Annotated in this window: 56 protein-coding genes and 2 pseudogenes (1 of these 58 running past the window's edge); 49 read left to right on the forward strand and 9 right to left on the reverse strand. The window is 40.7% G+C overall.

Features of this window, described 5'->3' with window-relative positions; translation table 11 throughout:
* From AC6I3O_RS27750 to AC6I3O_RS27770, 5 genes are all read left to right on the forward strand, one after another.
* On the forward strand, positions 1–2,255 hold the 3' portion of the coding sequence (locus tag AC6I3O_RS27750; RefSeq protein ID WP_497853992.1) for an ATP-dependent helicase. The gene continues 418 nt to the left of window position 1, outside the view; 2,255 of the gene's 2,673 nt are visible here — the last part of the coding sequence; the start codon falls outside the window, past its left edge; it ends in the stop codon at positions 2,253–2,255.
* Positions 2,248–3,186, forward strand: a complete 939-nt coding sequence (holA, locus tag AC6I3O_RS27755) for a DNA polymerase III subunit delta (protein WP_497853995.1) — start codon at positions 2,248–2,250, stop codon at positions 3,184–3,186. Before AC6I3O_RS27750 ends, holA begins: the two co-directional genes overlap by 8 nt.
* A 121-nt stretch (positions 3,187–3,307) precedes the next feature.
* Entirely contained in the window at positions 3,308–4,168 is an 861-nt protein-coding gene (locus AC6I3O_RS27760; protein ID WP_497853997.1) for a hypothetical protein, read from the forward strand.
* A gap of 104 nt (positions 4,169–4,272) precedes the next feature.
* Complete coding sequence (locus AC6I3O_RS27765; protein ID WP_497853999.1) at positions 4,273–5,040, forward strand: hypothetical protein; 768 nt, start codon at positions 4,273–4,275, stop codon at positions 5,038–5,040.
* Positions 5,041–5,094: 54 nt separating this feature from the next.
* Positions 5,095–5,322: a hypothetical protein gene (locus AC6I3O_RS27770; RefSeq protein WP_334638605.1), complete on the forward strand. Its 228-nt coding sequence runs from the start codon at positions 5,095–5,097 to the stop codon at positions 5,320–5,322.
* Here AC6I3O_RS27770 and AC6I3O_RS27775 read toward each other — a convergent pair.
* Both AC6I3O_RS27775 and AC6I3O_RS27780 read right to left on the reverse strand, forming a co-directional pair.
* The gene (locus AC6I3O_RS27775; RefSeq protein ID WP_497854001.1) at positions 5,314–6,597 is read right to left on the reverse strand and encodes a sensor histidine kinase; all 1,284 of its coding nucleotides are present in this window, start codon (positions 6,595–6,597) and stop codon (positions 5,314–5,316) included. The genes AC6I3O_RS27770 and AC6I3O_RS27775 overlap by 9 nt on opposite strands.
* On the reverse strand, positions 6,590–7,270 hold the full coding sequence (locus AC6I3O_RS27780; RefSeq protein ID WP_300842354.1) for a response regulator transcription factor: 681 nt from the start codon (positions 7,268–7,270) through the stop codon (positions 6,590–6,592). The genes AC6I3O_RS27775 and AC6I3O_RS27780 overlap by 8 nt, the downstream gene beginning before the upstream one ends.
* Before the next feature lie 172 nt (positions 7,271–7,442).
* Between AC6I3O_RS27780 and AC6I3O_RS27785 the strand changes: the two genes are divergently transcribed.
* From AC6I3O_RS27785 to AC6I3O_RS27800, 4 genes and pseudogenes are all read left to right on the forward strand, one after another.
* Positions 7,443–7,883 (forward strand): hypothetical protein, encoded by a 441-nt coding sequence (locus AC6I3O_RS27785; protein ID WP_497854004.1) that lies wholly within the window; start codon positions 7,443–7,445, stop codon positions 7,881–7,883.
* A 62-nt stretch (positions 7,884–7,945) separates the two neighbouring features.
* On the forward strand, positions 7,946–8,233 hold the full coding sequence (locus AC6I3O_RS27790) for a transposase (RefSeq protein WP_016220920.1): 288 nt from the start codon (positions 7,946–7,948) through the stop codon (positions 8,231–8,233).
* The gene (locus AC6I3O_RS27795; RefSeq protein WP_497850680.1) at positions 8,230–9,147 is read left to right on the forward strand and encodes an IS3 family transposase; all 918 of its coding nucleotides are present in this window, start codon (positions 8,230–8,232) and stop codon (positions 9,145–9,147) included. The genes AC6I3O_RS27790 and AC6I3O_RS27795 overlap by 4 nt, the downstream gene beginning before the upstream one ends.
* A gap of 60 nt (positions 9,148–9,207) precedes the next feature.
* A pseudogene (locus AC6I3O_RS27800) lies at positions 9,208–9,636 on the forward strand (M15 family metallopeptidase); the annotation flags it as partial.
* Between the two features lie 47 nt (positions 9,637–9,683).
* On the opposite strand, the gene AC6I3O_RS27805 reads toward AC6I3O_RS27800, so the two are convergent.
* Positions 9,684–11,051 carry a sensor histidine kinase gene (locus AC6I3O_RS27805; RefSeq protein ID WP_497854006.1) on the reverse strand — a complete coding sequence of 456 codons (1,368 nt, stop codon included), beginning with the start codon at positions 11,049–11,051 and terminating at the stop codon, positions 9,684–9,686.
* Positions 11,052–11,054: 3 nt separating this feature from the next.
* A complete protein-coding gene (locus tag AC6I3O_RS27810) occupies positions 11,055–11,756 on the reverse strand; it encodes a response regulator transcription factor (RefSeq protein ID WP_016220503.1) in 702 nt (233 codons plus the stop codon).
* A gap of 180 nt (positions 11,757–11,936) precedes the next feature.
* Between AC6I3O_RS27810 and AC6I3O_RS27815 the strand changes: the two genes are divergently transcribed.
* The 39 genes and pseudogenes from AC6I3O_RS27815 to AC6I3O_RS28005 all read left to right on the forward strand — a co-directional run bounded on the left by AC6I3O_RS27815 (position 11,937) and on the right by AC6I3O_RS28005 (position 47,378).
* Positions 11,937–12,701 (forward strand): ABC transporter ATP-binding protein, encoded by a 765-nt coding sequence (locus tag AC6I3O_RS27815; protein WP_497854009.1) that lies wholly within the window; start codon positions 11,937–11,939, stop codon positions 12,699–12,701.
* Entirely contained in the window at positions 12,698–13,423 is a 726-nt protein-coding gene (locus AC6I3O_RS27820) for an ABC transporter permease (RefSeq protein WP_016220505.1), read from the forward strand. Before AC6I3O_RS27815 ends, AC6I3O_RS27820 begins: the two co-directional genes overlap by 4 nt.
* A 13-nt stretch (positions 13,424–13,436) precedes the next feature.
* Positions 13,437–14,201 carry an ABC transporter permease gene (locus AC6I3O_RS27825; RefSeq protein ID WP_016220506.1) on the forward strand — a complete coding sequence of 255 codons (765 nt, stop codon included), beginning with the start codon at positions 13,437–13,439 and terminating at the stop codon, positions 14,199–14,201.
* 290 nt (positions 14,202–14,491) lie between these two features.
* Positions 14,492–15,289, forward strand: a complete 798-nt coding sequence (locus AC6I3O_RS27830) for a MerR family transcriptional regulator (RefSeq protein ID WP_160284432.1) — start codon at positions 14,492–14,494, stop codon at positions 15,287–15,289.
* Positions 15,290–15,322: 33 nt separating this feature from the next.
* Positions 15,323–15,898, forward strand: a pseudogene (locus AC6I3O_RS27835) (ATP-binding cassette domain-containing protein); the annotation flags it as partial.
* A complete protein-coding gene (locus AC6I3O_RS27840) occupies positions 15,895–16,611 on the forward strand; it encodes an ABC transporter permease (RefSeq protein WP_497854013.1) in 717 nt (238 codons plus the stop codon). The pseudogene AC6I3O_RS27835 and the gene AC6I3O_RS27840, both read left to right, overlap by 4 nt.
* 230 nt (positions 16,612–16,841) lie before the next feature.
* A complete protein-coding gene (locus AC6I3O_RS27845; RefSeq protein WP_016220549.1) occupies positions 16,842–17,168 on the forward strand; it encodes a type II toxin-antitoxin system RelB/DinJ family antitoxin in 327 nt (108 codons plus the stop codon).
* Between the two features lie 3 nt (positions 17,169–17,171).
* The gene (locus tag AC6I3O_RS27850; RefSeq protein ID WP_497854015.1) at positions 17,172–17,432 is read left to right on the forward strand and encodes a hypothetical protein; all 261 of its coding nucleotides are present in this window, start codon (positions 17,172–17,174) and stop codon (positions 17,430–17,432) included.
* Between the two features lie 20 nt (positions 17,433–17,452).
* Positions 17,453–18,310 carry a carbohydrate ABC transporter permease gene (locus tag AC6I3O_RS27855; protein WP_497854018.1) on the forward strand — a complete coding sequence of 286 codons (858 nt, stop codon included), beginning with the start codon at positions 17,453–17,455 and terminating at the stop codon, positions 18,308–18,310.
* Positions 18,310–19,170, forward strand: coding sequence for a carbohydrate ABC transporter permease (locus AC6I3O_RS27860; RefSeq protein ID WP_497854020.1), 861 nt, complete (start codon positions 18,310–18,312; stop codon positions 19,168–19,170). Before AC6I3O_RS27855 ends, AC6I3O_RS27860 begins: the two co-directional genes overlap by 1 nt.
* Positions 19,171–19,184: 14 nt before the next feature.
* Positions 19,185–20,012, forward strand: coding sequence for an efflux RND transporter periplasmic adaptor subunit (locus AC6I3O_RS27865; RefSeq protein WP_497854022.1), 828 nt, complete (start codon positions 19,185–19,187; stop codon positions 20,010–20,012).
* Complete coding sequence (locus AC6I3O_RS27870) at positions 19,982–20,482, forward strand: efflux RND transporter periplasmic adaptor subunit (protein ID WP_497854024.1); 501 nt, start codon at positions 19,982–19,984, stop codon at positions 20,480–20,482. Before AC6I3O_RS27865 ends, AC6I3O_RS27870 begins: the two co-directional genes overlap by 31 nt.
* Positions 20,479–21,645 carry a hypothetical protein gene (locus tag AC6I3O_RS27875; RefSeq protein WP_497854026.1) on the forward strand — a complete coding sequence of 389 codons (1,167 nt, stop codon included), beginning with the start codon at positions 20,479–20,481 and terminating at the stop codon, positions 21,643–21,645. The genes AC6I3O_RS27870 and AC6I3O_RS27875 overlap by 4 nt, the downstream gene beginning before the upstream one ends.
* A 147-nt stretch (positions 21,646–21,792) precedes the next feature.
* Positions 21,793–21,999 carry a cold-shock protein gene (locus tag AC6I3O_RS27880; protein ID WP_159757613.1) on the forward strand — a complete coding sequence of 69 codons (207 nt, stop codon included), beginning with the start codon at positions 21,793–21,795 and terminating at the stop codon, positions 21,997–21,999.
* Between the two features lie 192 nt (positions 22,000–22,191).
* On the forward strand, positions 22,192–22,875 hold the full coding sequence (locus AC6I3O_RS27885) for a response regulator transcription factor (protein ID WP_497854028.1): 684 nt from the start codon (positions 22,192–22,194) through the stop codon (positions 22,873–22,875).
* Positions 22,872–23,912 (forward strand): sensor histidine kinase, encoded by a 1,041-nt coding sequence (locus tag AC6I3O_RS27890; RefSeq protein WP_497854030.1) that lies wholly within the window; start codon positions 22,872–22,874, stop codon positions 23,910–23,912. Before AC6I3O_RS27885 ends, AC6I3O_RS27890 begins: the two co-directional genes overlap by 4 nt.
* A 169-nt stretch (positions 23,913–24,081) precedes the next feature.
* Positions 24,082–24,747 (forward strand): ABC transporter ATP-binding protein, encoded by a 666-nt coding sequence (locus AC6I3O_RS27895; protein WP_497854032.1) that lies wholly within the window; start codon positions 24,082–24,084, stop codon positions 24,745–24,747.
* 15 nt (positions 24,748–24,762) lie between these two features.
* Positions 24,763–27,330, forward strand: a complete 2,568-nt coding sequence (locus tag AC6I3O_RS27900) for an FtsX-like permease family protein (RefSeq protein WP_497854035.1) — start codon at positions 24,763–24,765, stop codon at positions 27,328–27,330.
* A 13-nt stretch (positions 27,331–27,343) separates the two neighbouring features.
* A complete protein-coding gene (locus AC6I3O_RS27905; RefSeq protein WP_497854039.1) occupies positions 27,344–29,929 on the forward strand; it encodes an ABC transporter permease in 2,586 nt (861 codons plus the stop codon).
* 304 nt (positions 29,930–30,233) lie between these two features.
* Positions 30,234–31,223 (forward strand): toll/interleukin-1 receptor domain-containing protein, encoded by a 990-nt coding sequence (locus AC6I3O_RS27910; RefSeq protein WP_497854042.1) that lies wholly within the window; start codon positions 30,234–30,236, stop codon positions 31,221–31,223.
* Positions 31,224–31,324: 101 nt separating this feature from the next.
* A complete protein-coding gene (locus tag AC6I3O_RS27915; RefSeq protein ID WP_497854044.1) occupies positions 31,325–31,456 on the forward strand; it encodes a P-loop NTPase fold protein in 132 nt (43 codons plus the stop codon).
* A 679-nt stretch (positions 31,457–32,135) separates the two neighbouring features.
* Positions 32,136–33,383 carry an AAA family ATPase gene (locus tag AC6I3O_RS27920; protein ID WP_497854191.1) on the forward strand — a complete coding sequence of 416 codons (1,248 nt, stop codon included), beginning with the start codon at positions 32,136–32,138 and terminating at the stop codon, positions 33,381–33,383.
* A gap of 166 nt (positions 33,384–33,549) precedes the next feature.
* A complete protein-coding gene (locus tag AC6I3O_RS27925) occupies positions 33,550–33,699 on the forward strand; it encodes a hypothetical protein (RefSeq protein ID WP_288175819.1) in 150 nt (49 codons plus the stop codon).
* 44 nt (positions 33,700–33,743) lie between these two features.
* Entirely contained in the window at positions 33,744–34,457 is a 714-nt protein-coding gene (locus AC6I3O_RS27930; protein WP_497854046.1) for a hypothetical protein, read from the forward strand.
* 22 nt (positions 34,458–34,479) lie between these two features.
* Complete coding sequence (locus tag AC6I3O_RS27935; protein ID WP_288175817.1) at positions 34,480–34,758, forward strand: hypothetical protein; 279 nt, start codon at positions 34,480–34,482, stop codon at positions 34,756–34,758.
* Between the two features lie 21 nt (positions 34,759–34,779).
* Positions 34,780–35,049 (forward strand): hypothetical protein, encoded by a 270-nt coding sequence (locus tag AC6I3O_RS27940; protein ID WP_497854048.1) that lies wholly within the window; start codon positions 34,780–34,782, stop codon positions 35,047–35,049.
* A 75-nt stretch (positions 35,050–35,124) separates the two neighbouring features.
* Positions 35,125–35,868, forward strand: coding sequence for an N-6 DNA methylase (locus AC6I3O_RS27945; protein WP_497854050.1), 744 nt, complete (start codon positions 35,125–35,127; stop codon positions 35,866–35,868).
* Between the two features lie 297 nt (positions 35,869–36,165).
* On the forward strand, positions 36,166–37,338 hold the full coding sequence (locus AC6I3O_RS27950; RefSeq protein WP_497854052.1) for an AAA family ATPase: 1,173 nt from the start codon (positions 36,166–36,168) through the stop codon (positions 37,336–37,338).
* A 200-nt stretch (positions 37,339–37,538) separates the two neighbouring features.
* Positions 37,539–38,663 (forward strand): MBL fold metallo-hydrolase, encoded by a 1,125-nt coding sequence (locus AC6I3O_RS27955; protein ID WP_497854055.1) that lies wholly within the window; start codon positions 37,539–37,541, stop codon positions 38,661–38,663.
* Positions 38,641–40,152 carry a hypothetical protein gene (locus tag AC6I3O_RS27960; protein ID WP_497854057.1) on the forward strand — a complete coding sequence of 504 codons (1,512 nt, stop codon included), beginning with the start codon at positions 38,641–38,643 and terminating at the stop codon, positions 40,150–40,152. Before AC6I3O_RS27955 ends, AC6I3O_RS27960 begins: the two co-directional genes overlap by 23 nt.
* Positions 40,140–40,721, forward strand: coding sequence for an ABC-three component system middle component 1 (locus AC6I3O_RS27965; protein ID WP_497854059.1), 582 nt, complete (start codon positions 40,140–40,142; stop codon positions 40,719–40,721). Before AC6I3O_RS27960 ends, AC6I3O_RS27965 begins: the two co-directional genes overlap by 13 nt.
* A 38-nt stretch (positions 40,722–40,759) precedes the next feature.
* Positions 40,760–40,981, forward strand: a complete 222-nt coding sequence (locus AC6I3O_RS27970) for a hypothetical protein (RefSeq protein WP_497854061.1) — start codon at positions 40,760–40,762, stop codon at positions 40,979–40,981.
* A 372-nt stretch (positions 40,982–41,353) separates the two neighbouring features.
* Complete coding sequence (locus AC6I3O_RS27975; RefSeq protein ID WP_497854063.1) at positions 41,354–43,663, forward strand: hypothetical protein; 2,310 nt, start codon at positions 41,354–41,356, stop codon at positions 43,661–43,663.
* A gap of 59 nt (positions 43,664–43,722) precedes the next feature.
* Positions 43,723–44,748: an AAA family ATPase gene (locus tag AC6I3O_RS27980; RefSeq protein WP_497854065.1), complete on the forward strand. Its 1,026-nt coding sequence runs from the start codon at positions 43,723–43,725 to the stop codon at positions 44,746–44,748.
* Between the two features lies 1 nt (position 44,749).
* The gene (locus tag AC6I3O_RS27985) at positions 44,750–45,097 is read left to right on the forward strand and encodes a hypothetical protein (protein ID WP_497854067.1); all 348 of its coding nucleotides are present in this window, start codon (positions 44,750–44,752) and stop codon (positions 45,095–45,097) included.
* A 116-nt stretch (positions 45,098–45,213) separates the two neighbouring features.
* Positions 45,214–45,441: a DUF6718 family protein gene (locus AC6I3O_RS27990; protein ID WP_497854069.1), complete on the forward strand. Its 228-nt coding sequence runs from the start codon at positions 45,214–45,216 to the stop codon at positions 45,439–45,441.
* A gap of 79 nt (positions 45,442–45,520) precedes the next feature.
* Positions 45,521–46,627: a tyrosine-type recombinase/integrase gene (locus tag AC6I3O_RS27995; RefSeq protein ID WP_160282613.1), complete on the forward strand. Its 1,107-nt coding sequence runs from the start codon at positions 45,521–45,523 to the stop codon at positions 46,625–46,627.
* 98 nt (positions 46,628–46,725) lie between these two features.
* Positions 46,726–46,974: a hypothetical protein gene (locus AC6I3O_RS28000; RefSeq protein WP_204162871.1), complete on the forward strand. Its 249-nt coding sequence runs from the start codon at positions 46,726–46,728 to the stop codon at positions 46,972–46,974.
* Positions 46,971–47,378 (forward strand): type II toxin-antitoxin system VapC family toxin, encoded by a 408-nt coding sequence (locus AC6I3O_RS28005; RefSeq protein WP_497854072.1) that lies wholly within the window; start codon positions 46,971–46,973, stop codon positions 47,376–47,378. Before AC6I3O_RS28000 ends, AC6I3O_RS28005 begins: the two co-directional genes overlap by 4 nt.
* A gap of 182 nt (positions 47,379–47,560) precedes the next feature.
* On the opposite strand, the gene AC6I3O_RS28010 is transcribed toward AC6I3O_RS28005, so the two are convergent.
* The 5 genes from AC6I3O_RS28010 to AC6I3O_RS28030 all read right to left on the reverse strand — a co-directional run bounded on the left by AC6I3O_RS28010 (position 47,561) and on the right by AC6I3O_RS28030 (position 56,556).
* Positions 47,561–48,547 (reverse strand): hypothetical protein, encoded by a 987-nt coding sequence (locus AC6I3O_RS28010; RefSeq protein ID WP_497854074.1) that lies wholly within the window; start codon positions 48,545–48,547, stop codon positions 47,561–47,563.
* Positions 48,544–49,017 carry an RNA polymerase sigma factor gene (locus AC6I3O_RS28015; RefSeq protein ID WP_497854077.1) on the reverse strand — a complete coding sequence of 158 codons (474 nt, stop codon included), beginning with the start codon at positions 49,015–49,017 and terminating at the stop codon, positions 48,544–48,546. Before AC6I3O_RS28015 ends, AC6I3O_RS28010 begins: the two co-directional genes overlap by 4 nt.
* 54 nt (positions 49,018–49,071) lie before the next feature.
* Positions 49,072–49,704, reverse strand: a complete 633-nt coding sequence (locus AC6I3O_RS28020) for a hypothetical protein (protein ID WP_497854079.1) — start codon at positions 49,702–49,704, stop codon at positions 49,072–49,074.
* A 346-nt stretch (positions 49,705–50,050) separates the two neighbouring features.
* Positions 50,051–50,725 carry a sortase gene (locus tag AC6I3O_RS28025; RefSeq protein WP_497854081.1) on the reverse strand — a complete coding sequence of 225 codons (675 nt, stop codon included), beginning with the start codon at positions 50,723–50,725 and terminating at the stop codon, positions 50,051–50,053.
* A gap of 53 nt (positions 50,726–50,778) precedes the next feature.
* A complete protein-coding gene (locus tag AC6I3O_RS28030; protein ID WP_497854083.1) occupies positions 50,779–56,556 on the reverse strand; it encodes a SpaA isopeptide-forming pilin-related protein in 5,778 nt (1,925 codons plus the stop codon).
* 566 nt (positions 56,557–57,122) lie between these two features.
* Between AC6I3O_RS28030 and AC6I3O_RS28035 the strand changes: the two genes are divergently transcribed.
* Positions 57,123–57,557 carry a hypothetical protein gene (locus tag AC6I3O_RS28035; RefSeq protein WP_497854085.1) on the forward strand — a complete coding sequence of 145 codons (435 nt, stop codon included), beginning with the start codon at positions 57,123–57,125 and terminating at the stop codon, positions 57,555–57,557.
* The last annotated feature ends 114 nt before the right edge of the window (positions 57,558–57,671 follow it).

A 57,671-nucleotide genomic window follows, 5' to 3' on the forward strand; every position in this document is an offset into this window, starting at 1 on the left:
AGGGAATTATCTTATACCGGAGATTCTCCCGCCCATATTCTTATTATGCGAAAAAGGCAGATAATCACGTTTTTTTCTCTGCCGAATTACTTTGCCTTATGGGTGGAATAAAGATTTGTTATCCTGAAAAACAGGTGGAGGTTATGATGGTTCGGGCGGAATCTGCAAGTGACAGGGCAGGGTACTTTTCAATGTTTGAGGAAAAGAAAGGCGACAATATCCTGCGCTTTACAGAGGAGGAACTCTGGAAATCCAGCGTGGAGAGCGTTGAGGAAAGGCTTGGAGAAATTATGAGCCATGTACATACGGAGAGTTGCAGGAACTGCATTTTTACAGAAATCTGCCGCCCGCCGGTACAGATACCTTTCAAAAGAGAAGCCACGGATAAAATGAAAGTGAGGGAACCGCTGAGCTATACTGAGAAACAGGAAAGAGCAGTCCGGCATCGTGACGGGGCGCTGCGGGTGTGCGCCGGTCCGGGAGCCGGGAAAACAGAGGTTCTGACTGGCCGTATCTGCCGGCTGATGAAAAATGGAGTCAGTCCTAAAAGAATCTTGGCAGTTACATTTACAAAAAAGGCTGGGAGAGAGATTATGGAACGGATAGAGTCAAAGGAAAAGCCGGATGTTATGACGCTTCATGCTTTGGGATACCGAATTGCTCGCCAGCATGAGCACCTGATCGGAAAAAAGAAACTTGTAAACAAGGTTGACTGTATGCAGATGCTGCTCTATATACTGAATCGAATGCCGGTCATCCAGGGAGCCAGTTATGAGAGGATATGTACCGCAGGCGGACTCCTGGAGTGCCTGCTGAAAGATTTCTCTTTTATCAACAAGTATGGGGCAGAAAAACTGCAAAAACAGTATCCTCAGAAGGATGTGGCCGGTATTTTGCAGATAAAGGAACAGTATGAGCAGAAGTTTCGTGCAATGGGATATATTCTGTATGAGGATCAGGTGCGCCTGGCTGTGGAAATACTGGAGGCATATCCGGGCGTGCAAAAGAAAATGCAGAAGACATATGATTATATTATGGTAGATGAGGCCCAGGATCTGGATGAGATGCAGGCACGCCTGATTCGGCTTGTGGCGGACCCGCTCTGTAATAATATTGCGTTATATGGGGACGCAGATCAGTCCATTTACGGCTTTCGGGGCGGAAGCAATCAGTTCATGTTAAGATTTTCAGAAATCTATCCGGATGCGGCGGATATCAGGCTTAATGATAATTTCCGTTCTGCAAAGGGGATTATGACGGCGGCGAATACACTCATAAGCCACAATATGGAACGGGTAGCGTTTCAAATGAATGCACACGTAAAGACGGAGTTTTTGCCTGTCTTAATCCATAATTTCAGGGCAAAACGGATAGGTGCATTTATCCAGGACGTGCTTCACATGGGATACCGGCAGGAGGATATCGCGGTGATTGCAAGGACGAATAAAGAGCTGGAATGTATGTGCAGTATGCTGGGGCAATATAATGAAGCGCATCCGGATGAAACAATGCTTGGGTTCAATAAACCGAAATATTATCTTTGTAAAGATTCTACATTTCAAGTAATTTTAGATCTGCTGACAATCTATCTTGGTGACTTTTCCGATGATATGGTTTGGTTCCGGCTGTTGAATATGCTGGGTGAAATACCTGAAAAAGGAGAACCGAAACGGACACTTTACGAGGATTACCTGGCGAGGGGGATGATTTATCCCCTTGCCGGAGAGGAGGAGACGAGATATCTGAGTGTCACAGCTTCTGACAGCCGTATTTTACAGGCTTTTTCAAAAATATACCAGGCCGCGAAATGCTTTGTCCTGCCAGCCCGGCAGGCAATACTGCGTGCCATGGAATTATTTTGTGATGAGAAGATCGATTATAAGGAGGTGCTGGAGATACTGGATGAAAAGCTTCGGGAACGGAATATAAGAAATGCAGATCAGATGTGGACATACCTTTCTTCGGTCAAACGCTTTCGGGATGATACCAGGCTGTTTTACGAGACCGGGCAGGAAGGGAGGATTCAATTACTGACAGCCCATGACTCTAAAGGAAAGGAATTCCCGGTGGTGCTGGTCTATGGAGTAGATGATTTTGAAAAAAACGAACCCCAGGAAGACCGTAGACTGCTTTATGTGGCTATGACGAGGGCAAAGGAACGGCTGTATTTAACGGAGATATGTAAAGGAAAGAGTATGTTTATCAAGGAATTTGAAGAAAAGCTGAAGATTATGGGAGGAACGCAATATGCCTAAATGGTTGGTGTATGGGGAAGAACCATACTTAATTGATAAGTTCCGCAAAAAAATTATAGATGAAGTGGAGACACCGGAGTTTAATCTTATGGAGACGAGTGAATTTACGGAAGCAGAGCAGAACTTCTTATGTCAGCATGCGTTATTCGGGGATAAGAAGGTGCTGATTTACCGCGCGAATAGTTTGAAAGAGAGCGGGGAATTCGTAAAATATGTATCTGAAAAAGGGAAAACTACGGACACCTATATTTTTGTCCAGGAAGTTGACAGGCGGAGCAAAGTGTACAAGATGTTCAAAAAAGAAGAAGTCCAGGTTTTCAAAAAGCTGTCCCGGGATGTTCTGGAGAAGACGGTCATGCAGTTTGTGAAAAAGGCCGGATGTGAGATTACTACAGAGGCATATCAGCTGTATCTGCAGTTGATTAATTATGATTCAGAGGAAACAAATCTGTATGATGTGCTTCATTCATTGAAACGGCTGTGTGCTGTGAAGGAGATTACGAAGGAAACCGTGGAGTATACGGTGCTGGACCGGGAACAGGAGAATATTTTCCTGCTGATACAGCTTATTATGCAAGGAAAATACAGTGATGTGTTCCGGCAGGCGGAATTAATCCTGCAGAATCAGCCCAATAATGTGATTGGTGTGCTGTCGCTGCTTTTGCGAAGCTACCGGCTGGCATATAAAATGGAGGTGTGCCATTGTTCGTTGAGTGCATTAGGGGTTAACGGGCGCACGTTCGTTCCAAGGATGTCTGCTGACAGGTGCAGTGAGGCGATGGATGTTCTGGATGATATGGTGAACCTGATAAAACGGGGCACCTATCGGCCGGATATCGCATTGAAGGTTGCACTGGCGAAGCTGTGCTGTCTGCAGAACGAACATGAAGGAAATAACCAGGGTGAGCTGCTTAAGAAAGGAAAAATATAATACATAGAGAATTCGCAGGAATTTTATTGTAAACATGAGTGTTTTTTTGTATAATTGAGATGTAGCAGGAGTAAATAATATTGTATTATTGCTACAGATTTTAAGGAACTGAGGTGATAGGATGCAGGACGAGACAAAGCAGGTACAGGAAATTATGGCAAAGCGCACCGCAAAAAACAGCGTGTTCCTGAACCTCTTTCAAGATAAAAGTTATCTGTTAAAGTTGTATAAAACACTCCATCCAGAGGATACCGCAGCTACGGAAGATTCATTAACTGACGTAACCATAGAAAATGTGCTGACAGACAATTTATATAATGACTTAGGCTTTATTGTGGGCAATAAGCTGATGATACTGGTAGAGGCTCAGTCCACATGGACAATGAATATTTTAGTAAGAGTTTTGCTATATCTGGCGCAAAGCTATCACGAATATTTCCAACGTACCAGCCAAAACTACTATAAAAGCAAAAAAGTAAAAATGCCGAAGCCGGAGCTTTATGTGATATTTACGGGCAATAAAGGACGAAAGCCTGATAGAATATCTTTATCAAAAGAATTTTTTGAAGGCGCAGATATTGACATTGAAGTAAAAGCAAAGGTTATCTATGAAAGCAATGAGGACGATATCATTAATCAGTATATTATTTTCTGTAAAGTCTTTAATGAGCAGACAAAAATGCACGGTATGACAAGGAAGGCAGTTACGGAAACAATCCGTATATGCAAGGACAGAAATGTTTTAAGGGATTATCTGCTTAAAAAGGAAAAGGAGGTTGTGACGATTATGATGAGTTTGTTTGATGAAGAACAGATTATGAGATCATTTATTAAAAGCGAAAAGTATGACTTAGCCAAAGAGAAGGCTATACTGATGTTGAGAGATGGTAAAATTACAATAGATGAGGTGAGTTTATACTTTCCAGAATTGCTTGAAAGTGATATAAAAGAACTTGAAGAAGAGATTGTTCAGTTGGTATAAAAAGTTTCTTAAAATATCAACATAAAGACGCATGGAGCAGAGACTGTAAACCATGCGTCTTTTTGATATTCACCATGTAGGAATAAGATATCAGGAGAAAAGGGATGCAGTATGTTGTATGTTATAGCGGCGGGCATAGTTCGGCTCTTGCAGCGGTAGAAACAGTAAGACGGTTTGGAAATGAAAACGTTATTCTTCTAAATCATGATATTAGCTCGAAGGTCGAGTCAATAAAAATCAAAAAGTTTAAGAACCAGGTAGCGGAGTATCTTCAATTGCCGATAACCTACGCAAATTGCGAAGGGTTTGAGCAGAAGACTCCGCTTTCTTTATGTCTGGAGCATGGGAGAGTAAAGTTCCGTTCAGGCCATGAAATTTGTACATATTTTTTAAAAACACAGCCATTTTACCAGTGGCTGGAAGAAAATTATCCGGTTTATGACGGCCAGATGTCCGAAGAGATTGTGCTTATCTATGGTTTTGATGAAAATGAGATACACCGTGTTGCAAGAAGGCGCAGGCATTTGGAAAGCATGGGATATGATACCCTCTATCCTTTAGTGGAGTGGCCGAGAACGATCAATAATATAGAAGAAATAGGTATTTCCAGGCCAAGGGTGTACTTTGAATCAAAGCATGCAAACTGTATTGGATGTCTGAAAGCCGGGAAACAGCATTGGTACAAGGTATACTGCTGCCATCGGGATATTTTTGAAGAAGCAAAGATGGTGGAAGAACAGATTTGTTTCAGCGTGCTCAAATGTGGATATTTAAAGGATTTGGAAGCAGAATTTGAAAAAATGAGACAGGCAAGGGTTCCGGCTACGGAAAATATGGATTCTTACTGGTTCTGGAAATATGCCAGGCAGTAAACCATACAGGAGATGAATGTCGGCAATCCTTGTCGGAAAGTGAGAAGAAGGTTTATGGATGATATAGGAAGATGTGTATGCGGCATGGATGGTCAGAAGTATATCCTTGGACCATGTATATTAAGCGGAAGGCTGTTAATCCATGCGGATAAAAAGACCCGCTTATTTGTAGAAGGGAGCAGCTTTAGTGACGGGGTAATAAGCTGGAGATTTGGAAGAGAATATCCCGAAAAATGCCAGCATTTTCTTACAGGTTCGGCGTTACTGACAGTATTAACTTAACATAACCACAAAGGTTGTACCGCCTCCCGGTGTATCTTCCACCCGGATTTTCCCTTTGTGCATATGGACGATTTCTTGTGCGATACAAAGCCCAAGACCGAAATGCTTCTTGTCTTTGTGCGCCTTGTCACAGCGATAAAAACGCTCAAATATTGACTCTTTCTCTGAATCAGGAATACCGATCCCATTATCTGCGACACGAATGGTAATCCTGCCGGAAGTTTCTGAAAGGGAAAGGCAGACCCGGCCATTTTCCGGAGTATAGCTTAAGGCGTTATCCAGCAGGATAGACAGCACCTGTTCGATACGCTCCCTGTCACAGGAATAAGGGGTGGACAATGTATCCGGCAGGATGAAATCAAGAGAAATATTTTTTTTCAGTGCCAGAGGCTCAAACTTTTCATAGGCCGACAGTACCAGGGTATCCAGTTCTACGTTTGTTTTATTTATGGGGAAATGTGTACTGTCTGAACTGGATAATGTCAGCATGTCATCGATCAGCCGTCCCATTCGTTTCCCTTCCTGCATAATCATTTCAGAGAAATGTTCTGCCTCATCAGCAGAGGCTTTACTCATGGAGGAAAGGCAGGAGAGCATAAGTGCCAGAGGTGAACGCAGCTCATGTGAGGCTGCTGCTATAAATTCTGTCTGCTTCTGGCGGTTTATGATTAAGGGGCGGATCATGTGCCATGTGTAGAACCAGAAAAATATCCCAAGTAAGATAATCCCCAAAACATCCGCACCGGCAAATAAAACCCGGCTTACGTTTGTGGAATGGGATAATTCCGTTAAAGGCTGCAGAACAGCGGTATTCAGTATATGGCTGTTTTTCGGGATCAGTGCGATACAGGCATAGTATTTCTTTCCGCCTGTATGCAGTTCAAAAGAAGCATTGGAAGAAAGTTTTGTGTCTGAGGTGATGGACTCTTCCGTAAGTCCGTATTCGTCCCGGGCTGTCTTTCTTGCCAAAGCAAATATTCTGGGATCCAGCCGTTGAGGTGACAGGTCTTCGAATATCAGTTTTGTCCCGTTATCCTGAATGTCCATCTCGAACTTTGTATCTGCTTTTAGCTGTGAGAACCATTCAAGAGAAAGCACAGACTGGCTCTCGATCTGGTGGATCAGCATAGCAGCTTTCAATTCAAAATTAGAAAAATAGCTTTCCCTGGCCTCTGCTTCAGAAAAAGAGATGCAGATTAAGGACATCAGAAGCAGGATCAGGCCGCTTATAAAGGTGCAGAAGAGGGTCAGCCGGATATGAAGCCGTTTAAACATAAGGCACCTCCAGACGATATCCGATACCCCGCACCGTTTTAAGCTGCAGGGTGCTTCTCACTCCTTTCAGCCGGCGACGCAGGAGATAAATATAGTTATCCAGATTCCCATCCTCCACGGAAGCGTCCGGTCCCCATACTCTGGAAAGAAGGGAGGCGCGGGGAATCGTCATGCCGGGGTTGCGAAGAAATATTTCCAGTAAATTTCCCTCTCTTGCCGAAAGAGAGCAGGAATTTTTATTACAGTATAAAACCTTCTGCTTCACATCAAAAGAAATATCCCCCAATTTTAAAGGTTTGTCGCCCTCCCACCTGGCAGGGCGCCGTAAAATGCTGTGTATTCTGGCAAGGAGCTCCTCGAAATCAAAGGGTTTTACAAGGTAATCGTCCGCTCCGCATTCAAGGCCGGTGACTTTGTCTTGCAATGCTCCCATGGCAGTTATAAAAATAATGGGTGTATAGATGTCCTTTTCCCGTGTGATTTTTAAGACGGAGATTCCGTCCAATACGGGAATCATCCGGTCCAGCAGGATCAGGTCATGCGCCTGCTGCTCAATAAAGTGTAGGCCATCCACACCGTCATGGCAGATATCTGTCTCAAAATGTTCCCGTTCCAACTGGAAGCGCAGGGTCTCTGCCAGTGATTTGTCGTCTTCTATAATTAAAATTCGCATGAAGTAGCCCTGCCTTTCGTTTTGTATTCTGTCAATGCAGCCTGGATATTACTGATTATATCACAGAAACCTCTAAGAAACCTCTAAAAAAGCTTTTTCAGTTTAGAGATAGTTTAGAGATTAGTAAGGTATAATATTGTCCGGATATTGTGACAGTACCAAGGAGGAAAATATGGGAACAGATTTACACAGCAGAAGGCAGAGAAATCATGGACGTAAATTAAAGAAAGTGTTGTTTATTGGTTTTTTAGCAGGACTGGTATGCGGATTACTGCTTGGAGCTTTGACTTTTATCATCGGAAATGCATGGAAGGAAAAAAGAAATGAAGCCGGAAATGCTGCGAAAAAAAATAAAGAAGTTTCCAGACAGGCTTCATTTCATGGAAATGCGGCGACAGTCGGCTTAAATACAGATACTTATCCGTCTAAAAAGGATGACTGGAGACTGGTGCTGGTCAATGAATCCCATCCTTTGGATGAAGGATGGAAACCGGAACTTGCGGAAGTTGTGAAAGACCGTTATGTGGATGCCCGGATTCTGGATGCGGCGGCAAAAATGCTGGAAGATGCGGCTGGTGCGGGAATGAGCCTGTTGGTGTTAGAATATAATTAGTACAAGTTAGACATGGAAAATTCCCAACAGGAAAGTATAATAGAACAGATGGAGGAATGAACATGGCTACACAATATACAGAAGAATTTAAGAATGATGCAGTAAGGTATTGGAAGGAACATCCAGAGCTTGGGATTGCTAAGTGTGCAAAGAATCTGGGGATTAGTAAGACAGCTCTTTCTAACTGGAGAAAGATATATGATGCAAATGAGGGGACAGTCCCAACCAGAGGAAGGGGGAATTTTGAGAGTGATGATGCAAAGGAACTTGCACGCCTGCGTAAAGAGCTACGTGATACACAAGATGCTTTAGATATCTTAAAAAAAGCAATCGGCATACTGGGAAAATGACAGAGGCTCTCTTCCTGGAGACTGCCCGGTATGAAGAGCAGCTTCTGGAAGAGGGGAAACGCTGGCCGAATGTCTCTGGTGTGCTGAGGATCTTAGGTGTTTCAAGAAGCGGATACCTTGCATGGAAAAACCGCCTCCCTTCCACCCGGGAGAAGAGAAAGGAGCAGATAAAAGAGAGGATCGTTGAGATTTATCAGGAATCCCATCAGAATTATGGAGCCCCCAAAATAGCAGAATGTCTGCGCAGGGAAGGAGAAAAAATAGCAGACAAAACAGTGGGGAATTATATGAGGGAATTGGGGATCAAAGCACAGTACGTGAAACCTTATACCGTTACAACAATCGAACCGGATCTAAGCAGTAGGCTGAGAAATATTCTGAAAGAAAAATTTAATCCGGAAGAACCGGATGCAGTCTGGTGTTCGGATATCACTTATATCTGGACTTACGAGGGCTTTGTATACTTAACGAGTATTATGGATCTGTACTCGAGAAAGATCATCTCATGGGTATTAAGTAATACATTAGAAGCAAAACATGTCGTAAAAGCGGTAGAAAAGGCAAAAAGAAGGAGGAATGTGGAGAAACCCTTAATTCTGCATACAGACCGGGGGATCCAGTATGTGTGCAGGGAGTATGTAGAGGCAACCATTGGAATGAAGAGAAGTTATTCGAAAAAAGCGTATCCATGGGATAATGCCTGTATTGAATCCTTTCATGCATTGATCAAAAGAGAATGGCTGAATCGATTTAAAATAAAAAATTATGAACATGCCTATAAATTGGTATTTGAATACATAGAGACATTTTATAATACGGTAAGAATCCACAGTCATTGTGGATATCTATCACCAAATGAATACGAGAATGTGTATGAACAGAAATTGAATAAGATGGAAAGATTGGCTGGATAAAAAATGGAAGGTTGTAAGAAAAGTTCACTTTTAACTTGTACTTTTTCTTGACATAGTACCATGTATGTCTGTTCTGCATATCGGGATTATGAGAAGCAAAGGGAGATTTTCGACAGCAGCATGGCAGACCGGCTTTCTCAGGGGTATGGACCGCTGGACGCATATGAAGAAACAAAAAAATCCGTGGCGTTTCCGGGAACGAGTGAGCATGCCACCGGGCTTGCGCTGGACATTACATCCGCACAGTATGTGGAACTGAATGAGAAGCAGGCAGATACAGAGGAAGCGAAGTGGCTTGCCGCTAACAGCTGGAAATATGGGTTTGTACTGCGGTATCCTCCTGAAAAGGCAGATGTAACAGGGATAATCTATGAACCCTGGCATTATCGTTATGTGGGGCAGGAGGCAGCAAAAGAAATGACAGAAAAAAATATCACACTGGAAGAATATAATGGCAGACTTAAGGGAGATAAAAACGAATTGGAGTAAAGAGAAAGGAAAAGACAAGGTGCGAATCGGAGCCTTGTCTTTTCCTTTCAGGAAAGCAGCTTTTGAAATGCCAAAATTGTTTTATATCCATTCTGCGGCGTACTTTCCATTTTCATTGTTCCGCCGTGCGCCTCCACAATCTGCCTTACCAGCAATAGCCCAAGCCCATGCCGCAGGTCCAGTCGTTCGTCGGTACTCTTCATATAGTGCGGTTTTTCTTCCAGTTCCCGCAGCTTTTCGGCGGACAGGCCTACGCCATTGTCGGCAACGGTGAGAAAAATAGCCGTGTCAGAGCAGGCAAGCCGCAAGCTGATGGTACAACCCTGCGGGTTGTGACGGATACTGTTCTGTACCAGATTGCCAACTGCCCGTGAGATCAGCCGCGCGTCACATTCTATGACCGCAGTTTCAGCATCTTTGGAAATTTCCGTTTCTAACGAATATTTTTCAGGGATACCGGCATTGAGCAATTCCACCGCATATGAGCGCAGCAGTCTGGAGGGGCGTACCGGAGCCTTTGTGAGCGGCTGCATATCGTATTCCAACTGTGATACCAGATTCAAGTCCTGTACCAGGTCTTTGATTTTTGCGCTCTGTGCCCGGATAATCTCTGCCTCCTGCTGAATATTTCCGCTGGCTGCATGGTCGCGGGCAATCCGCTCAGCATAACCCATAATCATAGAAAGCGGGGTGCGTATATCATGGGAGACACCGCTGATCCAGTTGGCGCGGGCCTGGTTCTGCCTGCTTAATACCTGGGATGCCTGATTCACACTGTCAGCAATTTCCGACAACTCGCCGTGAATAGACAGGCTGACGGGCCTGCCGGCAGACAGTGTTTTAATCGAGGTCATGATCGGTTCCGTGTTTTTGGAAATCTTACGTTTGGAAAAATAGTAGACCAGGAACAAAAGCAATATGTCTGCCGCCAGGATGCCCGTTACGAAAAGTGGAAAAATCCTGACTGCCCGCATAGGAAGATAGTTTCCCGTCAGTTTCATAAAGCTGTCTTTCGGGTAGCCCAGTACCAGCAGGCCCTCTTCCATACTCCGCACAAAAACGGGATACTCCTTAAGATAGCCTTTTGAGAATACGGCGATATCCTGGGCTCTGTACTGTGTTGGTACTTCCTCCGGCAAAGACACCGACCAGTCACAGCTCCCGCCCTCATCCAGATACATGGCCCAGATTTGGTTACGGTTCAGTTCCTGCACCGTTTCTTCTGATATGCCGGAAACAGACAGATCAGCGGCCACTCTCTCCAGCATATTTGCAGGGGACGCCGCGCCGTATTCCTGGAATACAATCCCCCCAAATGTCAGAGAAAACGCCAGGATGTTGACAAGTAAAAGGATCAGAACAAAGGCAAAAAAGGAAAGGAGATACTTTGATATATATTTTCCAAATGCTTTCATCGGTTATTTCCTCGCCAGCAGCTTATAGCCCAGCCCCTTAACCGTCAGCAGGGAAACCGGCTTTGACGGGTCTGCCTCGATCTTCCCCCGAATGCGGCGCACATGGGCGTTCAGGCTGTTTTCATAGCCAAAAGGATTGTCGCCCCACAGGGCTTCGCAGAGCGTGTCCACAGTCACAATGCGTCCCTCATTCTTCGCAAGGGTTTCCAGCAGCTTATGCTCCATCGCCGTCAAAGGAAGTACCTCACTGCCATTGTCTACTTCGGCCCGGCTGAAATCCACCGTACAGCTATGAAGCTTCAAAATTGGCTCGTCCTCCTTGTAGCAACGGCGCAAAACTGCGTAGATCCGCAGTAAAAATTCCTGGGGAAGAAAGGGCTTCGCGATATAATCATCGGCTCCAAGGCCAAGGCCTGCCAGCTTGTCTGCTGCCTCGTCACGGGCTGTCAGAAAAATGATGGGAATGTCCGTCCATGTGCGTATCTGTCTCATCAGGGAAAACCCGTCACCGTCCGGGAGCATCACATCCAGAATCGCAAGATCAGGCTTTTCCGCTTTGGCGGCGGCAATTCCCTCTTTCATATTGGGGGCAGTAACAAGATACTGAAAGCCCTCATCTGTTAATATAGCTGTTATCATTTTCAAAAGCTCCGGTTCGTCATCAACCAGCAGGAGCTTCTTACTGTGTAAAAATGTATTGTCCATCGCGGCACCTCCCCGACAAGCTGTACAACCTACATCAATTGTGTTTTTGTCAGCTCGATTATAGCATAGCCTGTCTGCCTTGTGAACGGCTCTTTGAAAAAGTAAGGTAAAAGTAAGGACGTGGGAGCGTAGATGTCAGATTGATGTTGTACCATAGAAATATCGAAAGGAGATGTTTGTATGGACTACATTATTACAACAGAACAGTTGACGAAAAAATACAAAAACTTTACTTCCGTCAACAATGTTTCGCTTCACATTCAAAAAGGCAGTATTTATGGTTTCTTAGGTCCCAACGGTGCCGGAAAATCTACGACTATGAAAATGCTGCTGGGATTGACCGCTCCCACAAAGGGCAGCTTTACCATTGACGGAAAGCACTTTCCTGATGACCGGATTGCCATTCTCAAAGAGATTGGTTCATTCATTGAATCACCTTCTTTTTATGCAAATTTGACCGGCCGGGAAAATCTTGACATCATCCGCAGAATTTTGGGGCTGCCGAAAGATTCTGTTGAGGATGCATTGGATTTGGTTGGCCTGACCGAATTTGGCGGACGGCTGGCAAAGAAATATTCGCTGGGTATGAAACAGCGTCTGGGGCTTGCCGGAGCACTGCTGGGGAGACCACCGATCCTGATTCTGGATGAACCGACGAACGGCCTCGACCCCTCCGGCATCCATGAAATCCGAAATCTGGTGAAGTCTCTGCCTGACCTGTATGACTGTACGGTTCTGATTTCGTCTCACATGCTGTCAGAAATTGAGCTGATGGCAGATGACATCGGTATCCTCAATCATGGACGGCTGCTGTTTGAGGGCAGTTTAGATGAGCTGCGTCAGAGAGCTTTGCATTCTGGATTTGCAGCGGATAATCTGGAAGATATGTTTCTCTCTATGGTAGAAAAGGATAACGCCGTCAGAAAGCAGAGGGCAGACCTATGAACGCACTTGGGATCGAACTTCGGAAAGAGAAAAGAACCGGCGTCATTTCCGTATTGCTGGCCGCAGGCATTTTAGGAGCTGCATACGCATTTGTCAACTTTATTGTGCGGAAAGATACGCTTTTGAACCTGCCGCTGGCTCCTATGGATGTTCTGCTGACACAGCTTTATGGCATGATCGTGGTTCTGAATATGTTTGGGATCGTAGTCGCTTCCTGCATGGCTTACAACATGGAGTTTAAGGGAAACGCAGTCAAAAAAATGTATATGCTGCCTATGAGCGTTCCGGGGATGTACCTTTGCAAATTTCTGATCCTGACCTTTATGCTTTTGGCAGCGATAATTCTGCAAAATCTTGCGCTTGCCAAAATCGGGCTGACAGACCTGCCGCAGGGCTCATTTGAAATGATGACGGTCATCCGCTTTACGGCATATTCGTTTATTACCGCTATGCCGGTACTGGCCTTTATGCTGCTGATTTCTTCACGGTTTGAAAACATGTGGGTTCCCCTCGGCGTCGGTGTCGCGGGATTTTTAAGCGGTATGGCGCTGGCAAATTCGGATATGGCTATTCTGATGGCACACCCTTTTGTTGTGATGCTGAAACCGGCGGTTGCAATGAGCGCACAGCCGGATGGAACCGTTATCATTGCTTCTCTGATTGAAACACTTTTGTTTCTTGCCATCGGCCTATGGATGGCAAAAAATCTTCGTTATGAATAGGAGGATGACTGAAATGAGTTTTTTGGAATTACTCAAAATCGAGTTTATGAAAGTGAAACGATCCAAAATCGTGCCCCTGATCTTTATTGCCCCGCTGTTGGTGGTCGCTTCCGGGATCGCGAATCTGAGCAGTTATTTCACGCCGGAATATACAAATGCGTGGCCTGCGATGTTTATTCAAAGCGCTTTGGTTTACGCTTACTATCTGCTTCCGTTTAGCATGATCGTGGTCTGTGTGATGATTGCGGGACGGGAAACGGGAAACAATGGCATCCTGAAAATGCTGGCCTTACCGGTCAGCCGGCATATGCTTTCTATCGCCAAATTCTGTGTGCTGGTGTTTTACCTGTTCATGGAAATGGTTGTATTCCTTGTAGTATTCGTAACAGCAGGGCTGTACGCCACGCACACGATGGGGATTACGGAAACATTGCCCGTTCTTTATTTACTGAAATGGTGTGTTGGTTTATTCCTTACCATGCTGCCCTGTGTAGCGATGATGTGGGCGATTACCGTATTGTTTGAAAAACCGCTTCTTTCCGTGGGAATGAACCTGCTCCTTGTAATTCCCGGCGTTCTGGCAGCGAATACGCCGCTTTGGATTGCATACCCGTATTGTTACAGCGGTTATCTGGTGTCCTGCTCACTTCATGACTTTACAGCAGAATCCTCCGGTACTGCGTTTTCGTATTTTCCGTTCCTGCCCTGTGCGATATTGATGTTTAGCCTGGTATTCGCCCTGGCAGTCACACAATTTGGTAAAAAAGAAATGAGGTAAAAACTATGAAAAATAAGACTTCTGTCGGTGGTCTGTGTACGAAACAAAGAAAGCCGCAGTACCGTAAATATCATTTCTATGGTGGTTAGTGTCCTGTGGATTCTGATGATGGCGGGGATTGTTGTTCTTGCCCTGTTTATCAATTTTGTTCAGTAAGAGAGGTATCAGAAATTATTTTTGCATAAGTACGAAAGGCGGCAGAGGAATCTTGCCGCCTAAAAATTTCTCAAAAATATCTTGCTTGTTACGTCGCGTAATGATTTATAATACGTTTCAGGAGGTAAAGGACTATGTCAAAATACAGGGCAATTCCAGACGGATATATGACAGTTGGTGAAGTTGCGAAGAAAGTAGGAACAACTGTCCGAACTTTGCAATATTACGACAAAGAGGGATTACTCTCTCCATCAGCAGAAAGTGAGGGCGGGCGCAGGCTTTATACGGATAAAGATTTAGTTATACTTCATCAGATTTTGTCCTTGAAATCATTAGGATTTTCTTTGAATGATATAAAGCAACGCTTAATTCCTTTAGAAACACCGACTGATGTAGCAACTGCCCTTACCAAACAGGCAGATAGCATACAAGAGAAAATAGAACAGCTAACAGCTTCTTTGACAGCAATCAAACAGTTAAAGACAGAAGTGTTACAAATGCGGACAGTCAATTTTAAGAAATATGCAGATATTATTGTCAATCTGCAAATAAAAAATGACTCTTACTATCTTATTAAGCGTTTCGATGACGATATGCTTGACCATATACGTAATCAATTCGACAGAGAAAGTGGTTTAGATTTTATGGACAGATTTAATCGTTTGAGCGATGAAATTGTACAATTGCAAAAGGAAAATGTACTCCCCGAAAGTGAAAAGTGTCAGCAGATTGTAAAAGAATATTGGGGCCTGATTATGGAATTTACAAATGGCGATATGAGTATGCTGCCGAAATTGATGGAAATAGGAAATATTGATACTGCTGCAAATGCCTGGGAAGAAAGACAAAAAATTGTAAACGACTATTTAGAGCCAGCTTTGCAAGTTTACTTTTCAAAACTCGGAGTAAATCCGTTTGAGGAGGTGGAATGATGAACCGTGCAATACAAGTTAGTGAGTTAAGGAAAAGCTATGGAGGCTATAAAGCTGTTTGCAAAATGGAATAGGACAGAGATTGACTACTCTATGCTTCATACTCTTGGTATCAAAGAAATTGAGAAAAAGCAGTATGCCAGGCTGTCCACAGGGCAAAAAAGGCGTCTGCATCTTGCCCTTGCGCTTATCAGCAATCCAGATATTATTTTCCTCGATGAGCCGACCGCGGGGCTAGATGCCCTGGGCAGACTTTCACTTCATGAGCAAATCCGAAAGCTCAAATCACAAGGAAAAACAATTGTTTTGGCAAGCCATGATATGGCGGAGGTAGAAGCCTTATGTGACCGTATTGCCATTTTAAATCACGGAAATATTGTTTTTTGCGGCACAGCTTCGGAACTTACAGACAAGGTTGGGAAAAAATATTTTATCCATATCAAAACACAGCAAGGGGAGAGGACTTTTGAAACGGACAATATAGAAGATAGTTTGATTGCTCTGCTTGGTGAGTTGAAAGAAAAGGGAACCCATGTGATAGATATTAAAGTTGACCGTGGCACACTGGAACAGCATTTTATGGAAATGACAAGGAGGGGATCAGAATGAGTGGGTTTTTATACGGCGTTGCGTTACAGTGGAAATTGGATATACGAAGCAAATCCTTGTTAGTCACCTGCTATGTCATTCCGCTTATATTTTTTCTTCTTATGGGCGGTATTTTCACTTCTGTTATGCCCGATATGAGATGTACGCTCATCCAATCTATGGTTGTAATGAGTGTTTCAATGGGGGCGTTTATTGGATTGCCACCATCGCTGATTGAAACATATGGAAGCGATATAAACAAAGTTTATAAAGCAAACGGAGTGCCTGTCTATTTAGGTCTTGTTACAATGTTTCTTTCCGCATTTATACATTTGATGATTTCCTGTGCTGTGATAGTGCTGCTGGCTCCCGTGCTATTTGAAGCAGTTTTACCAGCACAACTTCCGATTTTCTTTTTTGCACTTGCCATATACATTATTGTGTCATTAAGCATTGGAAGTATTTTAGGATTGATTATAAAAAATCAAGCGAAATTTACAATGATAGCGCAGTTAGTGTTTCTGCCCTCAATTATGCTTTCGGGAATTATGTTTCCCATTGATTTGTTACCTGTTTTTCTTGAAGCGACAGGGCGTTTTTTCCCCGCTTCCTGGGGATACCGATTGATGCTGGATAATGGTTTTTGCTTTGAGAATCTGTGGTATCTAATCCTTGTCTTTTTTACGGCAGTAATTGTATGTGGTATGCTTTTGAAGAAACAAAAATCAAAATAGTTGGGGGGACCCTCTCGTCACTGATCAGCTGTAATATCCGGACTGATATTTTTATTCAGGAAACCACAGATGCCTGCCTTTTTTGCTTCATGTCTGTATACGGGCAGGAATAAGAAACGGATGGATATTATTTGAAATTGTTGTCAGTGTGGGGCGTGGAGAGCACCCGAAGTTTTTTCTGCTTTACAATGTAATGACAATGTTGTATAATGGCTGTAGGAGGGATGATTATGGCAAACACATCATTACTGCAGGTGCGGACTTCTGCAGAGGATAAGGAAAAGGCATCCGCGATACTGGAAAAGCTGGGGACGAACCTGTCAGCAGTTGTAAATATGCTCATCAAGCAGATAATTATCACGGAAGGGATTCCGTTTGAGGTAAAGATGGGCCGTCCTGTGTATTCGGCAGAAGAGGCGGTAGACGAAGTGAGGGCGACAATGGCGTTTGAAAACATGGATCTGACAAAAGAGGATGTCCGGATGCTGTATGCTTATAAGAATGGTGATGTTTCGGGTGATGACCTGCGCCGGGAAATTCTGGGAGGTGCAAAGTAGCGTATGCCGGATGAGTTATACTGCTACCTTGATATTGCAAAGGGGAATATGTTCTGCAATGCCATGTTTCTTTTCGGGCAGGCGGAGGAGATTTTTGGGAAGCTCATGGGACTGGCAGAATCACTGAAAACGCCTGCGCTGCAGGATGAAGTGATCAAGGAAGCGGTATTGGAGCAGGGGGAGAAGGTGCTGGGTGGCGAAGCGGATCCAAAGGAAGCGGCGGCTGCGGTTGCACAGAAGGTGAATCTTTATCTGGCGGAATAGAGAGTTTCGGTGAGGCTGTGATGATGAATCAGAAAATGAAAACCAGGGGCAGGAAGGATTTGAGGGGTCTGCTGTGGATTCTGCCGAGCTTTCTTGGAGTATCTGTTTTATATCTCCTGCCCTATCTGGATGTATTTCGCCGCTCCTTTACCGGGGCGGTGGATGAACAGTTTGCGGGGCTTAATAACTACAGGAATGTGCTTGGGAATACGGTGTTTTTACTGGCATTAAAGAATACGCTTCGGTTTACGCTGGTCTGCATTCCTATATTGATTTTGGCATCCCTGCTGTGTGCGATCCTTCTGTCTGGAAGTAAATATGGAGGGATTATAAAGAGTGCGTTCCTGATGCCGATGGCATTGCCGGCAGTCTCTGTGGCTCTGCTGTGGCGGCTTTTGTTCCATTCCCAGGGTCTGGCGAACCAGTGGATGGGGCGGTTTGGTATGGAGGGGAGCGACTGGATGAATACCGGGAAAGCATTCTGGATACTGGTGGCCAGCTATATCTGGAGAAACCTGGGTTATGACATCATTTTGTGGATGGCGGGGCTCTCCGGGATTTCGGAGAGCATTTATGAGGCCGCGAGAGTAGACGGGGCGGGTGAATGGCAGTGTTTCTTAAGAATCACGCTGCCGAATCTCAAATCTTCCCTGTATACCATCACAGTATTGTCTTTCCTGAACTCATTCAAGGTGTTCCGGGAAGCCTATCTGGTTGCGGGGAACTATCCCCATGAAAGTATCTATATGACGCAGCATTTGTTTAATAACTGGTTTCAGTCCTTTTCGTTTGACAAATTATCCGCAGCGGCGGTGATGGAGGGCGGAGTGTTATTGTTTGTGATTCTGCTCTTACAGAAAGTATGGAGGATGGATTGATGTATTTTCGGTTGCATTTAGGAAGAAAGGCAGTATGGATCCTTTTAATTGTGCTGGCTCTCCTGGCGGTTTATCCGGTGATTTTTCTAAGCGCAGGCTCACTTATGGGGGCAGATGAACTGGAAGACTGTCTCGGGGCGGTGGTTTCCGGGGCGGAAGGATATGCGAGCTTTCCGGCACTTCCCAGATATCCGACGCTTCAGCATTTTGCAGAGGTACTTTTGGATTCGCCGGAGTTTTTCGTCATGTTCTGGAATTCTATCCTGATCACGTTCGGAGTCCTTGGAGGGCAGTTTGTGGCAGGAACCATGGCGGCATGGGGATTTGCCAGATACGAATTTCCATGTAAAAGAGGGATTTTTCTGCTCTATATCGTACTCATGCTGCTGCCGTTTCAGGTGCTGATGCTTTCCGATTATCTGCTGCTGGACCGCCTGCGGCTGCTTGACAGTCTGTGGGCAGTCATTCTGCCTGGTATGTTTTCTACATTCCCGGTTTTTATCATGTACCGGTTCTTTGCGGAGATCCCGGACAGCTTAATCGAGTCGGCAAGGCTTGACGGGGCCAGGGAGTGGCAGTTGTTCTGGTATCTTGCACTTCCCATGGGATCTTCCGGGATTATTGCGGCGCTGGTGCTTGGGTTTCTGGAATATTGGAGCCTGATTGAGCAGCCTCTGACATTTATCAAGGATAAAAGCAAGCTGCCATTGTCTGTTTTCCTGCCGGATCTTACGATGACGGGGAAAGCAGGGTTTCTGTTTGCCGTATCGGTTGTTACCTTCCTTCCGGCAATCATAGTATTTATGGGAGGCCGGGATTATCTGGAACAGGGAATTATGGCAGGGGCGGTAAAAGAATAGTGAGGTGGATGAAAATGATCCGTAAAAAAGCTTTTGGGATTTTCGGAGGTTTTCTTGCGGTTATGCTTGTATTTACAATTCTGTCAAGAGCGGCAAGCGGCGCCTCAATGGCAAGGGTGGAGACAGTCAGGATATCGACGGGGACGATTGACCATAGGGTGTCTGCAAGCGGCAGGGTAGAGGCAGGAAAAGAGATCGCGGTATATACCGAAGGCGCGCAGCGGGTGGAAGAAATCTTTGTCAGGGAGGGACAGATGGTAGAAAAAGGGGAAGTGCTTTTTCAGATCAGTCTGTCCGAATTGGAAGAGCAGATTACTGCCGCCCGCCAGGATATGGAAAAGATGAGGCTTCAGAACCAGGATATCTTAAACAGCAGAAATCAGGAACAGCAGGATCAGGCAACGGCAAGGAACAGGGCGGCAGAAGATTATGATGCGGCAGTGCTGAAAGGGGAGCAGTCCATAGCAGAGGCGAAAAGCGCATGGGAGGCGGCAGAAGGGGCTCTTCGGGAGTTCCTTGAGAGCAGTGCTGATGAAAGGTTATATAGTCAGGAGCAAGAGATATCCGGGGAAGGCAGTCTGTCTGGACAGACAGATGACAGTGCCGGAGGTGAGGAATCCGGGGCCGAATGGGAAGTGAGAAAGTCTGAGTTAGAGCAGGCAGCGGCAGATGCGAAACAGGCATATGACGAGGCGGTTTCATCCAATGATCAGAACATACTGGCAGCGAAGCGGGCGCTGGAGGATTCATCAAAGGGATTAACTTTAGATAGTACACTAGAACAGAATGAGATTACCAGACAGCGATCCGCATGGCAGATGCTTCTGGTGAAAGCTGTCTGACTGTCTCTGTGGACAGGACGGAAGGAGAATTTATAAGTGCAGGAAGCAGCGTGGAAATCAAGGCTTCCGGGAAGACAGAGAAGATCTGTGATTATACGGTCACGGATATCGTTGAAAATAAGGAAGACAAAACGCTTCTGGATATAAGGATTCATCTGCCGGGGGGAGTACTGGAAGCAGGGACATTCGCGGAGGCAGAGATTGTCCGCAAGCCGGAAAACTACGCGGCGACATTGCCTGTGGAGACACTTCATGAGGAGAGCGGCGGTTATTACGTATTGGTTTTGGAGGAAGAACAGGGAGTGTTGGGAACAGAACTGGCGGTACGGCGTTTTGATGTGGAAGTACTGGATAAAAACGGCACTGCCGCGGCATTGAAAGAAGGGGGATTGTCCGGGGAACAGGAGGTTGTCAGCAGTTCAAACAGGATGCTCCAGGAAGGAGACCGGGTGAGAAAGAAGGAAAAATGAAGAAAAGCAGTATGAAAGCATACGGGAAATTTATGGCGAAAATAGCAGTGATTGGGATAGGGATATACCTGTTCTGCCAGTCAGCCGTCTTCTGGGGAGAGTTGCTGTATAGTAAAAATAAGATCCAGTTTTGTCTGGAACAGTCTATAGACGGCCGGGAAGCGGCAGAGCTTCTGAAGCGGGATGAGGAATTTACGAAGGAAAGCGGTTACGAAAAGCCAGAAGCAATATCCGGCGTCTGTATCTGGGGAGAGAAAAAACAGGCCGTTCTGGAAAATAAAAATCTTTCAAGAAAAACGGAAGCAGATGTAATCTTATTCTGCGGAGATATAGAACTGCTGTTTGAGGGCTGCAGGGTACCGGCAACGGATGATATACGGGGCTGCCTGGTAGACGAGCAGACGGCATGGGAATTGTTTGGGGACAGTCAGATTACAGGGATGGAGGTTACTTGTGAAGGGATTCCTTACATGATCAGGAAGGTCATTCCTGGGGAGAAGAAAATTGCGGTTTTCCCTGCAGGCAGCATGGAAGGACGGACATCAGGCATTCAGGATGGATTGAATTTGGGAGAGGAAGAGGGGCAGGGAGAAGGGAACCAGGAGAACCAAAGATGCCTAAGCAGGATTACAGTGTTAAAACCAGCGGCGGTCTCGATGAATGATTTGCAATCGTTACTATACAGCCGGTATGGGGTCGCGGCAATACTTCTTGATTTACAGCTTCTGCGGGGCATAAGTGGATTTTTTGTATTATTGGTTCCGGTTATGGTATGTGTATTTGTCCTCCAGAATTTTTACAAAAGCTATCAAAAACAACAGGAGTGGATCTGGAAAGCGGTGATGGCTGCAGCAGCGCTGGTTTTGCTCATACTGGCATTGCTTTTTATAAGGCAATGGGTGCAGATTCCATATGACTATATCCCGGAAAAATGGTCTGATTTTACCTTTTGGACGGAGTTATGGAAAGAAAAGGCAGATGGTATGGAATACCTGATGAAGATCCAGAAATCTATTTTGGATTTAGAGTGGATGAACAGTTTTTTTATGAGCATAATCTGGGGTGTGTTGGCAGGGACATTTTTTGTGGCTGGAATTATACTGCTAAAACATAGTGAGTATAATTTAGAACAGTATATGACAAATCCATCTGATATGGGATAGAAAAGCTTTTGAAATATGGGGTTCCGGGATTTATTCTATTGGTAAGGCAGGAACAGCCGTTAAATATTTTGCGGCAGCTCCTAAAACCCAAAAGGATGTCGTAGTTTTATAACTGCGGCATGACAGATTAAGAATGGAGGAACTCATATGGAATATGGAACAGTGAAATGGTTTAATGCAAGGAGAGGCTATGGCTTTTTGACAGGGGAAGACGGCAATGATTATTTTGTCCATCACAGCAATATTGTGATGGATGGCTTCCGGACACTCAGATCAGGGCAGGCCGTAACATATGGAATCGAGAAAGACGATAAGGAAAGAAATATTGCGGTAGACGTAAAATTGGCAGAATAATCGGCGGAGGATAAGAAAAACCAGCAGATAATAGAAACACCGACGGGCAGCGGACAGTTCCTTTCCGGGGTGTTTCTTTTTTGATGTTTCTAATATAAACAGGCTTCTGTGAGATTTCTGTGACATTTGGGTGATAATATTATATAATCCGATGTAATCAGGAGAAAAATAATAGTAGGAGAAGGTGAATATATGAGGATTTTAGTGGTGGAGGACGACCATCTTTTAAATAGTACACTTTGCTATAATTTATCTGCAGGCGGTTACAAGGTAGATTCAGCAAATACAAAAGCAGAAGCAGCGAAATACTGTGAAGAACAGGCGTATGAGCTGGCTGTTTTGGATATCAATCTCCCGGACGGAAACGGATTCACATTATGCCGGGAGTTAAAAGAAAAGTATCCGGACACTGCCGTTATCTTTCTGACTGCGAATGATATGGAAAGTGACATGTTAAAGGGGTATGAGTTAGGGGCGGATGATTATGTGACAAAGCCTTTTCATATCAGTGTGTTCCGCAAAAAGGTCTCTGCCCTGCTTGCACGGATACAGAAGCAGGCTGGAGGGGAGACCTATGATGACGGGAATCTGTCCATTCATTTCTCCGAGATGACGGCGGATTTTTTAGGAGAACCGATTGCTTTTACATCCATGGAATACCGCCTTTTGAAGGTGCTGGTACAGAACCCGCAGACGGTCCTGACCCGTCAGGTACTTCTTGAGAAGCTGTGGGATTGCGACCGTAATTTTGTAGATGAGCATGCCCTTACAGTTGCCATCAGCCGTATCCGCAGCAAGATAGAGCGCAATGGCTCTCAATATATTAAGACTGTTTACGGCATGGGATATATGTGGATTGGGGGACGTATCAAATGAATGCAAAAGACATTTCTGTAAACAAGGCCAGTGCGGTGCTCTTAGGCATTTTCTGTACACTTTCTGCCGCCCTGCTTGCAGGGATTTATCTGCTGACAGGGGAAAAGGCGGTGCTTCTTGTGGTGCTTCTTTATGTTTTCCTTGTGCTTGTCTGTGTGAGTTTTTTCCTTGCATTGATCCGCCAAAAGCTTCTGCTATTTTCGGACACTCTCTGTCAGCAGTTAGACCGGATGGCAGAGGGAGAGACAGCGCTGATTGAGAGCGAAATGGAAGAAAACCTGTTCTATAAGATTAACCACAGGCTGGTAAGGCTTTATGAAATAATGCTGAAAACGCGCGAAAGCATTGCAAAGGAGAGGACTATGCTGAAAGAATTGATTTCTGACATCTCCCACCAGGTTAAAACGCCTATTACGAATCTTAAGATGGTAAATATAACAATGCAAAAAGAGCCTATGTCAGAGGAGAAACGCATCAGATTCCTGCTGGATAGCGAAACTGAGCTTGACAAACTGGATTTCCTGCTGCAGGCGATGATAAAAACGTCCCGGCTAGAGACAGGCATTATCTCACTGGAGAAGAAGATACAGCCGGTTTATGACACGTTAGCGTCGGCGCTTGGGAGCATCCTGTTTCATGCGGAAAAAAAGCAGATGGAAGTCTCCGTGGATTGTCCGGCTGATTTAAAGGCATATCATGACCGGAAGTGGACAGGCGAGGCATTGTTTAATATTCTGGATAATGCTGTGAAATACTCGCCAAAGGGCGGCAAGATAGATATCCATGTTGAAGGTCAGGAATTATACCTGAAAATTGATATTGCAGATACCGGAAAGGGAATACCTGAAAATCTGCATGGCGCGATTTTCAGACGCTTTTACAGGGAAAATGATGTGCATGATACCTCAGGGGTTGGAATCGGCCTGTATCTGGCACGAGAAATTATTACGATGCAGGGAGGCTATATTAAGGTTGCGTCGGAAGTGGGCAAAGGTTCTGTTTTTTCTGTTTTTCTCCTGAGAGAGAGGAATGCATAGCTGTCTGGATATCTTCATTGGAACTGAAATGTCACCAAATTGTGAGATTTCATAGTCAAATCTTTGAAATTTACCTGTTCCCGGTGAGATTTCTGAGAGGATTGGCTGTTATGATATGGTCAGGAACGGAGAAAGAAGTTTCCAGAATTATTAGAAAGGATGTGGACATATGTGCATTTTACAGACGACGGATCTTAAAAAATATTATGGCCAGGAGCCGAATATAACAAAAGCGCTGGACGGGATTACCCTTACCATCGGACGAGGAGAATTTGTAGCCATTGTCGGGACCTCCGGAAGTGGGAAATCAACCTTATTAAACATGATGGGAGGCCTGGATAATCCGACTTCTGGAAGTATCAGGGTAAAAGGAAAGGAATTATCCCAGATGAAAGACGAGCAGCTCACGATTTTCCGCCGGCGCAATATTGGATTTGTTTTTCAGAATTATAACCTGGTTCCGATTCTTAATGTATACGAGAATATTGTGCTGCCAGTAGAGCTGGATGGTGACACTGTAGATCAGAAATTCATGATGGAAGTGGTGGGACTGCTTGCCCTTGATGACAAGCTGAACAGTATGCCGAATAATCTTTCGGGAGGCCAACAGCAACGAGTGGCAATTGCAAGGGCGCTTGTGTCAAAACCTGCAATCATATTGGCGGACGAACCGACCGGAAACCTGGACAGCCGGACCAGCAGCGATGTTCTGGGGCTCCTGAAAACTACAAGCTACAAGTTCGACCAGACTCTTGTGATGATTACGCATAATAATGAGATTGCCCAGCTGGCTGACCGCATTGTCCGTATTGAGGACGGCAGAATTTCGGAGTAAGGAGGATGGCTGAAAATGAACGATATTTTATTTGGGAACAATAATCAGGGTGTGTTAAAGCGTCTGTCTGGGCGGTATTTTAAGGCAAACAAGAGCAGAAATATCATTGCTGTGATTGCAATTGTTCTGACAACGACCCTTTTTGCTACGATTTTTACTCTGGGCTTTGGGATGATGGATACGATTCATGACCAGAATATCCGGAAGGCGGGGGGTGACGGCCAGGCTGTGTTAAGCTATATTAATGACAATATTTATGAAGATGTGAAAGGGAATCCCCTGATTGACAGGATTGCCTATACGAAATGTATTTCCTATAAACTCAAGAACACGGGACTTGAAAAATGGAGGGCTGAAATCTGGTATATGGACAATACGGCTCTTGAATTCGCACGATATGAGCCGGCAGAAGGGCATGCGCCAGAAATGGATCAGGAGATTATGGCGGATACGAAAACACTGGAGGCGCTGGGAATACCGGCCAGAATTGGCGAAACAATTTCTCTGACTTATGAAATGAAAGGGAAAGAATACCAGACAGAGTTCACTTTGTGCGGCATATGGGAAACAGACAGCCTGAGCAATGTAGGGAGACTGCTTGTTTCAAAGGCATTTTTGGACAGTCGTCCAGAACTTGGCGGTTACACCCATACAGTGGGTGGTGATTATACTGGTTCTGTTGCATCGTATATCATGTTCAAAGGGAACGGGAACCCGGAGACAAAATTACATCAGCTCCTTTCCGAGACAGGATATACATGTGACACGATGGGAGGAAGTGCAGAGGATCCGAATTATATTATTGCGCGGGTCAGCCCTGCATATACAGGAGAAAACCTGCTTGAAAACCCGGCCATGTTTATTTCTGGAATTGCAGGCATTCTTCTCATCATCGTGGCGGGATATCTGATTATATATAATATATTCCAAATATCTGTGATACAGGATATCCAGTCTTACGGGCAGCTTAAAACGCTGGGGATTACAAAGCGTCAGATTAAGAAGCTGATTTCCGGGCAGGTGCTTCGCCTTTCGCTGGTTGGTATTCCTGTCGGACTTTTGCTTGGATTTTTGACTGGGCGTGCTCTGGTGCCTTTCCTGATGAATGGAACCAGCTATACATCGGAGGCAGGAATCAAGGTAACAATAAATCCTTATATCTTTATCGGCTCTGCACTATTTTCCCTGATTACAGTTTATATCAGTGTACGTAAACCTGCCAGAATCGCTGGAATGGTGTCTCCGATTGAGGCAATCCGGTATATGGAAAACGATCCGGGAGCTTTCGTGAAAAAAGCTGCCGATAAGAAGTCAACAAAAGGAGCAAAAATACACCATATGGCCCTGGCGAATCTGGGGCGGAACGGCAGTCGTACAGTACTTGTATTGAGTTCCATGACGCTGAGCCTGGTGCTGTTCAATACGGTATTTACATTAGCCGCCGGGTTTGATATTGATAAATATATTTCTAAATTTATGGATGTGGATTTTGTGATTTCCTCTGCAGATTATTTCCAGTATCGGTTTGAAAAAAGCGAGCATGAGCTGTCGGAGTCATTTATAGAAGCGGTGCGTCAGCAAGACAGTTTTGAAGACGGCGGCCGGCTTTATACTTCTCGGATTCTGGAGGAGGCATTTTCCGCCGATAGTCGTGCATTTGCAAACTATAATAAGGACGAGAATGGGAACCCATATGTTGATTTATACGGGGCAGATGAGTTTTTGCTGGATTCTATGGAAACTGTGGAGGGCGCAATAGACTGGCAGGCATTTGCATCAGGAGAGTATATCTTACTTAGCGTGGAATGTGACGATAATGGGAATATAATAAATAATCCTGCGGTGAATGTGGGAGACAAGATACGTTTCAATCATATAAATGTAGATGGCACACATATTTCCAGAGATAGAAGTTTTGATTTGACGGTTATGGCGAAAGTCCGCACAAATGAGAATACGGCTACCACCCGAAACACTGGCGCATCAAGGCTCTATCTGCCGACTGATTGTTTTCGAAAGCTTGTTGATACGCCGCATTTGGTCAGTTTTACGTTTAATGTAAAAGATGGCAGGGAAATGGAGATGGAGGGGTTTTTGGACAGTTATGTAAAAAATACAGAGCCAAACATGGATTTTGATTCCAAAGAGACGTATAAAGCGTCTTTTGACAGTCTGACTTCACTAATCGTTACAATCGGCGGTGCGCTGAGTATCCTGATTGGCTTTATCGGTATTGCAAACTTTATAAATTCCGTACTGACAAGTATTCTTACGCGCAGGAAGGAATTTGCCATGTTGCAGAGTATCGGCATGACGGGGAAACAGTTGAAAAGTATGCTCTCTTACGAAGGGTTTTATTATGCGGTGGGGACAATTGCGGCATCGGTATTATTCGGAGCATTTCTTTCTCTGGTGATTGTGAGGGGGATATCCGGCAGTGTGTGGTTTTTTACGTATCATTTTATTGCGTGGCCTATGCTGGCTTTATATCCATTCCTTTTCATTCTGACGGTGACTATACCGGTTGTTGTATACAAGAGGATGGTCAGGGCAAGCATTATTGAGCGGCTGCGCCTAAATTAATAGGAGGCAGAATATGAATGATATTTTATTTGGGAACAATAATCAGACAATGATGAAAAAAATGGCCCATAAAAGCTTTGCCGCAAATAAAAAGAGAAACATGGTTACGGTAATTGCAATCATCCTGACTACCGTGTTGGTGACATCTGTTTTTGGGATCGGTATCAGCTATATGAAAAGTGTAAGTAAACAGGCAGTGATGCAGCGGGGAACGAAGGCGCAGATTTTACTTGTGAATCCGACGGAACATAATTTATTGTGGCTTAACCGGAATCCGAGTGTAGAGAAAATCGGGCTGGAACGTCAGATTGCTACAGCGAAAAATGATCAGGCCCATAAGGCAAATGGGATTTTTCTCAGATGGGCAGATAATGACCAGTGGAAAGAGATGACTATGCCCGCAATGGGTGATGCGCATGGAGAATATCCACAGGAAAAAGACGAGATATTTATGCCCGGATGGCTGTTAGCTGACATGGGAATCGAACATCCGGAAATAGGGATGGAGATTCGGATGACCTGCCGTTATGGAGGTACAACCATTGATCATCCGGCGTTGTCAGATTTTCAGGAGCAGACCTTCAGGCTCTCCGGCTGGTATCAGGATTACAGCGGCAACTATCATATGGGTAATGCAATCTGTTATATTTCGGAAGAGTACTGGAAAGGATCGGCTGCCACAGAGGATAATACCCGCTGTGCGGCATCGCTGCTATTTTCTGATGACGAGACTGCTGCGGCAGAATATCAGGAAATCCTGCGCGGTATGGAGATGGCTGATAACTCGGAACTGAATCTGCTGATCTATTTCGGTTCTAAAGGTAATGTATGGGGACTGATGGCCGTAATATTATTGATTATGCTTTGCGGATATCTTCTTATCTATAATATTTTGTTTATATCGGTGAACAATGATATTCGGTTTTTTGGACAGCTAAAAACGATTGGGACAACAAAGAGGCAGATTAAGAGCATTATATTCCGGCAGATGGGGAAATTATGTATGATCGGTGTCCCTGTCGGTCTGGGAATCGGAGCGGTTATCTCATTCGTGGTTGTTCCGCTGGGAGTTATGGGAATGAGCGGCGGGTATATGATTAAAGACAGTAATGCTGTGTCAGTCTCATTTTCACCGGTTATCTATATTGGAGCAGCAGCACTTTCGATTTTAACAACTCTTGTCGGCAGTCTGAAGCCGGCAGGCATTGCCGGAAGCATTTCTCCGATTGAGGCGCTGCATTATCAGGGAATGGCATTGAAAAATAAGAAAGTAAATAAAAGAAAGAATGATACGGAAAAAGGCAGAGTGCCTCATAAAAATAAGCTTTACCGCATGGCATGGAGAAATGTGTTCCGCGGGAAGAAGAGCGCAGTCCTTACTTTCCTCTCATTATTTTTGGGATTAAGCATTTTTCTTGTGACAACGGGAATCCTGTCAAGTATTGATGTCTCGGTAATCGCCGAGCAGTATTTTGCTGAAAACGAGGACATTTCTGTAACATTGTATGATAATTCAAAACCGATGATTACGGAAGAAATGATGTCGGATATTCAGAATATGGATGGGGTTTTGGATGTGACGGCATATCGCAAATGTGCGGATATGGGTTATGAGGATGGATTTGATAATACAAAGGGGCCATTTAGCGGATTCATGGAGATGCTTTATGAAGTGGAACCTGGGCTTGCACAGTATGAGGATGCATACCATACAGGTGATTTGTGGAAATCGAATATTGTAGGGATTAACGAAAGAGAGTTTGGAATTATAAAGGAACATTTAGGTTTGGAGTCCAGCTACGAGGAATTTCAAGAAGGCAGGGTTTCCTTTTATCTCTGTTCTTCGGATATGGTCAAGGCATTTAAGACAGCGCCGCTGCCGCGGTCTTTGGATGTGGTAATCGGAGGAAAGCCGTATGCCTTTGAAATGTCGGCAGTTCCCGTAGACGGGCAGGCGGAATATTTGAATTTGGGTACAGGTCTTATGCCGGAATATGTGATGCCGTATCTGCTGGTAAGTCAGGACTATATGGATGGTCTTGGGCTTAACAATACCATTCAGAAGCTGAAGATTACTGTAATGGAGGGAATGGAACGGGCAGTAACAGAACAGATTGTCACGAAGTTTGATAATGGAAATGTAGTGATCAATTCTAAGTATGACAAAGAACAGGAATTAAATAAATCATTCAGTATGATTTATATGCTTGGCAATAGCTTGTCTGCTATTTTACTTTTTATCGGCATTATGAATTTTATAAATACAATGTCGGTGAATGTGACCGTTCGCAGGCATGAGCTGGCAGTGTTGGAGAGCATAGGAATGACAAAACAGCAGATCCGTAAGATGCTGGCTTATGAAGGAGTTTGGTATTGGACGATTCCCTATATACTTATTCTTAGTTTGGGAACCGCAATTTTTACCGGTACATTTTTCTTTGTGAAGAGCAGCCTGATCCCGTATATTACTTATACCTATCCTGCTGTTCCGTTGACAGTATCGGCAGTGATCGTATTTGCCATCTGTATCCTGACGCCGCTTGTGGCTTATTGGTCGTTTAGCGGAGACAGCGTTGTTGACAGGCTGCGGAAGGTGTAATATATTAATCTAAATAGCATTTTAGAAGGAGCGGGAAGATCCCGCTTTTTCTAGTGGATAAGCTAGTGATTCTAGTCAGATGTTGGACTTATAATATTTCAAATAAGTTGAAATAAGTATAATAATCTATTGACTAATCGTGATAAAAACAATATCATAAAGGAATATCTTGGAAAATCCTCAGAAGTAGGTGATATAAGTGGCAAAAAAAATTCAGGTTAAAAGCCGGAAGCAAAGGAAGTTGAAAAGACTGATACCCAAATTAGCTAAACTTAAAGAATAAACAGGTTAGGGAGTGCAGTGTATGAGGATATTTATTAGCCATGCTACAAAAAATAAAGAGATAGTTTTGAAGTTTGCCGAGTTGCTGGAAGCAATTAATAGCGAAATAGAAGTGTTTTGTTCTTCCGAAAGTGGAAGTATTAAAGTAGGAAAAGATTTTATTGAAACAATTTTTGAGGAATTAAATGCAAGTGATTTGTTCGTCCCCATTCTTAGCAGAGAGTATTACGAGAGCAGATTCTGTATGGTAGAGTTGGGAGTGGCATATTCGTATTTGTATAACAAATACCAGAAGAATGGAGAGGAATATATTTTCCCATTTGCGTTATATCCGCTTAGAAAAGGACAGGCATTATCTGGTACTCCTATGGCAAATATACAGACAGGTGAAATAAATGATGAAAATGACATCAGAAGTTTTTTAGAGTGTCTTTCTTTAGAAAAAGGACTTTATATTGGGTCTGGAATTAATAGAAAATTACATTCTTTTAAAGCAGAAGTTGATCAGATTTTTTTAAAGGAACAGAATATCATTGAACTGGCTAGAATAGGTACATATTTTGATGACAGTATTGATTATACGAAAAGAGATGATATCGTAAATTACAGCGTTAAGGATAATGCAATTATTATCAATTTTAATATGGATCCATATGAATCTAAAAATTTGAAATTTCCAAATTTTATTAGTATGGTTTTGAGTTATATAGATGGTTTGGATTTTGGGCGTTATTTGGATTTTAATGATGCATCAGAATTTGAATTTGTTCTGACCAGCTTTACAAATTCATTAAAAAAGATTTTTGTTGAATTTAAATATTCGGATAGTAATAAAATTTTGGAAACCTTTGAATTTCCGGTAGTATATGGTGAAAATGTTATGCGTGTGCCTTTGAAAAAGATGAGAAGTAAGGCGCTTAGTGAAATCTCAGAAGTTTGTTTTGTCATACATCCAGATGATGTTGTAGAAACAGAGGGAATGTTCCGGATTGGTCAGATTGCGATACATTAGTAATAAATCAGTGACCTTACGTCCCCTTTTACGCTCTATCCGTAAGGAAAAGGCGCTTTTGTAAAATAGGTTTCTGATATTTAAAAACCCAGGAGATTGTTATGATGACAGTAGGCGAATTAAATCGTTACATAAAACATTATATTGAAGAGGATAAGACACACACTGCTATAATGTTGACAGGCGAATGGGGATTGGGAAAGTCATATTATGCCGCAAAGATACTCAAATAAAAGAGGGAGAGACCCGCAGGTTCTCTCCCGGTTCCGGGCTTCGCAGGTTTCCGCAATACAATCACGGAGTTTAATATAGCAGAATTGACGAAAGAAGTCGATACACTAATTCAATTCATTATCAGTATATGCTCCGATACAGGGAAAAAGACCATAAAAAAATTGTGTAAAGACATATGCTCGTTATTTACTTTTGCATATTCTTATACTATACTATGTACATAATCATTATTATATATCAGCTATAGCATAGTTATAGCCATTATTTCAATTCCTGGCAACAGGTCTATGGCTTTTTACCTGCATAATTTATGCAGGTTTTTTTTATGCAAAATTATAAAAGGAGGATAAAAACAAAATATATAATAATGGATACTTACTGGACTACGAATGTCCAATAGGGTATGGTACTACAAATCTGTTGACAAAACAGATATATTTTTAACAGAAGGGAGAATGCTATGCAAAAGGACATAAAACACGTAACAAAAGGTTATTGTTGGAAATCACTGGTGAATCTGCTATAATTCATTTAGACAGAGTGATTGAATCGCAAGGAGTGTGATTATGAACAATTATTTGAAACGACGGGTATACGACCGCCTTCTCACATGGAAAAATCATTCGGATCATTCCACACTGGAGGTATAGGGGCACCCGTCAGGCAGGAAAGACATATATTGTAAATAAATTCGCTGACGAGCAGTACAAGCAGAAAATATATGTCAATCTTCTTGAATTTTCAGGAGAAATTTTTATTGAGCATTACAATGATTTGCGTAGAGAGATTAAGGACGGATTGTCGTGTGGAAATCCTGTTTATGAGCTTATCAAGAGATACCGGCCTGATTTTGTGGATTCTGATGATACAGTTATCATTATTGATGAAATTCAGGAATCAGCGTCTATTTATAACAGGATTCGCGAATTTACCCGTTCGCTGAAGAGCGATTTTATTATCACTGGGAGTTATCTTGGAAGAATCCTGAATAAAGAATTCAAATATTCTGCCGGTGATCTGGACTCCATTGAAATCCAGACACTGAATTTCGAAGAGTTCCTTATAGCGATGGGGAAACACACTCTCTATGAAGGCATTGATCTTTATGGAAACAGTGAAGGGGTAGTATATGAAGAACTAAGCGATCTGTATAAGATATACACGTCCATCGGCGGATATCCGGCAGTAGTATTGCAGTATTTAAAGAATAATTCTATAGATGACTGTCAGGAAGTATTACTGAAAATCATTAAGCTTTTTGTCAATGAAAGCAAACGATACTTTCAGGATATTCTTGATGAGGAAGTGTATGACAATATGTTTTCCTGTATCGCCCGGATTCTTGTAAAAGAGAAAAAGGGATTTGAAAAGGACAATTTCAGTGAAGAACTTCAAAATATTGTCGTAAAAGATTATTCCAGCAATACTTCAAAAGCGTCTGTCAACCGTGCAATAGAGTGGTTAAGCAGTTCAGGTATCATTGGTTTTGCGGGAAAACTTCCGGAATGTAACATTCTGGATTTTAAGGCAAAATCCCGTTGTTACTTTATGGACATAGGACTTACATCCTATTTCCTGATGCATATTGGCTGCTCCGAAGCTGATATAGCGGGAATAGTAAATGAGAATTTCGTATATCTGGATTTGAGGCGCAGGATTGGCCATCCAAGTGAGATTGCATTAGAAACACCTACATTTGCAACACTGGGCAATGGTGAGATAGATTTTTATGTCAAAACCATTAAGGGGCATAAGAGTTATGCTATTGAAGTTAAGGCCGGAAAAAAGAACAGCAAAACGATACAGACTATATTAGAACGCAATAAGGCTGATTTCATTCTATTTGTCAAAGGCAATACTCGCGGGGGAATTGCAGATAATGTATATACCATTCCAATTTATGGAATCGGAAAATTCTTATTTTAATTTAATATGGGGATTAACAGAGAATCTCAAAAAAGGGATTCTCTATTTTATTGCCATGAACAATATTTGTCAATGCAATAATGAAGAGGTTGCCCTATGAATTTCCGGATATACCGGAAAATATGTGCCGCTAAGGAAGACGTATATACCAAAGGAGAATTATCTTATGTATGAATATGATTATGAGCAGGAATTAAGAGAAAAACAAAATGAAATCGACAGACTGGAAATGCAGCTTGCAGAATGCCAACGAGAAATCCGGCGCCTGCGCAATGTTTGCCGGGAATATGAGGAACAGATTTGTCAAAGCAATTAACATTTCAAGGGAAAATATAAGTATTTTATAGGAGGAGATATTTTATGAGAGTGAAAACAGAAACTATGGTTCAAAAAAAAGATGGAACCAGGATTTACGAACCGCGAACGATTCAGGAAGTGTTCAATGACATCAAAAAAATATTGACAAAGGAAGGGCTGTGTCCAGAGGAGTATTTTACCCTTAGTTATCCGACGGGCTGTCATGCCGATGAACCGTTTCCTGAGATTTCCGGTTTGTTCTGTAATGCACAGTGGGGTGGAAGTGAAGGAATTTATTTGGATATTGCTATAAACGTTTTTGATTCAGAAGAAAAGAATTACAAGCAAATATCATTTATTACAGGAAAAACTTTGTCTGAATCAGGAGATGCTTTTGATCGTATGCAGTATATTGGCGGTTATATCTATCGTCTGCTTATGGGGGATGGGAATGTCCATGCAAGATATATTCTTTTGCAGAATTCCAGACAAGATAAAGCGGCATTAGATGAAAAGCTCAACTATGAATTTATAAGTCTTATGAAGAAACATTTATACAGTCAAAAAGAGGATTCTGTAATTGATACTGAGGAACTGGATCTCAAAGCCATAATCTTAAAAGTGGTTACAGCCAAGCCATTAGCAAAAAATAAGCTTAAGCAGTTATTGGAAGCAGATAATGCATTAGATATACTCTATCACTTATGCAAACCTGTTATGCCGGCAACCCTTTACGAGATTGAAGACATTATCGCATCTGTTGATACATTTTCATAAAGGCTATGTGATGGTGATAGTAATGAATATATATAAGTATGTTGAAGTGGTTCATTTTAATGATCCAGAGGTCATTGATTATTTTATGGAACTGCAGAAAGAAGATATAGATGCGGCATTTTTATATCTAAGCCAATGGGATTATGGCGAGAATGACATCGAGAAAATTCTGATACGTCAAGAAGTATTTGATGGATTATTATATGTTAAGTACTTAGAAAATGATAAATATTTAGCATTGTGGCAAATAGGTATAGAGGGCATTACATTATATAGGAAAGTAGCATGTAAATATGCATAACTGTAAGGAACGGTATTTACCATGACAGATGGGGAAAGACTGGTATATTTAATTCTGGGGAACATTGGAGACGAAGTTGCATTAAAAAATATTTGCGAAGCTCACAGTATAGAAATGGAAGAAATTGATGATCGAGAGAAGGAGTTTCTTATCCATACAAATCAGTTTTACAGTAATGTTGAAGCATTTATGGATTTACATCTTGAACCAAAAGAGGAATTTGATTTTCTCCTGGAAAGCGAAGATATTGTGAAAACTTCGGATGGCTTTGTCTGGAAAAATGTTGTTTGATTAGTAGTTATTATAGTAAATGGCAAGGGTCTGTATGCAAGAGTTCATACAGGCCCTTTTTTGAGGTAAAATAGTATGATTAAAGAGTATGTAAATACGATTGAAAGAATGTGCGGTAAATATTCCGCATGGCAAATATGGAATGATTTTATTTCGGTATGCGCAATAGCGATAGTCAATGCCTGCGATCTGGCGCGGGCTCCTGAACGGGAGGAAAGATATTTGCAGATTGTAGGAAAATATGACAAGAAAGAATTGGAGATATTTTATAAGCTCCTGGCAAAATTAGTTGCAGATCTTGAAAAATGTGCAAGGCAGGATATTCTTGGAGAAGTATATCATGCTTTGAGTATTAATAGTAAAGTTAATGCACAGTATTTTACGCCTTATAATGTCTCTGAAATGATGGCGCGAATGACGATTGAACCAATAGATTTCAAGGATGAGCCAAAGATTGTCAGTGAACCGACCTGCGGCTCAGGAGTCAATCTCATAGCGATAGCAAATATCATGAGGGAAAAAGGAGTTAATTATCAGAGAAATGTTTATTTTGTAGCACAGGATATTGATTCGTTGGTCGCCAAGATGTGCTATATACAGATGTCATTACTGGGAATGCCGGGAATTGTTATTGTTGGAGATACCTTGTCCAGCCCCATGAAAGGGGATTATTGGCTGACTCCATTCCATTTTATTTTTGGCACCTCAATACTTCAACGGCATAAGAAGAAGCAGAAACAGGAGACCGAATCTCAGCAGAAAGAAAGCGTGGTCCATGATAGTGATTGGTTGCTGGAATTAGTGGGGATAGGTAGATAACATTAGCGTAGTTAAAAAGGTTACTGCAGAATTTGCATTATTCCATGAAACGACCAAAAAGGAAGTTGGTGAGTGTTGAAAAAAGCAGGAAATATCCTCTGATTGAATGTAATTACAGTCAGAGGATATTATATGGTAATGCAACCAGTTTACTCTCTCCTTGAATCAGTTTATATATCTAGCCCTTAGAGAGAATTTATTTGAAAAAATCGCTTATTTTCTGCAAAAATTACAAATAAAACTTGACTAAAATAGGAACAATGCTACAATAGAAACAAAGTCTAAGGAGGAAGCTTTATGTTATTGCAGTTCTCTGTGACAAATCACAGGTCAATAAAAGATACAGCAACTATTAGTATGAAGGCATCTAAAGACAGTTCTATGAAGAATAGTCTCATCTCGCCAGATGGAAAAAAGGAATTAGTCCCAGTTATGGCATTATATGGGGCTAATGCAGCGGGTAAGAGCAATGTTCTTCACGCGCTTCTTTTAATGAAAGAGATGATTTGTGGCAATTATGCAAAATTGCTGAAAGGAGAAAACCTGCCGCAAGAGCCGTTTGCGTTTATGGACACAAGCCTGGAACCGACCAGCTTTGAGATTATCTATTTTTATAAGGGGATTAAATATGCATACGGTTATTCCTTCAACCAATCTGGTATTTTGACGGAATATCTTTATCACTGGCCAAAGGGTCGGGAGGCACTCGTATTTTCCAGAGAAAAAGATACTTTTGAATTCCGTGAGAATATTCAAGAGCAAATGACACTGGCAAGCAGGACGGCGGAAAATCGCCTGTATTTGGTCAGTTCCAATGAATGGAATTGTGCCCAGACTGAAAAAGCGTATCAATGGTTTTTTGAAAAATTAAAGGGGATTACTGGCAGCGCAGAAGCTTTGGATATTACTTTGTCGGCAATTCAAAAAGGCGGAAGAAAGAAGCAGCTTATCCTTAGGGAGATGCTGTATGCAGATCTTGGGATTAAAGATGTACGGGTGATTGGTTCCAAAGAAAATTCAGAGATTGAGGCTGTACACAGATTAATTAGCGAGGAGGGAATAGAGACAGAATATTCTCTACGCATGGGACAGGAATCCATAGGAACACAGAAATTTTTTTCACGGATTGGGATGTGGATGGAAGCCTTGCAAAATGGTTCCGTACTGGTGGTAGATGAGATTGAGTCTAGTATGCATCCATTACTTACCCGGCATCTGATTGAAATGGTTCAGGATGCAGCAGTAAACACCAGCCATGCACAACTGATTTTTACCACACATGATACGGGATTCCTGGATCTTACTTTTTTAAGGCGTGATCAGATTTGGTTTGTAGAAAAAGACGAAAAGTCAATGGAGACGGATGTTTACGCCCTAACAGATTTTTCCCCAAGAAAGGGGGAAAATATTTCCAAAGGGTATCTGCAGGGACGATACGGAGCGATTCCATTTATCGTAGTCGATGAATAACATATTGGTTTACAGTTCTTCGAATTTGTGTAATATTCTACACAAATGAAGATGTATAGCTGTAAGATGGTTTTTCGCTGATAAGCAACTTCCTTTTGAAAAAGTAGTATGATATACTAGGTTTAGTCGATTTATCGCAAGAATAAAGAGCATTTTGAGGAATACTATTCCACAAAATTAATCATAGAAAGGAGTTTTTTATGGTTAATATTTATCTGCTTCCTGCTGATGAAGGTGAATTCATATGGGTTAGATATGGAGAAAATATGAATTATGCAAATATATTGATTGACGGCGGCACAAAGGACAGTGGTTCTGAGTACGCACAAATTATTGAATGGATTGAAAAAAATGGAGAAAATATAGAAGCTCTTGTATTTACTCATATAGATTATGACCATTTACAAGGCGCAGTTGACGGAATTAGCAAAGTATCGGCAGAAATTTTAAAGAAAGTTGTAAAACGAATATTATTTAATACATGCCGGGCTATTTCGCGTGAACAAAAGCAGATGTCATTAAAAACAGGATATGCAGAAGACCAGATAAAAGGAAGAAAGTTTACAGGAGGATATGGAATAGAAGATGCCATAACACTTATGGATTTACTAAAAGAAAAAGAAATAGCAGAGAGAGTGATAGATTATGTGGTTTCTGGTATGGAGCTAGAGTGGGATAAGGGGGCTTTCATAAAGATAATCAGTCCAGGAACAAAAGAGTTAGAGCGGTTTTTGAAAAAATGGGAACCTTATTGTAGAAACAAGAAAGTGACATCTTATACGACTCATTTTGATATGATAGAGAATGGTTTAGAAGAATTGATGAAAGCACGATTAGGAAGTGATTGTTCGGATAACAATAAGGCGTCTATAGCTTTTTTATTTGAGTACGAAGATATACGAATAGCTTTTTTGGCTGATGCAAGCTCGTCAGTATGTATAAAAGGGCTTAAAAAACTGAAAATAAATATGCCGTGTGATGTAGATATATTGAAGCTGTCACATCATGGCAGTAAATATAATACATCGGATTCTCTGATTAGAAATCTGAAAACGAATGTATTTTTACTTAGTACGAATGGAAATGGACAACATGTTCCTAATAAAGCAGTAATAGCACATTTGCTAAAAAATGCATGTAAAAACAAAGTGCAATTGGCATGTAATTATGATTGGTGGGAAACTACATATCATGGAAAATATTTTACAAATGAAGATAAAGAAAAATTTTTATATACAAATAAATTAGAACTATTGATGCTAGGTGAAAATGGCATAAAAGTGAAGGACGGATTAAATATATATGGAGAATGGTCAGTACAATGAGAAGATAAGTAAGTATGCTGTTCGGATTGCATTGAACAATCATAAAGAACTTAAGGGATCGGGGGTACTATTTTTGAGACAATCTGGGGAATCACCATTACTTTTTACTGCGGCACATGTATTATATCCAATTTTTCAGAATAGCAATAATACTCTTTTGTATTTAGGCTGTTCAGATTGCGATGGTAATCCCCATGAAATTGAGATTAATGTACATTGGGTGAAAGAGAAATCACAAGCAATTGCACAAGTAGGAGAAACATACATACATCCTAGATATGAAGAAAAAGAAACGGAGAAGAATGGAAAAAAGGAGTATAATTATGATGTAGCGATTGTTGTTTTACGCTGGGAAGAGTGGATGAGAAGCTTAGATTATTATGAATTAAAAGGCGAGAAAGTTGGCAATGATTTAAACGGATGGGGATTTCCGGAAGCGGCAGATAGTGAAACAAAAAAAGAACATGCTACTATTTTGTCCGGTAAGAAGGAAATATGTGGAAAAATCGAAAATACAGAAAAAGAAACGGGGAAATTTAGTGTTTATTATAATGCAGGAACTTGGGAAAGAAATGTTACAAGAGAAAATTATATGAGTTGTTTTTCCGGGTGTGGATTATTTCATTATGAAAATAATCGTATGCTTCTGAATGGTCTTATTTCATGTGAATTTGGAGATAGATCTGTAAGAACTATGTTTTGGGCAAGCTCATCCAACCTCTTGCTTGGGTTAATGGATTATTTCGGAGTGGAGCAAAATTATCCGTTATCCTTTGAATATTATAAGGAAATGACAATGAAAGAAATCCCTGAAATACGTAAGGAGGCAAGGCGATTCTTTTGCGATTGGTATGAAGAACTGACCGAGGATTATCATCTATTACCAGAGAATTTTAGTGATGATACGAGAATAGGGTTGCTATGTGAAAGCACTCGAAAGTTTTGTGATAATTTTTGGGTTGGACAGTTGAAAAAGTGCATACTTTTATATGGAATACAAAAGATTAAGCCAGATGAACTTACAGCGCCTTTTGTGAAAATTCTGAATCCATGCGGAGTGGATAATGTAAGACTAGTTTTTTTATGTACAGAAGAAAAAGCGGAAAGCGTAATAGGCAGTTTAATTGAAAAAGAATATTTTACTAAAAGTGGAGATATAAAGAATGGTACAATTTTCGTATTGAACGGGAAAGAAAATAATAGAAACTGTAACATAGTATTTAAAAGATTTGAGTGTAGACAAGTGGTATGCAGTATAATAGATGGATATTCTTCAATATCTACAAGAAAAATACAACATAAGACTTATAATTTATGTCAGGAAAATGAGGAAGAAGATTTCGATATTATAAGAGGAAAGCTAGCGAAATGTAATTTGGCTGCTCTTGGAATTGACAATATGATGTCTGTATTGAATCAGGGCAGAGTAGATAAGAAGTGTATGAAGAAGGAAATGGAAGGATTGTTGGAAAAAGTATGGGAAATTTAGACGGATTAGAAAAATGGATACAACAAGAGGTAGAAGATAATTTTCAACACAATAAATTTTATTACTTTACTCGTGAAATGAATGTAGGTTCATCGTGTTTAAAATCATACCGTTCCCACATATTCGTTCAAATATATCATACACAAAGAGAACTAGAGGATAACTGGAAAGAAGCAAATCATTATATCGCGTTAAAGTATCAATGTAAGTTGGAAGAAATAATTGAAAAAAGTAATTTTTATCTCTGTCTGTTTGTGAAAGGAAAAGTAAATCTGAAAATTAGAAATGAAATAGAAGGAAATTCTTTTTGTGCGAAGAAATATATTTTTGAAGAAAGCGGAGGAGATTTAGAGGATTGTTTACGTTGTGTAGAAAATAAAATTTTTCGTATTAATATTTCGGTCATTCCAAAACAATTCCCGCTGTTGGAAAGTATGGTGTTACAAAATTTCCGAGGATATGCCGGAAAGTTTACTGTAAATCTTCAAAATGTGCAAAAAAAAGCAGCTTCTTTTGTTGTTATCTTTGCTAAAAATGGAGTCGGAAAACTAGTTTCTTCGATGGTGTAGAATTTGCTTTAAAGGGGGAAGTAGGAAGAATTATTGATTTGGCTTTAAAGGATAAAAATGTAAAATACAGAGACGCCATATATCATAATCGTGATAACGCTGATAAAGACGCCTTTATATTAATGAAGTTAGATGATGGAAGGATAATAGAACGAAGAGTGTCAGATATTTCAGAAGAAAGAAATGATATGAGGGCTAATATACCTATACATGGAAAAGAGATTACTGGGACGCAAACAAATAAGGAAAAATGGGATTAAATTATTCTTCCTCATGATAAGATAGATAGTTTTATTTCAGCGAAATCAACAACTGCTCAATATAAAGAATGGGTAAAGAGTGTAGAACCACTGAAACAAGAAACAGAGGCATTTGAAAAATCTTATAGTGTATATAGGAAAGAGCAAAGAACGCATAACGAACTGAAAGATAGTTATGATGATATAGAAAAAAAATTGAAAGGACTTTCTGATCTGAAAAATTCAGTTAATAAAATTTATGAATTAATTAAACAATATAATAGTATGGTCTCAGATAAACATAGCCTATACTTTACAAAAGATGCAGACGTAGAACAGTATGATAAGTTATTAAATTGCATTAAAAGGAATATTAGAAGATTAGATGATAGGATGAAGTCTTTAGATAGCAATATTATTTTAGCTAGAGAAATATTGAACAAAGGAGTTTCTTCTTGTTACGAGGTTATTAAATCTGTCGATAAATTAAAAGAATCTTTGCAAGTTTTGGATAATAGAATACGACGAAGACGAGAATTGGATGTACTGTTAGAAGAAAATAGTGAAAATACTCTTGCAGTTAATAATAATCAAAAAGAACTAGAACTTCTTCAAAATATGGTAAATTATGGAATTGAAGAAATTCAAGATAAAAATAAAACATATTGTAACATAGGAAAAAAAATAAACGAATTAAAAGAAACTCTTGATTATTTTGAAACAGAACTTATGAAAGCTACAGAGACGGTTAATAAGTTAGAAGTGAAAAGGAGAAAGTTAAAAAATTCACAACTGACTTCAGATAAGTATGAGGAAGCACTAAAAAAGATAAAAGGAATAGAAAGAAATAATATAGAATTAAAGGATTTACAAGAAAAAAATGCCGCTGCAAGTGACAGAAGCAGACAACATCAACGATCTATAGTTCAAATATATGACAAAATAGAAAAAATATCTGCTTTTATTCTTCCAAAAGATATTAAAGAATTGAAATTAAAAGAGATTTCAAATATCAGCTATGATTTAGATGAAAATATATGGGAACAATTACTAGAATTTGAAGAGAACTATGGAAATATTTCTATGCAAATTCAACTATGTCAAGAAGAAATTTTAAAACAGGAAAAAAGAACGAAAGAATTAAAGGAGATAAGGCAGAAAGGGCAAGAGTATCTAAATACACATAAAGATGTAAACACATGTCCCCTATGTCATACGTCTTTTGGAAATTGGAAAGATTTATTTTTAAGTATTACAAATATACAATCAGATGATGACGTTTTATTCAAAAGATTGGAAGGGTATAATACAGAATTAAAAATAGTTTCTGAGAAGTATTCTGATTTTTATTTAAAAATAGAAAATCGAAAAGAGAAACAAAAAGCAGAACAAAAAGTAAAAATTGTTGGTTTAGAAAATGCAAATAAGGAATGTCTTGATAAAATAGAAGAAACTGAGAAGCGGACTGAGTTTTTAAATGAACAGCAAAATCAATTAAAACTTTGGTTTAATCAACAGAACATACAGATAAATGAATTTTCATTCCAAGAATTAGAAGGTTTCAAAAAAACTCAAGAAGAATATTTAATGCAGTTGGAGGTAGAGTTAAAGAAGTCTATAGAAGCCAAAAAGTCCGTGCAGTTAACGGTTGAGAATACAAGAAAAGTTATAGATACTTTAGTAGAACAAAAAGATATCATAGTTGAAAACTCAGAATTATATAGTTATATTAAATTTTGGATGAGTCAATCACCAGAATTTGATTTTGATATATGGCTGCACGAAAAGGAAAACTTATTAGAAAAATATATAGCTATACAAAAAAAACTACAGGAGACAATAAACGGGTATAAGGATGTAGAAAATTTTTGTTTGTCAGATTCCATAGAAAATAGGGATACCCAACTAAAAAGTTTGCAAAAAGCAGTGGATGTTAAAGAAAAATATCGTATTTTTGAGAATTTTTCAGAAGAGGGAATAAACAAAAGCCTAGAAGATTGGATTCAAAAAAAGCAATACTATGAAGCACAGAAAGAAATTTTATTTCAAATTTCTGAAGAAAATAGTTCAAGGTCTTATTTCGAATATTTTAGAAGATATCATCAAGAATTAGAAGATAAAAAGAAGCAGTGTTCAGATCAGGCTGAAAAAGTAAAACATGCAAAAAAATGGTTTGAGAAGCAGAAGAGGAACTTAGAAATAAGAATAAAGGCATATTTTGATCAGTCGATAATGAATGAAATTTATAAAAAAATTGATCCGCATGATTATATGAAAAATATTGAGTATAAATTGTCTTTTAATGATAAAGATGAACCGCAATTATGTATCTATGTGAATGAAAGCAAAAAGGTTGACGCGGATGATACGGATTCTTATCGGCCTGAGTGGTATTTTAGTACGGCTCAGTTAAATACGGTAGCATTTAGTTCATTTTTAAACAGGGCTCTAAATGCAAATAATTTAGAGTTTCGAACGATTTTTATTGATGATCCTATCGGGCATTTTGATGATATGAATATCCTTGGATTTGCAGATTTAATCCGAAGCATTCTTGAATCAATCCATTGTCAAATTATTATGTCTACCCATGATGAAAAGATTTTTAAAATTTTGGAAAGAAAGTTGGATGATAAATACTATAATTCCTGCTTCATACGATTACCGGAAAGTGAAGCTATAACGTGGGAAGAGACAAATTAGGAAAGTTGATATGTATTTTATATAATCAATGGGAGACTTTAAAACAGGAGGTATTAGCATTGAAAATTTCACAAGTGAAAGTAGAAAACTATACCGTATTTCAATCGGCTCAGTCAAGTTTTAGCGATGGAATTAATGTACTGATCGGAGAAAATGGGACAGGTAAGACACATCTGATGAAACTTCTTTATTCCGCTTCTCAGGCTGCAGATTCAAGAGTCTCGTTTTCTAATAAGTTAGTGAAGACAATGCTTCCGGACGACTATAATATTTCGAGACTCCTTACCAGACGGCCAGGTTCGTCACATGCAAATATTCAGATTGCCGCGAGATGTGAAGAGGATTGTAATATTAAAAAATTGAAAATAGCATTTCATAGTAAAACAAAGAAATGGGATGCGGAAGTTATAGGTGAAAATAGTTGGGAAAATGCATTTCAGGGCGAAAGCAGTATTTTTATACCGACGAAAGAGATCTTATCAAATAGTTTTAATCTGAATGCAGCGGTTGAAAAAGGAAATGTGCTTTTTGATGATACCTATCTTGATATTCTAAATTCTGCCAAGGTAGATGCATCGCTGGGAAGAAATGAAAAAAGCAGGAGCAAAATGCTCAGGGCGATAGAAGCGATTATTGACGGAAAAGTGATATATGATGCGAAAAAGGATACATTCTATTTGAAAAAGGGAAATTCTAAACAGGAATTTAATCTTGTTTCAGAAGGAATCCGAAAAATGGCGCTAATATGGCAGCTTGTTAAAAACGGAATGTTGGATAAGGGTTCCGTATTGTTTTGGGACGAGCCGGAATCGAACATGAACCCATCATATATTCCTGTTATTGTAGATCTGCTTTTGGCATTGTCTCGTAATGATGTGCAAATATTTGTTGCGACACATGATTATTTTTTTAGTAAATATATAGACGCGCGGAGGGAGCCTAGCGACCGGATTATTTATCATTCCTTGTATCAGAATAATGGAGAATTATGCTGGGAATCGGAAAGTGAGTTTAGTTTGTTGGAAAATAATGGGATACTGGAAACAGCACGTAGGTTATACAGGGAAGAAGTCGGTGTAAAGTAATATGAAGAAAATAATTAATGAGTCAGGGGTAGCTTTCGGGGAATTTAATTCTGACGACTTGTTCTATATTGAAGAATCTGATTTGTATAAATCACTTGGAACCGGAATAAAAACGGTTGAATTTATTGTGCTTGACCAAAAAGATACTATTATATTTCTTGAGGCAAAAACAGGCTGTCCGAATCCCCAAAATAAAGAAATGGGTGGAGAAAAAACAGAAAAATTTGTCGAATTTTATAATGACATATCGGAAATATGGAAAAACAGAAGAAATTGGCGAAAATCTTATGAAAGTGAAACCACTAGAGAAAAAGAAGTTAAAATTTGTACTTGTTATTACGGCAGATGAAATTAAAGAGGAATGGCTTTGGGGACCAAAGTTGGAACTTGAGAACAGACTATTGAAATTAAGGAAAATATGGGGAATTAGCGTTATTGTTCTTAATAAAAGTTTAGCATATAATTATGGCCTTCTTTCTGATAGCAAAGAAATTTAACGATATTGGATGTCTGGCTTTACAAACATCTCATGGGCAACATTTAGTGGATTTCAAGAAAAAATTAATTTCTGAAATAGGCGCAGACAGGATTCAATTAGTTACAATCAGCCGTCCATCGGCATATGGAGAATATGAGCCATATCAATTTATTGACACAGAGAAGGAATTTGAGCAGGCAGTAAAAAAATTGTAAAGTGATAGTATATCTATTATTGCGTGAAATGCAGATTTTACGCAATAATATGGTATAAAAGAGAATAGAGGATTATTTTATGAGTGAATATACGGATACTGTACGAACACAGAATATACTGGCTTTGAGGGCGTTGCTGAAGCAAATGCCTCCTTTTTGTACGGATTATTTCAGGGGAATTGCTTCGTCAACATCTCCAAGGACACAGACTGGGTATTGCCGGGATATCTATACCTTTTTACAATTTGTTGTTATGAGAAATCCTCTATACAGAGATTCCGAAATTAAGGATATTCCCCTTAAAGTCCTTGAGGAAATGACGCCGGCGGACATCGACGAATATCTGGAACATCTTAACTACTATATATTTGAAGGTACTGAATATAGAAACGGTGAATCTGCAAAAGCACGAAAGCTGTCTGCCCTTAGTAATATATACAGCTTCTTTAATAAACGGCAGATTGTTTCAAATAATCCCTTAAATGCCATTGAACGGCCCAAAGTCCATGATAAAGTAATTATTACACTGGATCAGGAACAGATATTTGATTTAATGGATGCAGTCGAAAGCCCGACTAATATGACAGACCGTCAGAAAAAGTTTCATAATCTTACCATGGCCCGTGACCGTGCTATTTTAACATCATTTTTGGGGACCGGAATGCGGGTATCAGAATTGGCAGGATTGGATGTTACAGATGTAGATTTTAATAATCAGACGTTCCGTGTGATCCGGAAAGGCGGAAATGAAGCATACATATACTTTGGAGATGATGTCCGGGACGCCCTCTGCTACTATTTGGGTATTCAGGAAGAACCAGAAAATACGAACGAAGAGATAAAACAACTATCCCCCAGGGATGCCCTATTGAAAGGCAATGATGAAGAGAAAGCATTATTTCTCTCGCTTAGAGGGAATCGTATGGCGGTCCGCAGTATAGAGGTTATGGTGAAAAAATACTGTACAATGATAAATACGAATAAGAAAATTACCCCTCATAAGCTTCGGAGTACATATGGAACAGCTTTATATAAAGAAACTGGAGATATTTATCTGGTAGCGGATGTTCTTGGGCATAAGGATGTAAATACTACCAAAAAGCATTATGCTGAAATGACCAATGATAATCGGAAACGTGCGGCAAATATTGTCCCTTTGAAAAAAACACATGAGAAAAGCACATAAAAAGAGGGTGGAATTTTAAAGATTACCATGTTATGATACATATAATATAAAGTATTAACGCTATAGATGCAATCATAATTCAGAAAGGATGTGGTTTAATGACCGTACAGCAACAGGTATGCGCACGCATTATTAACATGTCAGATGAAGGCGCTGCTTTTATTGAGCAAGTAATAAATAATATGAATCCTGTTTTTTTTATAGGAAAAAATAATTTAAAATCTACTACAGAGGCGATAGATGTATCAAAAAGAATCGGCGTTGGAAAGGGAATTATTGAAGATCCAACTGATTTTGATAAATGGGACGAGGAAATTGCTGATTTATTTGAGGATATAAAAAAATGAATTATCTAGCAGACACACATATTTTAATTTGGGCAATAACAGATAGTCCTAAATTATCCAAAAAAGCAAGAGAAATATTGTTATCGGAAAATAATAATATTTATTATAGTTTTTCCAATGTATGGGAAATAGCAATTAAACATTCTCTTCACAAATCAAATATAACCTTTTCTTCTCAACGTTTTGAAGAAATGTGTAAATTAGCGGGATATTCATTTCTTGAAACAAAATGTAATCATGCTTTTATGGTTGAAACTTTGAAACATGCTGATAATGCCCCAAGAGAACATCGAGATCCTTTTGATAGATTACTTCTAGCTCAAGCCAAAGCAGAAAATATGTTTTTTCTTACACATGATGAATTGATTCCATTCTATAATGAATCCTGCATAGTATCGGTATAAAATTTTTTGATGGATAAAAATTAATGGATAATTTTAAAACGGCCGCTCCAGAGGATATGAGCCAGGCTAAATTAATTGTTTTTGAAAAGGGGCTGTTGCAAGCCCCTAATTCACTTTTCTACCTCTTCCACTTATCCAAAGAACCAATTACTTTCATATATGGTAGTCTTGCATAGATTTTTTTAAATGTGGCAGTCTACGATGGTTAATATCCATTCAGGCTCTGCTTTGTCTATGAATCGTTCTTTAAAATGTAAATTCCAATCAAAGATTTTTTCTTCTGCGCCATATCCGGCGCCTGCCTCTTTTATATCATATGCCTGATACCATTTTCCCTCTGGCAGGATTACTGCATTTGTAATGACTGAGGATTGTATTTTTGCATATGTCTCTTTGTTTTTGTATGTACCTAATAAGAATTTTTCATTTAATGTATTGAAAAAATCATCTGCATTTTCGCCATCCTTCAGCGGAGAATTTTCAATAACCACTTCCCACCATCTGAGACTTCTATTGTAAATCTCACAATCTGGCTCAAAATTAATATTTTTAACTCTGGCCTGTGCATATCTCCCCTCTAAATCAGGAGTCGGATATACAAGACTATCCTCCCCCTTTATCCCCTCAGATGCTTTTAGGAGACCGTTCCATCTGCCGCCGATTTGCCACCAATCCCATTTGGCATTCGGATTTTCCCAAAATCCAAATTCCTGTTTTTCTATATCCCACGGAGACACGAAATAATTCTCTAGATAATCCTGTATCGTAGGATAGATCTCTCTGTAAGGAACGCTCCGTAATTCTGCGTTCTTTTCACCGATATCAAACACAATTTGGACGTGCCCTAATATGGGATCATATGTATAATTAAAAAAATATTCCTTCCTATTCTTATAAAAGTGTGAATGATCCGCCCCATCAGTAAATATCGTATAGGAAAATATACTTTTTAACTCTACTATATTCCACGGAAAAACGTATTTTCCATCCTGTAAGCACACTATATTCATACTTCCCGTTTCATATCTCTCATGCTCTTTTTCAACAGCACTTACAAATTTAAGATATTTTTTTGGACAGTCTCCCATGTTGTTTTCCTGATATGGGGCCAGTAATTCCTTCACAGTCTTTTTCCCATCGCTAAATACCGCAACTGAAAAATGGCTCATCTTTGTTCAGCTCCTTCCTGCATCAATCCAAGTCGTTTGAGACGTTTTCTCATCCGCGTCAGACGTGATGAGACTCCGCGGATTGTAATGTTGCAATGCTCGGCAATTTCCCGGTAAGTATACCCTTCTGCCTTCATATATATTACTTCTTTTTCTTTCGGCTTAATATATGGAAGCAATTGGAGCAGTTGTTGTTTTGCATCCAGGATCTCAGATGCACGTTCTATTCCATTTCCATCTGTAAACCGGCCGTCCATATCTGATGATATGCACTCTTCGCAATAAATTCCCATAGATGCCTTCCGTTTAGGACATTCCAGATACTCCCGGACCGCATCCAGATATCCAAATATAACGACATCATAGAATTCCTGGTCTAAATGATTTTTGAACAAAAAGACTTTTACTAAAGAAAGATGCTGGCATGCAAATTGATTTTGCTCAGGGGTTAATTTATTTGATTTTCCCATAAGTATGTCTCCTTAAAAAAGGGTTGTCATTGTTCATCATAATATTTTTCTCCCTTAAGTATGTATGCCGTAATAAGCTGTATTCAGGTTGCTCTGCCCATGAAGGATGATACCGCCAGAGACTCCCGGACCATAGGGTGTATATCCGTCAAACAAAAAACTATATGGCAGAAAATCATCATATAAAACAAACCGTTCATAGTTTTCCCAATTCAGTTTTTGTTCAAGAAATTTTGTGAATTTATGCCGGATTCTAGGCCGAGATATAATATCTTTTAGATTTTTTCTGCTTCGAAATTCTATTTTAGCCGGAATGGTCTGAGATATAGAAAGCAGTTTCCTCTTATATCCTGTTTTGTGCAAGGCTTGAAACAGGACTTCCTGTGGCAGGCATATAACTTCTTCGTACCCTTCATATCTGCCGTCTGCTAAGCTGTGCAGCCACCAGAACCGTATATTAATATTCTTATTACAGTTCACATCTTCCCTACACCGCAGTTCCGCAAAAGAACAGACATCTTTAACAATTATCATTCTCTCCGACATCAGCTGCTGTATTTCTTTCTTTAATAGGAAAAAATTATTAGAACATTGATGATCTCTTGAATATGTTCTTAAGGATACAACGTTTTCGCGTTCGCTTATACTAATCATTGTTTTCTTTTGCATTTTCTCTTCGCCTTTCAATAATAAATTTACCTCCTTTTCTGCATAAAAAAAGAACATCTATAGAAAGATGTTCATCGCTAGACTTATACTTTATTTTAGTATTTTTATATGATTCCTTCTGAGCTGTAAGTAAAACCGTCCCTCCTTCTATTAAAATTTTCCCTACTATACTTAACAGGGGTACCCATCTCTGGGAATTACACTACATAATCTACAAATGCAGAAAACCATGAATAAAAATACTTTATGTTTATTCTACTATAGTTGAATCCTTCTGTCAAAGTTTTCGTATTCTCTAACGAATAAAAGGCAAAACCGGAGATAAGATAAGCGCCCTTACTCTCCGGTTTTATAAAACCTTCTGTTATATTTTTTCTTCTCTCGTCTGTACGGCACGCACTATAATGATCCGTTTTTCTGAATATCCGGCTGCAAGGTTTTTTTCACATGCCACCAGCGTTACCCTCTTTCCCACATCATGAGGGAAATATGCATCACTTTTTAAACGAAGTACCCTGTCTACAGCTTCTACTTTATAGCTGTACCGGGTATTTCCCTGTATAACATAGAAAGTATCATCCACATTCATTTCATCCAGGCGGTTAAAGCTGTGGCCGTATGTCTGGGAACTATGTCCGTATATAATATAATTTCCCTTCAGGGTTGTTGAAAGATCTGCCGTTACAAAGTAGTATTTTGACAGGTTAAAATCATTGTCGTCAAGCGTATTTCCCCGAATGACCGCTTTCTTCATGTTAATCTTATCAATGACCAGTATACAGTCAATGTGTCCCCGGAAAGAATAGTCGTTTACATCACTATACTGGTATTCAACTAAAGGAGCCTCATCTGATGGCGCTTCGTCAGGAATTTCTGCCTTTTCGTCCATGTAGCCGTCAATAAGCATATCCTCAAAATGGTTCCGTTTATCCGCTTCATGATAGGGCTCACAGTAAATCTGATATCCGACAGATATAATAAGGATAATTCCAGAAACAAAGCATGCAATTGGAAATAAATGTTTAATCTTTTTCTTCATAAGTCCTCCTAAAAATGGTGCAGAGCTTCCCCTGCACCAGCGATAACTGTTGTTTATTTTTTACGTTTCTGTTTCTTATAATAGATAGAAAAGCCAATGCCAAGCCCTGTTATTCCGACTGCAACAAATGCGGCTGCAAACAGCGCCGTACTGTCGTCAAAACCAAGTTTCGGAACCGCCGTCTTTGGAATAACATGGTTTCTGCAGGTAATCGTAATATCCTGTCCTTTCATACGGAACTCAATCTTATCTGCAAGCTGCTGATATCCTGCCGGCGCTTTCTTTTCTTTGAAATAATATTCTCCGAAAGCAAGGTCACTTATATTGACTTCACCTTTTTCATCGGTGATATATGTTCCGATATTTTTCCCGTCAGATGTAAATAACTCAAATTCCGCCCCTGGAAGCTTCTTAGATTCATTATTTGCGTCAATTTTTATAAGCGTTACCTTTGCCTTTTCCAGCTTATTGACCGCCGGATTCTCTTTATTGACATCAAAGACCGTTACCGGCTCATTTTCTAACGTCAGCTCAAATTCATGCTTTTCCTCATCCAGAATATACCCCTCCAGTGTCTGAAGCTCTCTGAAGTAATAATGGCCGGATACCAGGGCAGCCTTTAATGTCGCCTTACCTTCTTCATTTGTTTTAATTACTCCGATCAGGCTGTCCTTTGGAAGGATTCTTTCGCCGCGGTAATCCATAATATCTTCATTTGTATAAATACCAAAGAAGATTCCTTCTAACGGCTTTTTCCCATATCCGAATGTCCCGTTTTCTGGATTCAGCATTTCTCCTACTTTATAGACGTTAATTTCTGTGTCTATTACATCATTCTCAATATCCAGGCTGATATCTACAACTTGATCTTTCTTATCCTTGGTCAATACAACCTCATACTTTTTATGATTCATGGCCAGACCCGCCGGTGTTTTCGTTTCTTTTAAGATATACTCACCTAACGGCAGATTCTTCGATACTCCTTTGCCTTCTTCATCTGTTGTGATGGTGTCCACGGCATTTCCATCCATATCATAAACTGTAAATTCCACGCCTGGTAAAGACCGCTTTTCATACTCCATACGGTTGATTTTACCGAAATCAGAATCATATGTTGAGATTCCGGTGAGCATATCTCCAACCTTATCTATAGTGATGGTTCCGGTTTTTTCAAATTCATCTACCATTTCTACTTTTAGGATCTCACCGCTTTCCAGAACAGTAAAAGGGATTTCTTCCGCAAGCTCATATCCATCCGGAGCCTGTTCTTCAATCAGTATATAATCGCCAGGTTCTAATCGGTCAATTCTATGTACTTTTCCGTCAGTAATCCAGGATGTGACCTCATTTCCATCAGAATCCTTAATGGTAAGCTTTGCACCGATTACCTCCTTACCGCCGATGTCCACTTTGCTGATATCTACTTTAGTGAAATCATTTGTGACCTCCTGCTCTGCGGCTATGACTGTCTGTTCCTGATTCGTATACTGCAGATTGAAATCAATCATCTCTTCGCTTTGTACATATCCTGGCGAAGGTTTCAGCTCCTTCGCATAATAGCGCGCAATGGGCAGATCTTTCGTAAAAGCTGCCACTCCATTTTCATCAGAGAATACTGTCTCAATCAGTGTATCTGCGGGAATGACAATACCCTCACCTATTAAAATATCCTCTGCTGTATAAAGGCCGAAAATGGTTCCTGCCACAGGATTTTTTGTCTCAATATCTGTCTTTTTAATCTGGATAGATACCCTCTGCCGTTCATTGACATATTCACTGTCGCTGTATACGACCTCTACTTCATCACCGGCATATTCCAACGAAAATTCCTGTATTTCCTTATTCAATACAAATCCCGGTCCGGCTGTTACTTCCTCTATTTTATATTTCCCAAGCGGCAGGTCTGTCAATTCTGCTTTCCCGTCCTTGTCCGTTTTAATCATAGATACCAGTTCGTCCTTCCTATACAGAGTAATCCGGTTTCCTTCTCTGTCACACTGGTAATCCGGTGAATAAATATCTTCTGCCGCATATATTTTGAATTCTGCTCCTTCCACATTTCCCATTTCATAAATAAAGTCAGAATCATCTTTTCCCGAATCAAGAATACCTAAAAATTCCCCAAAACGCCGCAGAATATTTTTCTTTTTTTCCCCATAACCGGACAGATGTTCTCCCTTTTTTTGCAGTCGTAGAGAACCTGTCTGGCGCTGATTTTCATAATCAACCCTTATAACCACGGCGCCTGTTTCCTCTTCCACCTCGTATGCCTGGTCAGATGAAAGGGTAAATTCAATCGGTTCCCCTTTTACATAGCCGTCAGCAGCTGCGATCTCCTCCAGACGGTAATTCCCCATCTTTAATTTTTCAGGCGTCAGCAGATAACCCTGGTCAGAAACTTCAAATTCCGTGTGCTCTACGAGCTCCGGGTAATGTGTATATTGCTTTACATACTCTTCATTATCCAGATTATAGATTTTAAAGACAGTGCCTTTATGCAGTACAGGCATCTTACTGGTGCCGTCAATTTTATATATTTTTAGAATTGCCTGAAATTCATAGTCAATGAATACTCTCCATTGCTGGGGTTCTCGTTTATCTTCATTAATGGTTACGATAAACGGATCGATTCTATTGTAGTTTTCAGGAGTGGTCGATTCTATCACTACATATTTTCCATAGGCTAATTCATTGCTTACCGCATATCCCTTTTCATCCGTAAAAAGCTCCGGCATGGGAATGCCTTTGCTGTCTTCTGAATAATCAAGCGCCGTTGTTTCCTTGCTAAAATCATAACCTCGGAACTGTTCCGGAGAGTAATTTCCATTGCCATCCGGTTTTATGTCTCCAGCCTTGACACCTTTTAATGAGCGAATCAGATATATTTTGAATCCGGCTCCCTTTAGAAGATCTGCTTCTGTCTGTTCGCCGTCGGAGCCGACTTTGATTAACTGGAAAGGCTGCTTTTTCACGGTCTCATTTACGGTTACCTCTCTGTGGACAATTTTTACATCCTGTCCCTCATAAGCTGCTTCTACCGGATACTCTGTAGGATCAAGCAAATATCCTTCCGATGCGACAAGTTCGCGGATACAATACTTGCCTAAATATAAATCTGTGAAATCAAGTTCTCCATTCTCATTAATTTTCTCTTTTGAAACGAGCTCCCCCTTTTTATGTACTGTTCCGGATTTTTTGTTTGGATGCTGAATATCCTCTGCTGCGAATAAGCCGTACTCTGCACCAATTAAGGCTGCATCTCCCTGGCTTAGAAATTCGTGTGTTTCTTTATCTATCTTCCGTACATGAATCTTTGCACGGACTTCTTCATTTTGAAATCCATGTGAAAATACGTATTCATATGTCTGGTCATTTTTGTATGTATATGTAAACTCATATGTTTCGTCCGACATATAATACTTTTCCGGCGCCTGTATTTCCCTAATATAATAGGTATAGTTAATCGGGATATCAGCAGTAAATTCTGCGATCCCATCTCGGTTACTGGTACTGCTCTGAATCAGTGTATCCTTATCAAGAACGGTTCGTCCGTTGATCTTGATGGTTTCCTTGTTATATAGTCCGAACTTTGCACCTTCAAGCGTTGTGTCGTCATTCTGTGAATGTTTTACAGATGTTACTTTTATTTTCGGCCGCTTGTTATTATATTCGCTTTCATCTAAGGCAAGAGAGGCAGTCTGACCGGCATATGTGAGGGAAACAGTCTTTGTTGTCTCCTGTTCGTTTTTTCCGATTACCAAATCCGCAGGCGCCTTTGTCTCAACAATGCGGTATTTCCCCAGATACAATTCCTCAGAAACTGCACAGCCGTCTTCGCCGGTAGTCAGGTTCGCAATCAGAGTATCCCTTTTATGGATTACTGTTTTCTTATCCTGGCTTATAATATCTTCAGCAGCATAGATAGAATAATCGGCGCCAGGAAATGAAGCGTCTTCATATATGAAGTTTACCGGATCACTGCCGTTGACTGATGCAAGTTTTTCTCCGGATTTATGAATCTTAATCTTCCCTTTCTGCTCTTTGTTCCCTGCCTTTACGTCCGTATTCCCTCCTGCTACCAGCTTTACATTATGGACCTCCGTACTGAGGCAGTACCCGGCAGGGGCGGTTATTTCTTTCAAATAAACGGTTTCCTGAGTTTTGGTAAACTCTGTAGAGGAACTCCCCTTTTCGTCTGTAGGCGGCATGTTTACAATCAGGCTTGTGCAGGCCTCATCTTTATACACTCCAAATACCGCGCCTGAAAGGCTGACATTGGTGTCTCTGTCTTTCTTTATCAGTGTGATTCTGGCAATATCCAGCCACTTCACTTTGAACCGGACAGAGTTTGCCTTTTCTTCTATGAAATCTCCGTATCCGATATCCTGAATGGTACTTCCAGTACTAAGCACCAGTGTTTTCCATTGTGAACCAATCTGTCCTGTCAACTTTCCGCTGTCCCATTCACCGGTTGCGGTCTTAGGTGCAGTGAAATAAAAACTCCCTCCGCCGTATATTTTTATAGTTCCTCCGGTCTGGCTCTTACCGTCTGAAGCATTATGATATGTCACGTTTGACGGAAGATCCAGAGTAACATAATTGCGGTGATCCCCATTTAACTGAAAAGTTTTTGTCTTTTGTGAATCTCCGTCAAGATCTGCTTTTTCATAATCAGAATTCAGGCTGATGGCAGCTACCGGCGGGTTTTCCTGTCCAAACAGGTAGTTGGTATAACCCAGGACACCGGTTTCCTCCAGAGATCCTGCTGTACAGCCATGAAAACCCGCATCCCCTATATATGCATAACTCGCCGCAATATGTGTAAATATATACCTGGTATCTGCATCCAGCTGCGGCATATACTGCTCTGTCAGATCTCCCGGCCCGCCATATCCATAATATAAGACTTTCTGCAGATTAGCATTTGTGTTCAGAACCTCTGCAACATAGTCTGCATCCGGCGGAGAGGCTTTCGGAGATTCCAGGCAGTATGCTATTTTCCCATTTACATAAAAATAATTCGTTTCGTAATTTCCAATGTTAGAGGGATAACGCAAAGTCTTCCCCTTCACCAGAGAGACATTTGAGCTTCTCTGGGCCGCCATTCTCGCGGGCACAACAGATAGAAACAGGCTGTCCTCCACATCTTCTACGACAACCAGTTCCTGTTCGTTTTCCCCGCCAGATGTATCTAAATTATCAGCGGAATCGTCTAAATCTGGCTTTCCCGGTTCTCCTGTTAGATTCATATCCGCCTTATCAGGCGCGACTGACGGATCTGCGTCTTCCGACTCGTCCCCAGAATCAGTTCCTGTTTTTGTATGCCCGTTTTTTGAAGGGCTTTCCGGCTCCCTGCTTTTTACAGTAATCATCCGGCTGATCTGATATGCCAGGTTTTCGTCCCTGACAGGATATACTTCGTAGACAGCCTGATACTTTCCCGGTACATCATTGGCAAAGTTGGTTAATTTTTCATCAACGGCATTTTTAAATATAATTTTCACCTTTTCTTCTGCAAAAGACAGTTTGGTAAAATCATGTTCGATATCGAAGTCTGTCTGCGCTTTTATGGATATATCTTGGGCAATAACAAACTCGTCTTCTGTTAAGCGTTCCTTCATTTCAGATAAAAAAGGCAGATTGGATGCACCCTCATTATATAAAATAAAGTTATCTTCCTGAACCGGTGCCTTATCCTCTGCTGATTCCACTGTCTGGATTTCCGGCTTTGCAGATTCTGCTGCAAACGCCGTCATACTTGAATGAAGTATTGTTGTGCAGCAGATTAAGAATGCCAGGGTTCCTGACATAATTCTTTGTTTTCTAATCATCGTTTTCCTCCTGATATAATAATGAAAAGGCAGGGAATATCCCTGCCCGGCCAGCCCTGCGGCTAAATAAATTTTTAAGTGCGGGAAATCTGCCTTTTTGTTTCTCTCCTCCTTTCTCCTGCAAGCCCCAAAAAAGCCAAAGGCAGACTGCTTCTTGATACCTGTTTCCAGGAATTGTACAAAAAGCCTTCCGCACTTTGGCTCGCTAAAAAAATATATCCTTATTATATAGAAAGAAACACGCTCTTTCAAATCCACAAAACGCCATATACTGCCAAATACATATTACTGCTGTCCTTCGAGGAAAACATATCTGATATTAAGACAACTTATCTGTTCCCCTGCCTTTCTCTTTTATTCTGTTGCCCATTCCATGTTTTGCGACATCTTCTCCTTATTCTTTCATTGAGCATTCCGGAGGGCTCTGTTAAGCTATGGGTATACGATATTGGATTTCAAAAGGACTTCCGACAAAATAATATAATAAGGAGAGGAATACAGGTGAAAAAACAGAAAATCCTGATCATGCCCCTGCAGTAATGGACAGCATGCGGAACTACTATAAGATGTTCCAATATTTAAGCAAGACTGGTTTAGAAAAAAAGAAGATGTACTGGGAAAGATATTATATCATGAAATTTTTAGGATATTCTTATCATAGAAAAGAAAACGGTTTAACAGGAAAACCCCTGTTTCTAAAAGAGGCCCTGGATGGCTATCAGTTTGCTTATACCGAAAAGGATACATTAATGGCTCCTTATATGGCTGTCCGCTATCAGATCCGATGGGAATCAAAAGATGAATTTCCAATTGAATCCATGCTTTCGGAAATTATGAAGCACAGAATTCCGGAAATTCATGAAATATTACTGCTATCCTATAGTAAAAATAATATGATATTTTCCATACTTCCCTCGGAATATGGTTACTTATGTGATTTGGTAAATAATATTGCATGTTATTTTGCAGAGATAAATAAAAAAATTGCCGGTACATATTGACGAAGACATTTTGAGCAGTCAGAATGAAAAATGTGTGGCAGTGCCTTGATTAATGTAAGGTGGCAGTGAGAAAAAATAGCGGGGAAGAGCAAATGATGTTATATGTATACTTCA

It is taken from the genome of Sporofaciens sp. St.21A7, assembly GCF_059728535.1.

What these genes read in the sequence shown, in the direction of transcription:
- holA (WP_497853995.1), top strand. Translation starts at nt 2,248, where the DNA reads ATGCCTAAATGGTTGGTGTATGGGGAAGAACCATACTTAATTGATAAG.
- AC6I3O_RS27760 (WP_497853997.1), top strand. Translation starts at nt 3,308, where the DNA reads ATGCAGGACGAGACAAAGCAGGTACAGGAAATTATGGCAAAGCGCACC.
- AC6I3O_RS27765 (WP_497853999.1), top strand. Translation starts at nt 4,273, where the DNA reads ATGCAGTATGTTGTATGTTATAGCGGCGGGCATAGTTCGGCTCTTGCA.
- AC6I3O_RS27770 (WP_334638605.1), top strand. Translation starts at nt 5,095, where the DNA reads ATGGATGATATAGGAAGATGTGTATGCGGCATGGATGGTCAGAAGTAT.
- AC6I3O_RS27775 (WP_497854001.1), bottom strand. Translation starts at nt 6,597, where the DNA reads ATGTTTAAACGGCTTCATATCCGGCTGACCCTCTTCTGCACCTTTATA.
- AC6I3O_RS27780 (WP_300842354.1), bottom strand. Translation starts at nt 7,270, where the DNA reads ATGCGAATTTTAATTATAGAAGACGACAAATCACTGGCAGAGACCCTG.
- AC6I3O_RS27785 (WP_497854004.1), top strand. Translation starts at nt 7,443, where the DNA reads ATGGGAACAGATTTACACAGCAGAAGGCAGAGAAATCATGGACGTAAA.
- AC6I3O_RS27790 (WP_016220920.1), top strand. Translation starts at nt 7,946, where the DNA reads ATGGCTACACAATATACAGAAGAATTTAAGAATGATGCAGTAAGGTAT.
- AC6I3O_RS27795 (WP_497850680.1), top strand. Translation starts at nt 8,230, where the DNA reads ATGACAGAGGCTCTCTTCCTGGAGACTGCCCGGTATGAAGAGCAGCTT.
- AC6I3O_RS27805 (WP_497854006.1), bottom strand. Translation starts at nt 11,051, where the DNA reads ATGAAAGCATTTGGAAAATATATATCAAAGTATCTCCTTTCCTTTTTT.
- AC6I3O_RS27810 (WP_016220503.1), bottom strand. Translation starts at nt 11,756, where the DNA reads ATGGACAATACATTTTTACACAGTAAGAAGCTCCTGCTGGTTGATGAC.
- AC6I3O_RS27815 (WP_497854009.1), top strand. Translation starts at nt 11,937, where the DNA reads ATGGACTACATTATTACAACAGAACAGTTGACGAAAAAATACAAAAAC.
- AC6I3O_RS27820 (WP_016220505.1), top strand. Translation starts at nt 12,698, where the DNA reads ATGAACGCACTTGGGATCGAACTTCGGAAAGAGAAAAGAACCGGCGTC.
- AC6I3O_RS27825 (WP_016220506.1), top strand. Translation starts at nt 13,437, where the DNA reads ATGAGTTTTTTGGAATTACTCAAAATCGAGTTTATGAAAGTGAAACGA.
- AC6I3O_RS27830 (WP_160284432.1), top strand. Translation starts at nt 14,492, where the DNA reads ATGTCAAAATACAGGGCAATTCCAGACGGATATATGACAGTTGGTGAA.
- AC6I3O_RS27840 (WP_497854013.1), top strand. Translation starts at nt 15,895, where the DNA reads ATGAGTGGGTTTTTATACGGCGTTGCGTTACAGTGGAAATTGGATATA.
- AC6I3O_RS27845 (WP_016220549.1), top strand. Translation starts at nt 16,842, where the DNA reads ATGGCAAACACATCATTACTGCAGGTGCGGACTTCTGCAGAGGATAAG.
- AC6I3O_RS27850 (WP_497854015.1), top strand. Translation starts at nt 17,172, where the DNA reads ATGCCGGATGAGTTATACTGCTACCTTGATATTGCAAAGGGGAATATG.
- AC6I3O_RS27855 (WP_497854018.1), top strand. Translation starts at nt 17,453, where the DNA reads ATGATGAATCAGAAAATGAAAACCAGGGGCAGGAAGGATTTGAGGGGT.
- AC6I3O_RS27860 (WP_497854020.1), top strand. Translation starts at nt 18,310, where the DNA reads ATGTATTTTCGGTTGCATTTAGGAAGAAAGGCAGTATGGATCCTTTTA.
- AC6I3O_RS27865 (WP_497854022.1), top strand. Translation starts at nt 19,185, where the DNA reads ATGATCCGTAAAAAAGCTTTTGGGATTTTCGGAGGTTTTCTTGCGGTT.
- AC6I3O_RS27870 (WP_497854024.1), top strand. Translation starts at nt 19,982, where the DNA reads ATGGCAGATGCTTCTGGTGAAAGCTGTCTGACTGTCTCTGTGGACAGG.
- AC6I3O_RS27875 (WP_497854026.1), top strand. Translation starts at nt 20,479, where the DNA reads ATGAAGAAAAGCAGTATGAAAGCATACGGGAAATTTATGGCGAAAATA.
- AC6I3O_RS27880 (WP_159757613.1), top strand. Translation starts at nt 21,793, where the DNA reads ATGGAATATGGAACAGTGAAATGGTTTAATGCAAGGAGAGGCTATGGC.
- AC6I3O_RS27885 (WP_497854028.1), top strand. Translation starts at nt 22,192, where the DNA reads ATGAGGATTTTAGTGGTGGAGGACGACCATCTTTTAAATAGTACACTT.
- AC6I3O_RS27890 (WP_497854030.1), top strand. Translation starts at nt 22,872, where the DNA reads ATGAATGCAAAAGACATTTCTGTAAACAAGGCCAGTGCGGTGCTCTTA.
- AC6I3O_RS27895 (WP_497854032.1), top strand. Translation starts at nt 24,082, where the DNA reads ATGTGCATTTTACAGACGACGGATCTTAAAAAATATTATGGCCAGGAG.
- AC6I3O_RS27900 (WP_497854035.1), top strand. Translation starts at nt 24,763, where the DNA reads ATGAACGATATTTTATTTGGGAACAATAATCAGGGTGTGTTAAAGCGT.
- AC6I3O_RS27905 (WP_497854039.1), top strand. Translation starts at nt 27,344, where the DNA reads ATGAATGATATTTTATTTGGGAACAATAATCAGACAATGATGAAAAAA.
- AC6I3O_RS27910 (WP_497854042.1), top strand. Translation starts at nt 30,234, where the DNA reads ATGAGGATATTTATTAGCCATGCTACAAAAAATAAAGAGATAGTTTTG.
- AC6I3O_RS27915 (WP_497854044.1), top strand. Translation starts at nt 31,325, where the DNA reads ATGATGACAGTAGGCGAATTAAATCGTTACATAAAACATTATATTGAA.
- AC6I3O_RS27925 (WP_288175819.1), top strand. Translation starts at nt 33,550, where the DNA reads ATGTATGAATATGATTATGAGCAGGAATTAAGAGAAAAACAAAATGAA.
- AC6I3O_RS27930 (WP_497854046.1), top strand. Translation starts at nt 33,744, where the DNA reads ATGAGAGTGAAAACAGAAACTATGGTTCAAAAAAAAGATGGAACCAGG.
- AC6I3O_RS27935 (WP_288175817.1), top strand. Translation starts at nt 34,480, where the DNA reads ATGAATATATATAAGTATGTTGAAGTGGTTCATTTTAATGATCCAGAG.
- AC6I3O_RS27940 (WP_497854048.1), top strand. Translation starts at nt 34,780, where the DNA reads ATGACAGATGGGGAAAGACTGGTATATTTAATTCTGGGGAACATTGGA.
- AC6I3O_RS27945 (WP_497854050.1), top strand. Translation starts at nt 35,125, where the DNA reads ATGATTAAAGAGTATGTAAATACGATTGAAAGAATGTGCGGTAAATAT.
- AC6I3O_RS27950 (WP_497854052.1), top strand. Translation starts at nt 36,166, where the DNA reads ATGTTATTGCAGTTCTCTGTGACAAATCACAGGTCAATAAAAGATACA.
- AC6I3O_RS27955 (WP_497854055.1), top strand. Translation starts at nt 37,539, where the DNA reads ATGGTTAATATTTATCTGCTTCCTGCTGATGAAGGTGAATTCATATGG.
- AC6I3O_RS27960 (WP_497854057.1), top strand. Translation starts at nt 38,641, where the DNA reads ATGGAGAATGGTCAGTACAATGAGAAGATAAGTAAGTATGCTGTTCGG.
- AC6I3O_RS27965 (WP_497854059.1), top strand. Translation starts at nt 40,140, where the DNA reads ATGGGAAATTTAGACGGATTAGAAAAATGGATACAACAAGAGGTAGAA.
- AC6I3O_RS27975 (WP_497854063.1), top strand. Translation starts at nt 41,354, where the DNA reads ATGAAGTCTTTAGATAGCAATATTATTTTAGCTAGAGAAATATTGAAC.
- AC6I3O_RS27985 (WP_497854067.1), top strand. Translation starts at nt 44,750, where the DNA reads ATGAAGAAAATAATTAATGAGTCAGGGGTAGCTTTCGGGGAATTTAAT.
- AC6I3O_RS27990 (WP_497854069.1), top strand. Translation starts at nt 45,214, where the DNA reads ATGGCCTTCTTTCTGATAGCAAAGAAATTTAACGATATTGGATGTCTG.
- AC6I3O_RS27995 (WP_160282613.1), top strand. Translation starts at nt 45,521, where the DNA reads ATGAGTGAATATACGGATACTGTACGAACACAGAATATACTGGCTTTG.
- AC6I3O_RS28000 (WP_204162871.1), top strand. Translation starts at nt 46,726, where the DNA reads ATGACCGTACAGCAACAGGTATGCGCACGCATTATTAACATGTCAGAT.
- AC6I3O_RS28005 (WP_497854072.1), top strand. Translation starts at nt 46,971, where the DNA reads ATGAATTATCTAGCAGACACACATATTTTAATTTGGGCAATAACAGAT.
- AC6I3O_RS28010 (WP_497854074.1), bottom strand. Translation starts at nt 48,547, where the DNA reads ATGAGCCATTTTTCAGTTGCGGTATTTAGCGATGGGAAAAAGACTGTG.
- AC6I3O_RS28015 (WP_497854077.1), bottom strand. Translation starts at nt 49,017, where the DNA reads ATGGGAAAATCAAATAAATTAACCCCTGAGCAAAATCAATTTGCATGC.
- AC6I3O_RS28025 (WP_497854081.1), bottom strand. Translation starts at nt 50,725, where the DNA reads ATGAAGAAAAAGATTAAACATTTATTTCCAATTGCATGCTTTGTTTCT.
- AC6I3O_RS28030 (WP_497854083.1), bottom strand. Translation starts at nt 56,556, where the DNA reads ATGATTAGAAAACAAAGAATTATGTCAGGAACCCTGGCATTCTTAATC.
- AC6I3O_RS28035 (WP_497854085.1), top strand. Translation starts at nt 57,123, where the DNA reads ATGTTCCAATATTTAAGCAAGACTGGTTTAGAAAAAAAGAAGATGTAC.